General features: G+C 52.8%; 54 protein-coding genes (2 of these 54 only partly in view). 15 read left to right on the top strand and 39 right to left on the bottom strand.

All coding sequences use genetic code 11. The features are described from left to right. Positions 1 to 638 carry the 3' portion of a LysR family transcriptional regulator gene (locus tag FPZ45_RS06140; protein ID WP_144699496.1) on the top strand. Its footprint begins 241 nt before the window's first position, so only the last 638 of its 879 coding nucleotides appear in the window; the start codon falls outside the window, past its left edge; the stop codon is at positions 636 to 638. An 82-nt stretch (positions 639 to 720) separates the two neighbouring features. On the opposite strand, the gene FPZ45_RS25230 is transcribed toward FPZ45_RS06140, so the two are convergent. The 3 genes from FPZ45_RS25230 to FPZ45_RS06125 all read right to left on the bottom strand — a co-directional run bounded on the left by FPZ45_RS25230 (position 721) and on the right by FPZ45_RS06125 (position 6,749). Then, complete coding sequence (locus FPZ45_RS25230) at positions 721 to 4,059, bottom strand: DUF6359 domain-containing protein (RefSeq protein WP_186438251.1); 3,339 nt, start codon at positions 4,057 to 4,059, stop codon at positions 721 to 723. 312 nt (positions 4,060 to 4,371) lie between these two features. Next, positions 4,372 to 5,844, bottom strand: coding sequence for a protein adenylyltransferase SelO (locus FPZ45_RS06130; RefSeq protein WP_144699494.1), 1,473 nt, complete (start codon positions 5,842 to 5,844; stop codon positions 4,372 to 4,374). A gap of 20 nt (positions 5,845 to 5,864) precedes the next feature. Then, positions 5,865 to 6,749 carry a TetR/AcrR family transcriptional regulator gene (locus FPZ45_RS06125; RefSeq protein ID WP_144699492.1) on the bottom strand — a complete coding sequence of 295 codons (885 nt, stop codon included), beginning with the start codon at positions 6,747 to 6,749 and terminating at the stop codon, positions 5,865 to 5,867. A 123-nt stretch (positions 6,750 to 6,872) separates the two neighbouring features. On the opposite strand from FPZ45_RS06125, the gene FPZ45_RS06120 reads away from it, so the two are divergent. Continuing rightward, entirely contained in the window at positions 6,873 to 7,601 is a 729-nt protein-coding gene (locus FPZ45_RS06120) for an MBL fold metallo-hydrolase (RefSeq protein ID WP_144699490.1), read from the top strand. Next, a complete protein-coding gene (locus FPZ45_RS06115; protein WP_144699488.1) occupies positions 7,598 to 8,695 on the top strand; it encodes an AbrB family transcriptional regulator in 1,098 nt (365 codons plus the stop codon). The genes FPZ45_RS06120 and FPZ45_RS06115 overlap by 4 nt, the downstream gene beginning before the upstream one ends. Positions 8,696 to 8,748: 53 nt before the next feature. Here the strand turns inward: FPZ45_RS06115 and FPZ45_RS06110 are convergent, their stop codons facing one another. From FPZ45_RS06110 to FPZ45_RS06100, 3 genes are all read right to left on the bottom strand, one after another. Continuing rightward, complete coding sequence (locus FPZ45_RS06110) at positions 8,749 to 9,903, bottom strand: M28 family peptidase (protein WP_144699486.1); 1,155 nt, start codon at positions 9,901 to 9,903, stop codon at positions 8,749 to 8,751. After that, on the bottom strand, positions 9,867 to 10,223 hold the full coding sequence (locus tag FPZ45_RS06105) for a hypothetical protein (RefSeq protein ID WP_144699484.1): 357 nt from the start codon (positions 10,221 to 10,223) through the stop codon (positions 9,867 to 9,869). Before FPZ45_RS06105 ends, FPZ45_RS06110 begins: the two co-directional genes overlap by 37 nt. A gap of 131 nt (positions 10,224 to 10,354) precedes the next feature. Next, positions 10,355 to 10,702: a CD3324 family protein gene (locus FPZ45_RS06100; protein WP_144699482.1), complete on the bottom strand. Its 348-nt coding sequence runs from the start codon at positions 10,700 to 10,702 to the stop codon at positions 10,355 to 10,357. A gap of 498 nt (positions 10,703 to 11,200) precedes the next feature. On the opposite strand from FPZ45_RS06100, the gene FPZ45_RS06095 reads away from it, so the two are divergent. Next, positions 11,201 to 11,776, top strand: a complete 576-nt coding sequence (locus FPZ45_RS06095) for an undecaprenyl-diphosphatase (RefSeq protein WP_186438250.1) — start codon at positions 11,201 to 11,203, stop codon at positions 11,774 to 11,776. 60 nt (positions 11,777 to 11,836) lie between these two features. Here the strand turns inward: FPZ45_RS06095 and FPZ45_RS06090 are convergent, their stop codons facing one another. The 12 genes from FPZ45_RS06090 to FPZ45_RS06035 all read right to left on the bottom strand — a co-directional run bounded on the left by FPZ45_RS06090 (position 11,837) and on the right by FPZ45_RS06035 (position 25,426). Next, a complete protein-coding gene (locus FPZ45_RS06090) occupies positions 11,837 to 12,400 on the bottom strand; it encodes a 5' nucleotidase, NT5C type (protein ID WP_144699478.1) in 564 nt (187 codons plus the stop codon). A 76-nt stretch (positions 12,401 to 12,476) separates the two neighbouring features. Beyond that, positions 12,477 to 13,070 (bottom strand): GNAT family N-acetyltransferase, encoded by a 594-nt coding sequence (locus FPZ45_RS06085; protein ID WP_144699476.1) that lies wholly within the window; start codon positions 13,068 to 13,070, stop codon positions 12,477 to 12,479. Positions 13,071 to 13,164: 94 nt separating this feature from the next. Further along, complete coding sequence (metE, locus tag FPZ45_RS06080; RefSeq protein ID WP_144699474.1) at positions 13,165 to 15,444, bottom strand: 5-methyltetrahydropteroyltriglutamate--homocysteine S-methyltransferase; 2,280 nt, start codon at positions 15,442 to 15,444, stop codon at positions 13,165 to 13,167. Positions 15,445 to 15,550: 106 nt separating this feature from the next. Continuing rightward, the gene (locus FPZ45_RS06075) at positions 15,551 to 16,456 is read right to left on the bottom strand and encodes a LysR family transcriptional regulator (RefSeq protein ID WP_144699472.1); all 906 of its coding nucleotides are present in this window, start codon (positions 16,454 to 16,456) and stop codon (positions 15,551 to 15,553) included. A 512-nt stretch (positions 16,457 to 16,968) separates the two neighbouring features. Continuing rightward, positions 16,969 to 17,493 carry a ferritin-like domain-containing protein gene (locus FPZ45_RS06070; protein WP_342780025.1) on the bottom strand — a complete coding sequence of 175 codons (525 nt, stop codon included), beginning with the start codon at positions 17,491 to 17,493 and terminating at the stop codon, positions 16,969 to 16,971. Between the two features lie 86 nt (positions 17,494 to 17,579). Beyond that, on the bottom strand, positions 17,580 to 18,719 hold the full coding sequence (locus FPZ45_RS06065; protein WP_144699470.1) for a toxic anion resistance protein: 1,140 nt from the start codon (positions 18,717 to 18,719) through the stop codon (positions 17,580 to 17,582). A 23-nt stretch (positions 18,720 to 18,742) separates the two neighbouring features. Continuing rightward, positions 18,743 to 20,431, bottom strand: a complete 1,689-nt coding sequence (locus FPZ45_RS06060) for a vWA domain-containing protein (protein ID WP_144699468.1) — start codon at positions 20,429 to 20,431, stop codon at positions 18,743 to 18,745. 5 nt (positions 20,432 to 20,436) lie between these two features. After that, positions 20,437 to 21,177 carry a hypothetical protein gene (locus tag FPZ45_RS06055; protein WP_144699466.1) on the bottom strand — a complete coding sequence of 247 codons (741 nt, stop codon included), beginning with the start codon at positions 21,175 to 21,177 and terminating at the stop codon, positions 20,437 to 20,439. Positions 21,178 to 21,387: 210 nt separating this feature from the next. Beyond that, complete coding sequence (yjcZ, locus tag FPZ45_RS06050) at positions 21,388 to 21,519, bottom strand: sporulation protein YjcZ (RefSeq protein ID WP_144699464.1); 132 nt, start codon at positions 21,517 to 21,519, stop codon at positions 21,388 to 21,390. Positions 21,520 to 21,770: 251 nt separating this feature from the next. Then, the gene (locus FPZ45_RS25665) at positions 21,771 to 21,872 is read right to left on the bottom strand and encodes a sporulation protein YjcZ (RefSeq protein WP_144699463.1); all 102 of its coding nucleotides are present in this window, start codon (positions 21,870 to 21,872) and stop codon (positions 21,771 to 21,773) included. A gap of 126 nt (positions 21,873 to 21,998) precedes the next feature. Then, on the bottom strand, positions 21,999 to 23,897 hold the full coding sequence (locus tag FPZ45_RS06040; RefSeq protein ID WP_144699461.1) for a TOMM precursor leader peptide-binding protein: 1,899 nt from the start codon (positions 23,895 to 23,897) through the stop codon (positions 21,999 to 22,001). Further along, a complete protein-coding gene (locus FPZ45_RS06035) occupies positions 23,894 to 25,426 on the bottom strand; it encodes a bacteriocin maturation protein (protein WP_144699459.1) in 1,533 nt (510 codons plus the stop codon). Before FPZ45_RS06035 ends, FPZ45_RS06040 begins: the two co-directional genes overlap by 4 nt. A gap of 187 nt (positions 25,427 to 25,613) precedes the next feature. Between FPZ45_RS06035 and FPZ45_RS06030 the strand changes: the two genes are divergently transcribed. Genes FPZ45_RS06030 through FPZ45_RS06015 form a run of 4 tightly spaced genes read left to right on the top strand, consistent with a single transcriptional unit; the run spans position 25,614 to position 29,659 of the window. Then, positions 25,614 to 27,110: a spore germination protein gene (locus FPZ45_RS06030; RefSeq protein ID WP_144699457.1), complete on the top strand. Its 1,497-nt coding sequence runs from the start codon at positions 25,614 to 25,616 to the stop codon at positions 27,108 to 27,110. After that, on the top strand, positions 27,107 to 28,264 hold the full coding sequence (locus FPZ45_RS06025; RefSeq protein WP_246120340.1) for a Ger(x)C family spore germination protein: 1,158 nt from the start codon (positions 27,107 to 27,109) through the stop codon (positions 28,262 to 28,264). The genes FPZ45_RS06030 and FPZ45_RS06025 overlap by 4 nt, the downstream gene beginning before the upstream one ends. Before the next feature lie 14 nt (positions 28,265 to 28,278). Then, positions 28,279 to 28,527, top strand: a complete 249-nt coding sequence (locus FPZ45_RS06020) for a hypothetical protein (RefSeq protein ID WP_144699455.1) — start codon at positions 28,279 to 28,281, stop codon at positions 28,525 to 28,527. A gap of 19 nt (positions 28,528 to 28,546) precedes the next feature. Beyond that, complete coding sequence (locus FPZ45_RS06015) at positions 28,547 to 29,659, top strand: GerAB/ArcD/ProY family transporter (protein ID WP_144699453.1); 1,113 nt, start codon at positions 28,547 to 28,549, stop codon at positions 29,657 to 29,659. A 56-nt stretch (positions 29,660 to 29,715) separates the two neighbouring features. Here FPZ45_RS06015 and FPZ45_RS06010 read toward each other — a convergent pair whose 3' ends face one another. The 6 genes from FPZ45_RS06010 to FPZ45_RS05985 form a co-directional block, all read right to left on the bottom strand. Then, a complete protein-coding gene (locus tag FPZ45_RS06010; RefSeq protein WP_144699451.1) occupies positions 29,716 to 30,633 on the bottom strand; it encodes an aldo/keto reductase in 918 nt (305 codons plus the stop codon). 126 nt (positions 30,634 to 30,759) lie between these two features. Beyond that, the gene (locus tag FPZ45_RS06005; protein ID WP_144699449.1) at positions 30,760 to 31,200 is read right to left on the bottom strand and encodes a hypothetical protein; all 441 of its coding nucleotides are present in this window, start codon (positions 31,198 to 31,200) and stop codon (positions 30,760 to 30,762) included. Then, positions 31,197 to 32,795, bottom strand: coding sequence for an FMN-binding glutamate synthase family protein (locus FPZ45_RS06000; RefSeq protein ID WP_144699447.1), 1,599 nt, complete (start codon positions 32,793 to 32,795; stop codon positions 31,197 to 31,199). The genes FPZ45_RS06005 and FPZ45_RS06000 overlap by 4 nt, the downstream gene beginning before the upstream one ends. 184 nt (positions 32,796 to 32,979) lie before the next feature. Then, positions 32,980 to 33,636: a bacillithiol biosynthesis deacetylase BshB2 gene (gene bshB2, locus FPZ45_RS05995; RefSeq protein WP_144699445.1), complete on the bottom strand. Its 657-nt coding sequence runs from the start codon at positions 33,634 to 33,636 to the stop codon at positions 32,980 to 32,982. Between the two features lie 25 nt (positions 33,637 to 33,661). Beyond that, complete coding sequence (locus tag FPZ45_RS05990) at positions 33,662 to 34,006, bottom strand: YojF family protein (protein WP_144699443.1); 345 nt, start codon at positions 34,004 to 34,006, stop codon at positions 33,662 to 33,664. A 151-nt stretch (positions 34,007 to 34,157) separates the two neighbouring features. Continuing rightward, positions 34,158 to 35,831: an ABC1 kinase family protein gene (locus FPZ45_RS05985; protein ID WP_144699441.1), complete on the bottom strand. Its 1,674-nt coding sequence runs from the start codon at positions 35,829 to 35,831 to the stop codon at positions 34,158 to 34,160. Between the two features lie 188 nt (positions 35,832 to 36,019). Here FPZ45_RS05985 and FPZ45_RS05980 point away from each other — a divergent pair, with 188 nt between their 5' ends. From FPZ45_RS05980 to FPZ45_RS05970, 3 genes are all read left to right on the top strand, one after another. After that, positions 36,020 to 36,460: a hypothetical protein gene (locus FPZ45_RS05980; protein WP_144699439.1), complete on the top strand. Its 441-nt coding sequence runs from the start codon at positions 36,020 to 36,022 to the stop codon at positions 36,458 to 36,460. Between the two features lie 236 nt (positions 36,461 to 36,696). Beyond that, positions 36,697 to 37,332 (top strand): SCO family protein, encoded by a 636-nt coding sequence (locus FPZ45_RS05975; RefSeq protein ID WP_144699437.1) that lies wholly within the window; start codon positions 36,697 to 36,699, stop codon positions 37,330 to 37,332. 23 nt (positions 37,333 to 37,355) lie between these two features. Beyond that, a complete protein-coding gene (locus FPZ45_RS05970; protein ID WP_186438249.1) occupies positions 37,356 to 37,718 on the top strand; it encodes a c-type cytochrome in 363 nt (120 codons plus the stop codon). A gap of 140 nt (positions 37,719 to 37,858) precedes the next feature. Here FPZ45_RS05970 and FPZ45_RS25225 read toward each other — a convergent pair whose 3' ends face one another. Together FPZ45_RS25225 and FPZ45_RS05965 are read right to left on the bottom strand one after the other, a co-directional pair. Next, positions 37,859 to 38,011, bottom strand: a complete 153-nt coding sequence (locus FPZ45_RS25225; RefSeq protein WP_186438248.1) for a hypothetical protein — start codon at positions 38,009 to 38,011, stop codon at positions 37,859 to 37,861. A gap of 75 nt (positions 38,012 to 38,086) precedes the next feature. Then, a complete protein-coding gene (locus FPZ45_RS05965) occupies positions 38,087 to 38,485 on the bottom strand; it encodes a hypothetical protein (protein ID WP_144699433.1) in 399 nt (132 codons plus the stop codon). A gap of 216 nt (positions 38,486 to 38,701) precedes the next feature. On the opposite strand from FPZ45_RS05965, the gene FPZ45_RS05960 reads away from it, so the two are divergent. Beyond that, positions 38,702 to 39,118 carry a FixH family protein gene (locus FPZ45_RS05960; RefSeq protein WP_186438247.1) on the top strand — a complete coding sequence of 139 codons (417 nt, stop codon included), beginning with the start codon at positions 38,702 to 38,704 and terminating at the stop codon, positions 39,116 to 39,118. Between the two features lie 16 nt (positions 39,119 to 39,134). Here FPZ45_RS05960 and FPZ45_RS05955 read toward each other — a convergent pair whose 3' ends face one another. The 4 genes from FPZ45_RS05955 to FPZ45_RS05940 all read right to left on the bottom strand — a co-directional run bounded on the left by FPZ45_RS05955 (position 39,135) and on the right by FPZ45_RS05940 (position 43,224). Further along, on the bottom strand, positions 39,135 to 39,821 hold the full coding sequence (locus FPZ45_RS05955) for a sulfite exporter TauE/SafE family protein (RefSeq protein WP_144699429.1): 687 nt from the start codon (positions 39,819 to 39,821) through the stop codon (positions 39,135 to 39,137). Beyond that, the gene (locus FPZ45_RS05950; protein WP_144699427.1) at positions 39,818 to 42,013 is read right to left on the bottom strand and encodes a heavy metal translocating P-type ATPase; all 2,196 of its coding nucleotides are present in this window, start codon (positions 42,011 to 42,013) and stop codon (positions 39,818 to 39,820) included. The genes FPZ45_RS05955 and FPZ45_RS05950 overlap by 4 nt, the downstream gene beginning before the upstream one ends. A 114-nt stretch (positions 42,014 to 42,127) precedes the next feature. Beyond that, complete coding sequence (locus tag FPZ45_RS05945) at positions 42,128 to 42,772, bottom strand: response regulator (protein ID WP_144699425.1); 645 nt, start codon at positions 42,770 to 42,772, stop codon at positions 42,128 to 42,130. Between the two features lie 11 nt (positions 42,773 to 42,783). Further along, a complete protein-coding gene (locus tag FPZ45_RS05940) occupies positions 42,784 to 43,224 on the bottom strand; it encodes a disulfide oxidoreductase (RefSeq protein ID WP_144699424.1) in 441 nt (146 codons plus the stop codon). A 209-nt stretch (positions 43,225 to 43,433) separates the two neighbouring features. Between FPZ45_RS05940 and FPZ45_RS05935 the strand changes: the two genes are divergently transcribed. After that, positions 43,434 to 43,985, top strand: a complete 552-nt coding sequence (locus tag FPZ45_RS05935) for a superoxide dismutase family protein (RefSeq protein ID WP_144699422.1) — start codon at positions 43,434 to 43,436, stop codon at positions 43,983 to 43,985. A 173-nt stretch (positions 43,986 to 44,158) separates the two neighbouring features. Here the strand turns inward: FPZ45_RS05935 and FPZ45_RS05930 are convergent, their stop codons facing one another. The 4 genes from FPZ45_RS05930 to FPZ45_RS05915 all read right to left on the bottom strand — a co-directional run bounded on the left by FPZ45_RS05930 (position 44,159) and on the right by FPZ45_RS05915 (position 47,125). Further along, a complete protein-coding gene (locus tag FPZ45_RS05930; RefSeq protein ID WP_246120365.1) occupies positions 44,159 to 44,554 on the bottom strand; it encodes a YciI family protein in 396 nt (131 codons plus the stop codon). Positions 44,555 to 44,566: 12 nt separating this feature from the next. Next, positions 44,567 to 45,799 (bottom strand): RNA polymerase sigma factor, encoded by a 1,233-nt coding sequence (locus FPZ45_RS05925; RefSeq protein WP_425456991.1) that lies wholly within the window; start codon positions 45,797 to 45,799, stop codon positions 44,567 to 44,569. 41 nt (positions 45,800 to 45,840) lie between these two features. Beyond that, a complete protein-coding gene (locus FPZ45_RS05920; RefSeq protein WP_144699418.1) occupies positions 45,841 to 46,275 on the bottom strand; it encodes a YciI family protein in 435 nt (144 codons plus the stop codon). Between the two features lie 109 nt (positions 46,276 to 46,384). Next, a complete protein-coding gene (locus tag FPZ45_RS05915; protein ID WP_144699416.1) occupies positions 46,385 to 47,125 on the bottom strand; it encodes a spermidine synthase in 741 nt (246 codons plus the stop codon). Between the two features lie 179 nt (positions 47,126 to 47,304). On the opposite strand from FPZ45_RS05915, the gene FPZ45_RS05910 reads away from it, so the two are divergent. Next, complete coding sequence (locus tag FPZ45_RS05910; protein WP_144699414.1) at positions 47,305 to 49,440, top strand: heavy metal translocating P-type ATPase; 2,136 nt, start codon at positions 47,305 to 47,307, stop codon at positions 49,438 to 49,440. A 65-nt stretch (positions 49,441 to 49,505) separates the two neighbouring features. On the opposite strand, the gene FPZ45_RS05905 is transcribed toward FPZ45_RS05910, so the two are convergent. Next, positions 49,506 to 49,937 (bottom strand): universal stress protein, encoded by a 432-nt coding sequence (locus tag FPZ45_RS05905; protein WP_186438246.1) that lies wholly within the window; start codon positions 49,935 to 49,937, stop codon positions 49,506 to 49,508. 204 nt (positions 49,938 to 50,141) lie between these two features. On the opposite strand from FPZ45_RS05905, the gene FPZ45_RS05900 reads away from it, so the two are divergent. Then, on the top strand, positions 50,142 to 51,428 hold the full coding sequence (locus FPZ45_RS05900) for a class II aldolase/adducin family protein (RefSeq protein WP_144699410.1): 1,287 nt from the start codon (positions 50,142 to 50,144) through the stop codon (positions 51,426 to 51,428). Positions 51,429 to 51,782: 354 nt separating this feature from the next. Here FPZ45_RS05900 and pflA read toward each other — a convergent pair whose 3' ends face one another. The 4 genes in view from pflA to FPZ45_RS05880 are tightly spaced (at most 57 nt apart) and all read right to left on the bottom strand, a layout consistent with a single transcriptional unit that may run on beyond the window. After that, complete coding sequence (gene pflA / locus FPZ45_RS05895; protein WP_144699409.1) at positions 51,783 to 52,523, bottom strand: pyruvate formate-lyase-activating protein; 741 nt, start codon at positions 52,521 to 52,523, stop codon at positions 51,783 to 51,785. Positions 52,524 to 52,580: 57 nt separating this feature from the next. Beyond that, positions 52,581 to 54,857: a formate C-acetyltransferase gene (gene pflB, locus FPZ45_RS05890; protein ID WP_425456959.1), complete on the bottom strand. Its 2,277-nt coding sequence runs from the start codon at positions 54,855 to 54,857 to the stop codon at positions 52,581 to 52,583. Positions 54,858 to 54,881: 24 nt separating this feature from the next. After that, positions 54,882 to 57,491 (bottom strand): bifunctional acetaldehyde-CoA/alcohol dehydrogenase, encoded by a 2,610-nt coding sequence (gene adhE, locus FPZ45_RS05885; protein ID WP_144699407.1) that lies wholly within the window; start codon positions 57,489 to 57,491, stop codon positions 54,882 to 54,884. 15 nt (positions 57,492 to 57,506) lie between these two features. Continuing rightward, on the bottom strand, positions 57,507 to 57,671 hold the end of the coding sequence (locus tag FPZ45_RS05880) for a hemerythrin domain-containing protein (protein WP_144699405.1). 321 nt of this gene lie beyond the right edge of the window; 165 of the gene's 486 nt are visible here — the last part of the coding sequence; its start codon lies beyond the right edge, outside the window; its stop codon occupies positions 57,507 to 57,509.

The following is a 57,671-nucleotide window of genomic DNA, read 5'->3' as shown; positions in this document are numbered from 1 at the left end:
AAGAAAAAATGGCCGCTCTCAAAACGCTGGAAAGCGGCGATCTGAGAATCGGCGGCAGCGACTCGCTGTTCAAACATTATTTGCTGCCGTATTTGGAGGATTTCCACCTCAAGTATCCCGGGGTGAAGCTGCATCTCAATCACGGAACGACGCCCGAGGTAATTTCTTTCCTGAAGGAAGGCCGGATCGATCTTGGCGTCGTTCGGATGCCGATCGTCGATCCTCAACTGCAAGTGAGGGAAAGCTTCTTGCTGCAGGATTGTTTCGTGGCGGGGGCCGCTTACGCGGAATTGAAAGACAAAGTGCTGTCGCTCGATACGCTGCTACAATATCCCGTCATCCTGTTCTCCCGCAACAGTCGTGCTCGGATGACGATTACGGAAATTTTTCAGAGTTACGGCTACACGATCAAACCGGAGATCGAGGTCGGAAGCGTCGATCTCCTGATCGAATTCGCCCGAAGGGGACTGGGGATCTCTTATGTGACGCGGGAATTCGTCTCGAAGGAACTCGAGGAAGGCTCGCTCTTCGAAGTGCGGCTGGACGTGCCTCTCCCTCCTTCCCACGTGGGGATCATGACCATGCGCAACATGCCGCTAACTAGCGCGGCTATCCGCTTTATCGAGCTGATCGGTTAAATCTGTGGACGCAAAAAACCAAGGAGCTAAGCGAAAACAGCTTAGCTCCTTGGTTCTTTCGTTGGTCGTATGATGAATCGGATTAGTGTTTTTGCAGATACGCTACAGCTTCCAGCAAACGCTGCGCGAAGCCGGAGTCGATCTGCTTGTTCGTATGCTGGCGAATGTCATCGGCCAGCTGGGACAGCCCTTTCGCGCGATCACTGTCATTTTTGGCTTTCTGAATGTTCTTGATAGCGGATTGCAAGCTTTGAGCCGTTCCGTGATTTTTGATCAAGTCGTGATCTTCTCCCCAAGCTACGAGCGTGGACAGGTGATCCAGATCCATACCGCATGTCAGTGTTGCTGAGACAGTCGTTTGGTTGCCAGCCTGATCCACAGCTGTTACGACCAGAGTATGATTGCCCACGGACAGATTCGCCGGCGAGATTGCGCTAAGCGATTGGATCGCGACACCATCCAACGTATAACCGACGGATTTCACGCCGCTCAGATTGTCCGTCACGGTTGCCTTGAATGCGATGGACGCATCAGTCGGATAGAAGACGGTTGAACCGATGAAAACAACGGATGGGCTCGTCTTGTCGATCCAGACGGCGATGTGTTGCTCCTGCTCCACATTGCCTGCCTTGTCCGTCGAACGGAACGCCACAACATTGCGGCCTTCTTCGGCAATGACGACGGGTCCCTGCGCGATCGTCCACGCGCCATCATTTACACGGTATTCGGTCTTGCCGACGCCGGAGCCGCCTTCGTTGTCCGTTGCGGCGAAAGTCAGCGTCACATTACGGTTGTTATATTGATTTTCTCCTGTCTTGCCGTCCGCCAGAACGGTCGTCGACGGAGCGGTCCGGTCGGATTGCTCCAGCGTAACGGCGTCCATCGTGAGCGGCTTCAACTGATACACGCCTTTGAAGATCGCAGAGATGCCGGTCAAGCTGACGATGCTGCCTTCCAGGAATTTCGATTGGAAGTCGGCCATCGAGATGCCCGTGCGAGCGTCGATTCGGACATGCGTAGCACCGGCGTCGAATTCGAAGGAACCGGTCGGCGTCGCAGTGACATAGTTGCGGATTTCTGCATTTTTCATTGTGACTAGGCGACCTTGATTACTATCGTTAAGTTCCGTCTGGACGATCGGCGCTGGAATTGGAGCTGTGCCCAGTTTGGTCAACGTGACTGGATCGGACAATTCAACTTCTGTATTGTAAGTCGTCTTAATGGCGCTAATCGATATCCGATCGCCGGCATGATACCCCGTCGCGCTCTGGAAGACGTAGACGCCAGCAGTGCTGTCTTGCATATAGAAGGCTTGACCGCCGAAAGCGCCTGGTTCGGACGTGATGACGCCTTCCACCGTCACTAAGCTGCCTTCCGCCACTTGCCGCGCATCCGCGATGGAGACTTTATTCGGAACCGGTGGTTTGTCTTCCGGCAGTTGCTCGGCAGGCACGTTCGCGATGGTCACCGTTTCGGAGATCTGATTGTTGGAACCGACTTTAAGTCGCAGAGTCGCCGCGCCGGATACGGCCGAGTCGATCTGCACGTTCAAATCCCTATAAGCATGGCCTGTCCCGTCCGCGGTAAGCGAGAAATTCGAGCTGTAACCGTAAGAAGAAGGCCACGTGCCGTCGGCGTTTTGGATTTTGGCGACTTGAGTGCCTCCGGTCAGGTAGATGCCGACCGACAGGCTCGACACCGTCTGTCCGGGCAGCAGGTTGTCTGCTTTGACGCGGATCTGGAACGTCGCCGTGTTCGGAAGTTGGCTTTGGCGCACGAATTGATATTGCGCTTGAACCGGCGGCTGTTGCGACGAGCCATAAGAACCGGACTTGAACGTCGTTGGATCGTACCACTTGTAGCCCGCGTTCGGAGCAGCCCAAGGTTCCGGCTGCGGCTCGGTCGATTTCGCCGGCTCTTCGGATCCGTCCGCAAGCAGCTTGGTCGCCGAATCCAACTGAAGTCCGGGAACTTGCGTCAGGCTTGTGTAGCTCTCGTGATGGGCCAGCCATTCGACGGTGTGAACGAGGAAGACGGCGTCGTCGGCTTCGCCCTTGAAGCCGTCATACGTCGTTTTCTTGGCACCGGTGTCTTCGCGCAAGTATTTCGGCGTAGGGTCCTCGACGGGCGAAGAGTCGCCGATGAATGCGGCCTTCCCGGCGCCGAGCTTGGACACCGCGGCGAACGGTCCTTCATCGCGGCCGCCGAAGTATACGCCTTTATCCACGCGGTTCGCCCATGCGGGAACGTTTTTCGGCACATAGACGAGGCCCTTGGCTTTCGTCGGATCGAGAATTACCAAAGTGGAGCCGGCGTGCATCGCCACCGAGCCGACGCCCGAGGTGATACCGAACGCTTGGCTCGGCACGACGACGTCCGTCAGGTTGTCGACGTCGCCCAGTGCGTTATAACGGAAGCGGATGCCGAAGTTGTCTGCCAGCCAGTCGGAGCTGACGACGCCTTGCATGGCGGGAGAACCGGCTTCTTCAGCGGACATGCCTTTGGCGGGGTTGTCCCATGCGCCGCGGCGGTAACCGTTCATAGCTTCCGACCCGTCCCAACGATTCTTGTTCCGGTCGGAGTTGTAATGGTCGCCGATGAAGAAGATGCTGCCGCCGTTCTGCACGTATTGAAGCATCGCGTCCTGTTCGGTCTTCTTGAACGGAACGTTCGGTTCGGCCATGACGAAGACGTCGTACTGCTGCAATTTGTCGAGCGTGATCGCTTGCTCACCGAACGTAAAAGGAATCGGCCGGTCCAGCGAATCGACTGTGAATCCGTCCGCCCGCAGACCGTCGGCGAAGTCGGAGAACCCGCCGTCGATGACCCAGTCCGCCGCGCCGGCCGTTTGGGCGTGCGTATTGTCGAACAAGACTTTCTTGCCATGTCCGTCCGGCAGCGTAGGCGTCGTTCCCGGATCAGGCGTAGGGGTCGGATCCGGAGAAGGAGAAGGACTTGGCGATGGTTCCACGGGATCGAGACCGTCGCTAAAAGCAAAACCGGTTGGGGTTTTTAGTCCAGGGAAGTTATTATAGGCGCTGAGAGTCCCTGTTACTTTTACCTTTCTCCCGATCAGATCGGGGTTGCTGTTCAAACCGAAGGCAGTCCGGTAAGCAGCCGTCACTTGCACGTCCAGCACCTTGGCATTATCTTTCTCGGAAGGGGAATCCGCGATCAGGATGTTGTTATCGTCCTTAAAAGGAGCTTGGTAAGTTGCCGTCTTTGAACCTGTTGCATAACCGACAATATAACCTTCCACCGTCGCGGTTCCACTGTTCGCAGCGATCGCTTCGGCTACGGTTAGGGAGCCATCTGCGAATGCGGCCGACGCGCGGTTGATCGCGTATCCGACACCATTCGACAAAACTATGACGGCGGCTAGCGCGACCCACAGAAATCTCTTAAACTGTTTTCTTCTCATATTGCTACACATGCCTCCACATTCTAAGATGTTTGATCGACTACTCGAACAATATATCAGTCTAGCGTTTTCTAGCTAATAACTGTTTGTTATCCGAATGTTAATTCGTTATTTGAAGTCTGGAATTGCAGGTAAACATAGGAAAAGACAGAAAAAAGCAGCATAGAAATGCCGCTTTTTCTGTCTTTTAGTTTGAGTAACCGTATATGAAAAATCATATAGATCCCACAACGTTATGAAAGGGGCTGCCCCAGTCTTCTGTCGTTTTGGGACATCCCCTTTTATCGCGATAGGATATCTTCCTCTTCCCGATCACGTACCGCAGAACGTACGGTAAGGTCGGGTTGAGCAAGATGGCATCGTGTAGTCATCAGATCGTTCGGCGAAGTGCTCGTAAGGGTCGGATAACGAATTGAGAAGACGCTCCAGGACGCTGTAATCGTCCTCGTTCTCTGCGGCCTCGAGTGCTTCTTCCACCTTGTGATTGCGCGGAATGATCGCCGGGCTACTACGACGCATGAGTTGAAAGGCGGCTTCAGGCGACTGTTCCTGTCTGCCTAATCGCGACTGCCATCGCTCCAGCCATTCCGCGAATTCCGGCACGTCGGATAATACTGTCTCCCCAGGCTTCCCTATCGCAAACAAGTGGAACGTGTTCGTAAAATCAGCACGCGACTTCTGCATCAATTCAAGCAAGTTTTGAATAAGGGACTCATCCTCTTGCTCTTCATTGTAGATCCCCAGCTTACCTCTCATACCCTCTAACCAGTTCCGCTGAAATTCTTCGCCGAACTTCGAGATCTCCCCCTCGGCCATCGCGATCGCCTGCTCCTTGTCTTCATGCAGCAGAGGCAACAGACTCTCGGCCAATCTCGCGAGATTCCACGCAGCGAAGTGCGGTTGATTGCCGTAAGCGTAGCGGCCTTGCGAATCGATCGAGCTGAACACCGTAGCTGGATCGTAAGCGTCCATGAATGCGCATGGACCGTAATCGATCGTCTCCCCGCTAATCGCCATGTTGTCGGTATTCATTACACCGTGAACAAAGCCGACTAGCTGCCATTTAGCAATCAAATCGGCCTGCCGTCTCGCCACTTCATGGAGTAGCGCCAGATACCTGTTATCCTCAACCGATACCGACGGATAATGTCTATCCAGCGTATAATCGGCCAACGTCCGTAGTTCGTCCATCGTTCCCCACTCAGCGGCGTATTGAAAAGTGCCAACGCGGATGTGGCTGGCCGCGACCCGGGTCAGAACGGCTCCCGGCAGCATTTTCTCGCGAACGATCGACGAGCCGGTAGCCGCTACGGCCAAGCTCCGCGTCGTTGGTATGCCGAGCGCATGCATCGCTTCGCTTATGACGTACTCGCGCAGCATCGGCCCAAGCGCCGCCCGGCCGTCGCCGTTACGGGAATACGGCGTTCTTCCAGAGCCTTTAAGCTGCACATCGAACCGCTCTCCTTGAGGTGTAATCTGTTCGCCGAGCAGCAACGCTCGACCGTCCCCGAGCATGTTGAAATAACCGAATTGATGACCCGCATACGCTTGCGCCAACGGCGCCGCTCCATCGGGTATTCGGTTGCCCGCGAGCGCGGCGATGCCTTCCGGTCCTTGCAGTTCCAAGGGGTCAAGCCCCAGCGAAGCGGCCAATGGCCGATTAAACACGGCTATTCTAGGGGCACCGACCGGTGCCGGATTCAACTTCGTATAGAAAAGCTCCGGTAGACGGGCATAGCTGTTATCGAAATTCCACCCCATCGGGTTTGCTTTTGTATGGCTCATCGTCGCCCTCCCGCTTTATTTCATGACATTAAATAATGTAACTGGCGCATGTACGGCCTCAGCTCCGGCTCACCGTCAAGGTAAGCACCAAGAACGCGGACGAGCGTCGAATCGGATGGCTTTGCTTCGCAAGCTTCCTTTAACATAACAGCGACCTTCCCCAGCTCTTCGCGAACGCCGTCCGTCTTAGGCAACTTGCGTATTTTCTCGTCCAACAGACCGAACAGCTGGCGTACCGTGTCTGCTCGGACGGATAAATCGCTTGGGTTCAAACCGTTGTATTGCATATTGTTCCATCCGATGATCGATTTTGGCGCCTTCTCGATCAGATCCTCAATAACAGCGTCGATTCTATCCACGATAAAAGCGGCCAGATCGGACATGGGGAGAGCAACAACCTTCTGCCTAACGTACATGAGATAGATGTTGTGAATGCCGCGGAAAATCGCCACGATATCCCATATATACGGATCGATCTCGGAGCCGTACGCTTCGAGCAGAAGCTCGCGATACCAAGCGAGAAGCGCGTTTTTTTTCGTTTTCCATGCGGCGATAAAATGCTCATTGGAAGCGATCGGCTCTTCCTTGAAATCGATCATCAGGAGGTGGTTCTCAAGCGCATACTGTAATTGAAATTCGATCTTCCGGATCAATCTCATCTTCGGGGAAAGTCCGTGATTCGCTCCTTCCCGATCCAATGCGCCCGCCTGTTCGAGCAAAGTGCGATGGCAGACGACAAACGCGGCCGTGAATAATTGTTCCTTGGAATCGAATAATTTATAGATGCTGGCTTTGGCCATGCCGCACGCTTCGGCGATGTCCTGCATCGACGCCGCGCTGTAACCTTTAATACGGAACAGCTCGATAGCCGTATCGACGATTTTGCTTTTTTTTGAATCTTCCATGACGATCCCCCCACCCTATCTTGACATTATAACCAGGCAACGTCAACGCATCCTGTTGACGGAACGACCAATGAGTTTTAGAATGAACTCATTGGTTTTATAAATCAAACAAGAGGTGTTAATATGCGAATAGCGGAAGGTTTAGAGATGTTGGAGGTCCAACTGGGGTATATGGTCATTCATCCGACGATTCTTTTTGACGGAGATTCATGGACACTGGTCGACACGGGTATGCCGGGGTCGGCACCCGCGATTCGCGAGTTGGCTCGTCAAGCCGGGATCGGCGAAAAAACGCTGCGTTCCATTATTTTGACCCATCAAGATCTCGACCATGTCGGAGGATTGCCGGGAATTCTTGCAGACGAACGAGAGCCTGTCGCCGTGCTGGCCCATCCGGACGACGAGGGCGCCATTAACGGTACGCAGCCGATGATCAAGATGAATCCCGAACAGCTTGAAGGATTTCTGCAACAACTTCCGGAGGAAACGCGAGCGGAATTCGAGCAAACGTTCCTGCGCCCTTCCCGTCCGAACGTGAACCGTACAATCGTTGACGGAGAGAAGCTTCCGATCGCGGGAGGTTTGACCGTTATCCACACGCCGGGACATACTCCCGGTCATGTGTGCTTGTACCATCACGCGAGTAAAACGTTAATCGCGGGAGACGCCATGGTTGCCGCTGACGGCGTACTGTCCGGTCCGAATCCCTCGGTTACGCCTAATCTGGAGCAAGCGCTGGATTCGCTGAATAAGCTGAAAGCCTTCGATATCGCCCAAGTCGTTTGCTATCACGGCGGACTCGTGCAAGGCGGCGTCAACGAACGCATCGCTGAGTTGGCTGAGCGTAAGTGATCCGCTTTCTATACACCTTAGCAACGGCATTGATCGGAGGATGGGTGTTTACACTCATCCATTCTCCCTTGCCTTGGCTTCTTGGCCCGATGTCGTTCGTGTTTCTGGGCGCGCGGGCGTTTAAGCTCTTCCAACCGAATTGGCCCGAATATCTACGCAATACTGCGATGATCTTAATCGGGTACTCGTTCGGCTTGTCGTTTACGTCTGAGACGCTTGCCGAGATGGGCAAGCAATTGCCCACAATGGTGCTAATGACCGTTCTGCTGATGCTGATGTGCGCATTCATCGCCTTCGTCGTCTCTAAGCTTACGGGCGAACCTTTGCCGACAGTTCTCTTGGGATGCATTCCGGGCGGACTATCGCAGATGCTGGTTTTGGCGGAAGATACGAAAGGCATCGATCTGACGACGGTGATGTTCCTGCAGCTTTCCCGGACGATGATCAATATCGTCGCCGTTCCGTTGCTGATTTTCAGTCCCCTATTCGGCGGCACTCACTCTACCGTGCCAACGGGAGCTTCCATCGGTGCAAGCTCAGCTTGGAACGCTTTGTTTCCCGATATCGTCCCTCTGATGGCTGTCTGCATAGTAGCCGCATTTCTGGCCCAGAAAATCCGTTTCCCGACCGCGTTCCTGCTAGGCCCAATGATCGCTGTCGCCGCATTGCAGTTGTCGGGGGTACATGGACCGGCGTTGCCGTCGTCCGTTCTGAACGTCGCGCAATTGTTGATCGGTTCTTACATTGGTTTGCTTCTTCGTCCGGAAAGTTTGGCACACAAGAAGAAAATGGTCGGCTTTGCGATACTTAGCGGAATCGTCATCGTTACAGGTTCGCTTGGATTAAGCGCGCTTTTGCGCAGCTTACATCCTCTGTCCGCGTCGACTTCCTTCCTAAGTCTCGCGCCAGGAGGTTTGGATCAGATGGGGCTTATCGCGAAGGAAATCCACGCCGATATGGCCATCGTAAGCTGTTATCAGGTATTCCGAATTTGGTTTATTTTCTTCGCGATTACTCCGCTGATGAAGCTGGCGATAAAGCGACTGTTGCCGCTGTCGGATGCGAAAAGCTCCAATGCCAAAAAAAGCGTATAACCCGGTTAGAACGGGTTATACGCTTTTTGGAGTTGGTCACAGGTGAATCAGCCTCATCCCCTCGCGATCGGCTTCCGACAGAATAGCGGATAGATTAAAGTACATGCCAGAGCGCAGACCGCCATTAAAGGACCTGCCAATTCCAAAGTCATCATGATGGACACGAGGTAAATGATCGGAGAAAACAGCATGATCCCAGGTGTAGCGAATAGCGCGGAAACCCATGACCATGCCCCTTCCCTCATTGAATAAGAAACATTAAGCCCGATCAAGCTGATTAGGAGGGGCCAAATAAACAAATAGCTTCCGCCCGGCAAATAAAGCGTTGTCGCGACGCATAGGAGCAACCAAAGTAGCAGCGATCCGATCCATAGGTTTTCGGCTCGCACGTAACGCGAGCACCACCGGATAAATCCCCATATGATGATTAGCATGAGCAGTAACAGACCGATAAAATAGAATTTGCCGACATCAAAGTCTTTCATAATAGATTGGTAATAGGAACCCGTTACGTTGGCACGCACAATTTCCCATACGATGGCAATGATCCCGAAGACGATAACCAAGCTTAACAAAGTTACGAGAAATCCTCCCGCCAAACCCTTCAAGCTTATTCTTCTCCTCCTCAGGCCATTCCAGACGGTAATCGCGAACAGCAGCGCGCCGAGCACCATAAACCAAAATACCCATGATTCCGGATAAGTGATAAGCTTCCAGCCGACGATGTTGAAGTATACCCGGTCTTCCTGCCTGACTTCGCTTAGTTCCAATTGTCCGAAATGCTTCGTCAGACTCAGCATATAATTGCCATGGTGCTGCAGACTGGAGAGATCAAGATTGTCAGGCGTATCGATCGCGGTATGGTACGCGTCAAATCCCATTCCGAAAGCAAAATTCAGTCCGGGCAAGCCGCCTTCGCGGAACACCGTTAAATCGGTATCGTTGGGCATTAATTTATAGAAGTTATAGATGATCGAGTAAGCTACCGGTTGAGGTGCCGCCTTAGTAAATTCCCGTACCAGCCAACCGTTCCCTTCGCTTGTTTCGAACATAAAAGAAGGTCCCTTGTTGCCTCTCGATTCGAAATTGAGCACCAATCCGACGTCCTTCGCCCAAGGATGCTCCCTCATGAACGCTATGGCGCCGAGCAAGCCCAATTCTTCGCCGTCCGTCATGAGCAGGATGACATCGTTCTTGAACGGTCCCATTCCGACGTGACTACCGCTTGTTGAACGACCGGCATCAGCCCCATGTCATCGAGTTCGGAGAGCAAATAATCCCGTACTTTATCATGCGCGACATACTCGACCGGATGCGGTTCTTTTGCGATTTCTCTCAGCTTTTCCATCGCTCGTGCAGCGGAGAATTGGTCAGCGTGAGCTTCGCTCCCGACCGGACGGGGAGCCTTGACCTGCTGAAGTCCTATTGTCATTGAACCGAACAGTATAATAAATACGAAGAATCGTATGAGCCATTTTGAAGTACCAGAACGAGTAGTAGCTTGAATTGCTGGATGATTCGATCGCACGATACCCCTCCTAATTACAATAATGGTATGTATATCCTGATATTATAAGGGAACATTCTAAGGTTGCCTAGAACATTTTCCCGATCCCCTTTACGATGGCGAGCACGACAAAAGGACCCCAGAGGAGTCCTTTAACGATGCCATATATGAGACGGTTGAACACCAATTACGCTACTAGAGTCCTCTTGGATACTGCCGACGGTTGCCGGTTGTCTCCGAGACTTAATGATAATCTTGCGAATACTCTCGCCGGATAAATGATAGAGCAATTCGAGCTCCGCGATCGAAGCCCCGCCGGAGTGCAATTGGCATATTTCCTTATTGCGTTCTGCCAGCAATTGTCTCGTTCCGTTGACTTCTCCCCATCTGGCGCGACGTTCGTCCAGCTTCGGAATGTACACCAGTTCTCCGTTTACGTATTTCTGAAGCTCCTGCAGCAATCTAGGGGGAAGAACATCTCTCCCATTTTTGTAGATCAAGTTGGCCCTCCTTCGCCTTTGTTGAATAGACGACAGTTTCCATTACATTAGCGCAGTTCATAGCCATCTTTACCTTCCTCCTCTCGATAATTGGATGCTGAGAAATTAAAAACACGAACGCAAGGCTCGTGCTTCGCGAAACCCTTTCCATGAATTGGGGTTCATGGAAACAGTATAGAATAAGCCTTTTCATTACGCAACGGCATGAAGAAAATGATGGGAAAAAGGAGGCCTCTCGGCCTCCCCCCTTAATCGGTGATCTTCGTTTAAACGAAGATCACCTCAGGTTGGTAGATCAATGCGATCAACTCCTTTCCCGGAGATTCGTCGGGCCCGACAAGATCATTGTATAACGGGTCAAGCTTAAGCTAAAGGGAATAAACGGTTGTAATTAAACTTTACGTGCATGTATGGATTAACTTCATTTAAAGAAATGTTAAGGATTTATTAAGGTATGCGGGATATAGTAGAGGGAAAAACGATTGGGTGATGAAAAATATGAACGAACAATTGTTTCAGGCGATTAACCGCTATGCGGGCCAGTGGGATTGGATCGACGACTGCATGGAATGGTTCGCGCAAGATATCGTATGGGTTCTTCTGGCCATTATGGCCATACTCTGGTTTTCCGGCAAACCTAATCATCAACGACTAACGTTCTATGCCTGTCTGTCGGCTGCAATCACGCTGTTTGTCGCTGCCTACTTCATTTCGCCGGCGGTCAACCATCCGAGACCTTTCGTCGGGCATGAAGTGAATCAGCTGATTCCGCATGCCGCGGATCCATCATTTCCAAGCGATCATTCGATATTGGCTTTTTCCTTGGCTTTTAGCGTATTTTTCGTTCTGCGCAATCTGGGTACGGTGATGCTGGCGCTTGCCGTCCTGACCGGTCTTGCCCGGGTTTATGTCGGTGTTCACTATCCCGCCGATATTGCCGGCGCAATCGTATTGTCGTTCCTCGTCAGTCTGGCCGTGTTCTTGCTGCGCGAACGTCTTGAGCCGTTGCCGCGGCTAACCATAGGCTTGTACGGTCGAATCGTCAAAGCCATTCCAGGTCTGCCTAAAAAATAATGCGAAATAGAAGAAGCGATCCCATTCCCGGGATCGCTTCTTCTATTTTCGTCGTTTCTTCTAAGCACGTTCAGCCAGCAATTGATCGATCCGTTCTTTCGCGTTCTCCCAGCCTTCCATGACCGGAAAATCGTATTGCTCGCGAGCTTTTATATTCCACGGGTGCGGAATGCAAAGCACCTTCTTCCCGGCTTCGATTGAGGGAACGAGATTATGCGCGCCATCGTCAATTATGAGATCGAAATCGAGCAAATATTTGCGCTTGCACGTCATAAAATTTTCCAAAGGAATGAACGGCATATGCCGCTGCAGCCAGTTCCATTTCTCCACGACCGTAGCCGGATCGGCGGCCGTGACGATCACTACATCGTAAGCGCGGTGAAGCTTCTCCATCTCCTCTACGACATGCTCGTCGAACAATTCCAACTCCTCATATAGGCCGGGCCGCCCGAAAAACACTTCGTGCGTGCTGGCCGGATGCCGCAAGTGATCTGTGTTCCAATCGAACATTTCCTCATACCGCAGCGGATGGGTTGGAAACTCAATGTTGTTGTGATAGATCGCGCGTTTGACGAGATGGCAGATCGTATCGTCCATGTCGACTGCGATAATGGCTTTCCTCATTCGTTCTCCTCCGCTGTTCGTTTAAGCTTGCTCCGATAAATTATACCATTGGACTAGAGAGGTGTCATTGCTGTACCTAATCCTTGCCCCGATAAGCGCGCTCGTGATAACGGGTGATCGCCTTGAACAGCTCTTTGCCGTCGCTTGTTAGCGGTTCGGCCGAATTCAAGCTAAGCGTCATCGCCCGATACGTCTCCGGCACCCAGATATAAGCATAAACATAGTCGGTCAACTTAAAGCCTGCTCCTTCCCAGAAGCGGATACGCTTCGCGTTCTCCTCCGTCCTCTCGGCTTCGACCTCGATGATGATGCCGCGGCATTCCGGCTGTACGGCGGCGGCCCAATCCCGGATCCGTTCGACGCACGACCGCCCGATGCCTCTGCCCTGCCACGCTTGATTCACAGCGATATAATCGATGATCAGCGTCCATGTACGTTCATCATATGCGGTCAGCGCCATGGCGACGGTCGCGTCCTCCAAGCTCCATACATGAAGCGTACAGAGGGCGCGGTTGAACATCCGCCGGATAATCGCTTCGCTTTTTCTTCCATGCTCAGGGAAAGCTTCCCGGTATACAGGCTCCGAAGCGGCCCATAGCTTATCGTCCCATTGATTTGTTGTCTGATGTTTCATCTGCGATTTGCCATTATTCGCGTAGTTACTCGCCATCTTTCATTGTCCTTTTCGAAAGGTTATGGCACAAATATACCCCCAATCATCCGGCAAGTCCAATGACCTGCGGATGTTGGGGGTATTAATGGTATTATGAGTGCTTCGCGCGGGCGATCTTAGTCGCTTCAACCATGTTGCGCAAGGAGGCGACCGTTTCTTCTTGTCCGCGGGTTTTCAGGCCGCAGTCCGGATTGATCCAGAACAGTTTCGGATCGAGCACTTGCAACGCACGATCGATCATGTTCGTCATCTCCGCCACTTGCGGAACGCGAGGACTATGGATGTCGTATACGCCCAGTCCGATGCCAAGCTTATACGTATTGATTTCGAAGCTATGAATCAATTCGCCGTGGCTCCGGGACGTTTCGATCGAGATCACGTCTGCGTCCATCTCTTCGATCGAATCGATCATGTCGTGGAACTCGCAGTAGCACATATGCGTATGGATCTGCGTCGTGTCTTGCACCGTGCAGGTCGTCATGCGGAACGCTTTAACGGCCCAAGCCAGGTAGCCGGCTTGCTCGTTCTCTTTCAACGGAAGACCTTCGCGGACAGCCGGTTCGTCCACCTGGATCATGCCGATGCCTGCGTTCTCCAGCGCTTCCACTTCTTGACGAAGCGCGTAAGCGAGCTGGTAAGCGATTTGTTCGCGCGGAATGTCGTCGCGGACGAACGACCAGTTCATGATCGTGATCGGGCCGGTCAGCATGCCTTTTACCGGGCGATCGGTTTTCGACTGCGCATACTTCGTTTCCTCGACGGTCATCGGCTGCTCGAACGCGACATCGCCGTAGATCACCGGAGGTTTGACGCAGCGGGAGCCGTAAGATTGTACCCAGCCGTTCTGAGTGAACGCGAAGCCCGCGAGCTTCTCGCCGAAAAATTCGACCATGTCCGTCCGCTCGAATTCGCCATGCACAAGAACGTCGATTCCGATTTCTTCCTGGAGTTTAATCCAGAGATCGATCTGATCGCGAATGAAATCCGCGTATTGCTTCTCGTTCCATTCGCCTTTGCGCCAGAGCTGGCGAGCCTTGCGAACTTCCGCCGATTGCGGGAAGCTGCCGATCGTCGTTGTCGGGAACAGTGGCAACTGCCATTTGGCCTGCTGAGTCGCTTGACGTGCGGCGAAGGGAGAATGACGCTCCGGCTGCTTGCTCGCGATCTCCGTGACCGCTTTCTGAATATCCTTGCGATTGCGTTCTTCGGACTGCTTGAGCGCTTGAACGTCGCGCTCGCTTTGGTCTAGCTCCAGAGCGACTGCGGATGCACCCGAGTTGACCGCTTTAGCCAGCAGGGCAATCTCGTTCAGCTTCTCGTCCGCGAACGCGAGAGCGCCACGCAGCTCAGCCGACAGCTTCGTTTCCTGTTCAACCGTTACCGGAACATGAAGCAGGCTGCACGAAGATTGAACGATGAGACGATCAGACGACACGATGCCGGCTAGTTGATCGAGCAACGCCAGTTTCTCGCGAAGCGACGCCTTCCAGATGCCGCGCCCGTCGATCACGCCCGCACCAAGAACCTTGTCCGCAGGGAAACCGAATTGCTTGATCGCAGACAAATTGCCTGCAGATCCGTGCACGAAATCAAGTCCGATCCCTTTGACCGGCAGCGAGACGATCTCGCTGTAATTTTCTACCGATTCAAAGTAAGTTTGCAGGATCACGTTCAATTCGGGCACCGCCGCGGAGAACGTCTCGTAAATCGTCTTCAGTCGTTTCAGATCGTCAGCGGCCAGTTTCGTGACCAAGATCGGTTCGTCGATCTGCACCCATTGAACGCCTTCATTCGCAAGTTCGCGCAAAACCTGTACGTATAGCGGAAGCAAGCGATCGAGCCAAGCGTCCGTCTCCGCTGGTTTGTAGCCTTTGGATAGCTTCAAGAACGTGAGCGGCCCAAGAATGACCGGTTTTCCTTCGATTCCGAACGCTTCCTTCGCTTCGCGATAGGCCGCAAGCGGTTTGTTCTCGGTAAGTTCAGGCGTTGCCCCGTCCAACTCGGGTACGATGTAGTGATAGTTGGTGTTGAACCATTTGGTCATCTCGCTCGCTGTCGCTTCTTTCGTTCCGCGGGCGATTCCGTAATATAAGCTCAGTGGCACGACGCCGCCTTTATAGGCAAAACGTTGCGGAACGATGCCGAACATCGTTGCCGTATCCAGAACGTGATCGTAGTAGCTGAAGTCGTTAACCGGGATTAGATCGATCCCTTTATCGCGCTGCTTGCGCAGATGGTTCAAGCGGATTTCCCGCAATTGTTCCTGAAACACTGCTTCTTCCGTCTTTCCTGCCCAGAACGCTTCGAGCGCTTTTTTCCATTCTCGGTTCGCGCCGATGCGCGGATATCCCAATACGCTGCTTTTCGCCATCTCGTAACACTCCTATACGACTTGTTACAAGAAAGATAACACGTCCCTTTCGATATAGTGTAACTCGCTTATACTATATCTAGTTATAGCCGGCGGCTATAGTTAATCATGATCCTGAGATTGCTTCCTGTAGAGCATCGATATATGCCGTTCCGAGCTTCGACAATGAGACGTTCTTATGCGAGATCCACCCGACATTAATCGTCTCATCCCAATCGAGGGGGACGGGTATAATCTCGTTGCCGTTCAGATCGGCGCTAAGCACTCCCGTCGAGATCGTATATCCGTTTAAGCCGATCAACAAGTTGAACAGCGTCGCCCTGTCGTTTACCCGGATGCTCTTTTTGCGCGTCAGCGTACTGAGAATCTCTTCGGAAAAATGAAACGAGTTGTATTCCCCCTGATCGAAGGACAAATACGGATAATCCTGAAGCTGCTCGATCGTGACGATCGGAAGCTTGGCCAGCGGATTTTGGATGCTGATGAAAATATGCGGTTTGGCTGTGAACAGGCTGGTGAACTGCAAATTCGCAGATTTAAGCAGCTTATTGATCACTTTGCCGTTGAACTCGTTGAGATACAAAATGCCGATCTCGCTGCGTAGATTGCGGACGTCTTCGATGATTTCGTACGTTTTCGTCTCGCGCAAAGCGAGTTCGTATTCTTCCTGGCCATATTCCTTCACCAGGGTCACGAACGCGTTAACCGCGAAGGCATAGTGCTGGGTGGACACGGAAAAATGTTGCGGCGAAGGCTTGGCGTTCATATAGCGGCTTTCTAGCAATTCCGCTTGTTCGACGACTTGCCGGGCATAGCTCAAAAATTCGATCCCTTCCTTCGAGAGCGAGATTCCTTTGTTCGATCTTTCGAAGATGGTCAGTTGCATTTCCTCTTCCAGGTCTTTGATCGCATTCGATAGGCTCGGCTGGGAAATGAAGAGCCGCTTGGCCGCCTCGTTGATGGATCCCCTGGCGGCCACCTCGATGACGTATTTAAGTTGCTGTAGCGTCAATGAACGTTCCCCCTGTTTCCTCTTGCTATTGCAAGCGATCGTTTTCGTTATCCTCATTATAATACAAAAAGCTGTTTCGAAAGCAGCTGATTGACCGCTGTCCGACCTCTCGTTCTCTCGCGAGTGGCGATTCGGCAGTTGTAACGGTCCGCCAGACCCTTAGAGTGTCCACGAGCAGGAGTTCGGTGATTGTAACGATCTGTCAGACCCTTAGAGCACCCATGAACGAGGTTTCGGCGACTGTAACGGTCTGCCAGACCCTTAGAGTAACCGTGAACAGGGGTTCGGAGGCTGCAACGGTCTGTCAGGCCCTTAGAGTGTCCACGAGCAGGAGTTCGGCGGCTGTAACGGTCTGCCAGACCCTTAGAGCACCCGTGAACGAAGTTTCGGCAGCTGTAACGGTCTGTCAGACCCTTAGAGCGCAAGTGAACTAGGATTTTCCTGAAATGGGCATCAATAACGCAAAAAGCGCAAGTTTTGGGGTGCTATCCCCTTCAACTTGCGCCTACACTTCACTTCTTGTTCACTTTTGACGAGCCCAGAGTCAGAATATAGTTGTATTTAGCGGCATGTTTCAGCTCATCCGTAATAATTTCAAAAACCATATCCCGATGATAGCGATCCGGCAGACCGGCGCGGATGTCGCGGTAGCGCTCGACCGCGGCAAGCTCTCCGAATAACGCTCGCCGAATCCCGTCCGCGTACGATTTCGGCTTCTCGAACGCAACTTCCTCCGGCGCCGTTATCGTTTGCCCCGTCAGATCTTGATACATGCTCCGAAACATGCGATTGTGCTTCCGTTCGTCGTCTCGAATGCTTTGGATGATCTCCTTTTCTTCTTGCGAAGGCGCCACCGAAATTAAATAGTCGTAAAACAATTCGTCTTCCCTCTCGCCCTCGACCGCCTTGCGAATCAGAACCAATGCGTCTTGCAATGACTTATAGGACTGTGCTTCCTTTCTCATCTGTAACCAGGGATAATAGCCTGCCGAATAACGAGAATAGTAAGGATTGGAATACCAATATACGCGTTGCAAATTGTTCCCCTCCGATTGATGGTGCATTACCTACAGCTTATTGTCCGGAGCGGGTATTTGTGCGATGTTCGATGTAAGCTACCCATTTATATTCCCAGCTTATGCCCTTTCTCAAGCCGTTGAATCTGCCTTTCACCCTCGTCGGCCAATTCGCGAAATTGGCCGATCGTCTCGCGCATCTTCGGCAGAGCTTCCTGCTTGTAGGCGCTAATGGAGTCGAGCGAGGCGAGCACGTCGGCGAACGCCTGCTTCAGCGTTTCGACCGATACGCTAGCTTCGAGCGCTTGCTTATGAATGGCTGCGCCTTGCTCCTTCAGCATGCGGGACGTTCCCGCGATCAGCTCGTTCGTCGTCTGGTTCAAGAGCTCGATTTTCTTGAGTACGATCTTCTGATTGTACAGTGCGCTAGCTACGGTCACGGAAATCTTAAGCGCGGATACCGTGACGTTCTTCGCTCGATCCACGCCGCGTATCAACTCTTTGTTGTTGCGGATGACGACTTCGATCGCCATGATCCCTTGCTGATTCACGACTAGCATTTGCTGCAGATCCATCACCCGCTGACGGAGCGGGAATAATACCTCTTCCGTGATAAACCGGATTTTGTCCGGGTCTTCGTCCCGCTGACGAGCCGCTTCGATCTGGGTCTCGATTGCTTCGTCCATCATCGTTCCAAGCTGGATCTCCTTACGCAGCTTTTTCGTCAAGTCCCGCAGCGTTTGCTGCTCGATCTCGAGCGTCGTATTATCGTTCTTCAGCGTCACTTTCCCCTTATCCAAAGAAGAAACGATATCCGCGATAACGCTATCCGCTTTCTCGTATTTGAGGAAATAAGCGCGGAGCGGATTAAACCACTTGCCGAGAAACCCTCTTTTGGCGAAGTCCACGATGCTCGGATCCAAATCCTTCAACTGCGTATGCAGTTCCGCAAGCCCTTTGGCGACTTGACCGCCTTCGTCTCCCGTTCTCGAGAGATTTCCGACCGAGATTTGCAGCAGCTTGTTTTTCTCCGAGGATGATTTCATCGTACCGAGACCGAATGTTTCAATCGATTGTAGTACTTCCTGCCTCTTGTCGAGCGATTCGATATCCAAAGTCATGATCGTCTCCACGTTGGCGCTGGCGATCTGTTGGAGCTTGGCGATTTCCTCGGGCACCGGCCCAGCCTCTTGCTCAACGACCGCTTTGATCTGTTCCGGACTTGCGACTTCCATCGAAAATGACATACTTTTCCTCCTCCAATATCGAATTACAGCTGCACGTTAAATAAATTGCCGAGCTTGTAGACGACGTCATCCGTGTCCGCGTTGATGCTGGCTGCTTCGTTGATGCTGGAGATGTTCTGTAGCGCTTTGATATTGGCGTTGTAGCCGACGGTATAAATCGGAACTTTGTAAAGCTCGATTAGTTCTTTAATGTCATTAAGCGAATTCCCCTCGTTCGTCTCCCCGTCGCTCAGAACGAAAACGAGCGGTTTGCTATTCGGATTGGCCGCGGATTCGTCTTGCAGCATTTTAAGCGCGACGAGAATGGCATCGAATGTAGCCGTTCCACCGCCCGCCTGAAGACTATTTACCGCGCCGACGAACAGCGATTGCTGGATCGTGTCGTACTTGGCGATCGGCAGATTGATCGTGACGTCGTTAGAATAAGAAACCAAGCCGATGCTGTTGTTTCTTCCCAAATATTTCTGTCCTTTTAACAATGACTCTTTAAGACGATTTAAGGGCTCTCCGTCCATGCTTCCGGATACGTCAGCGACGAATACGGCGGCAATCGGTTTGCTTCCGTCCTTCTTCTCCTTCCACAGCCTTTGCGCGGATGACAGCTGATCTCCGCTGACCGCGGGAAGCTCCGATTTGTAATCCTCGAGTTGATTGAAACCCCTCTCCGCGGCCAGCTTCTGATACTTCTCTTGCGCGATGAATTCCGCGAACTTCTTCACGACGCCGAGCTTCTCCTTAGGGAGATCGCCTAAAGCATATAACGGACTGTCGTGTCTCGTGCCAAATGGGGTAAACACGTACCCGCTTTCCAGTTCGGCGGCATTAACGTAAGTCTGATATTCCAACACGAACCCATCCAGCATGCCGGACTTGGCGGCATCGCGCATCTGGATCGTCGTCGAAGCGACGAAAGGAACGTTGGCCTGGAATTTCTCGAAGCCTTGAATGGCTTTCTCGCTCAGCATGTCGGCGCTGTCGAAGGAGGTAAGCGCGGTTACAAGGAAGTTTAAGCCGGTCGAGCTGGCGAACGGATCGGTATACCCCATCGCGAACTCGTTATTCGCGATCGCGTCGGTTATCGTCTTGACGTTGACCGCTCCGTACTTTTCCACTAACGCGTCGTACTTCGCCTTGGCGATGACGATGCCCGGAACATTCCCCGCGAGGCGCTTGGCAACCATGTTCGTCTTGACGCCGCTTGCCTTGACCATCTCTCCCCATAACTCGTTCGAAGGCGTGAAGGCGTCGGGGACATATTTCCCTGATTTGATATAGTCGGCGGCCGTTCCGGAAGCGATATTGCGAACTTTAACGGAAGCTGCTTGGCCGTCCACCTGGATATTCGCCTTGTTGAATTCGGTTGCGACATCGGTTAGCCACCCGTCTACTCCGCTACCCGATTTCTCCGTGGACGAGAAAATTTCCGCGAACAGCTCGGTCGTGTTGTCAACGGCGATTGGGTACTTCGAGATATCGGGAAGCGATGCCGCGACATCGGCCGGATCCAGATCGATCTGCCCCTTGATCGGCTCCGCCTTCTTTACGGATATCCCCGAATACAGCTTGTTTAGTCGTTTGCTTGCGTTCTCGGACGTGACTTGCGATTTGGATTTTCCCAGATTGGAAGTCAGGTTCACCCCGTAATATACAACGGCGAATACGACAACGAGAATCAAACCCGACAACAGGAAAAATGTACGCTGTTTCGCCACTCCTCTCACCCCTCGCTTCTGTATAATTTCGTATGTTTGATTAATGAGTCTATTTCTTGCATGCAAGACATATTCTCGATGTCTCCTGGATCGAACTCATCCAGGCGCGAGATTTCGAGAAGCAATCGGTCCAGCTTCAACAAAATCTCCTCGTTCGTCCCAATCGCCTGCTTCACGAAGATCACGTATCCGTTCGCCAGCTCCGTCTTCTCCCGCACAATTTCCTCAGACAGCCGGAACGTCTTCGGCCCGCTTACCCGAGCGAGATCCGACTCGTCGAATAGCCGAAGCCTGTTCAAGACGTTCCTGACGTTCAGATAAAACAGGCTCGCTACTTCGCGAATAGCCGAATCGAACTTCCCGTAGCTGATTTCGTCCGGCCGAAACCTCTGCATAAGAACATCCGTCAGCGCCGCTTGTTTTTTCCTCATCCGTTCAAGCTGTTCAAGACCGAGCGCGACATCGTCTCCCAGCGCTTTTAATCGCCGATATACGCTTAATGCTTGCACATAGTCGTCATGCGTTCGAATTTGCTTAATTGGCATTTCCACAGGCGACTTAAAGATCAGCGTATAAATCCCGTATATCAATGCAAGCACGCTGGCTAGCGGCAACGTAGCGCCGACTGCCGAAGAGAGAGCATCTTCGCCGATCTTCAACCCGACCAGTCCGGGCGAGAAAACAACGATATTCAAGATCGAGACGACTATGATTAAGCTAAGCAATCCGATCGTTTTCGCTCTCATCGACCTTGCTCCCTTTTCGTCCATTTATTTATATGTACGCGCAGGCAGTCATTTCTTTGATCACAAATCACACCATTTCCGTAAGAAAAAACCCCATTCGGCGTTGAGCCGCCGATTGGGGTTAAACCGATATCCAAGATTCGCCATCCGGAAAACGGTGCGGGAGACAAAATCAATGGGGCGTAAAATCAAATTCAATTCATTTTACGATTAGTAGCCCCCGAATCCGGCCCGCAGGATGATGACCAACAGAATGAAGAGCACTAATACGAATGCAGCTGCTTGCATGCCACCATAACCTCCACAAGATCCGGTTCCTACGCCACCAACAGGATAACCCATACGTTTCACCACCCGTTGTCGTTTTGTGTGATGGATATCACCCTTTTAGATTATGACTAGTTCATTATATTGCCAGTACATTAGCACAGATTGGTGATAATTCCGCACAAGCACAATCATTCCCGCAAAACCTGGGTAACCGCACGGGAATGAATGTGCCGTGCACCGGCTTACCGGTTACGCTCTAGTCTCCATCCGAAGCTGCAGCGCGAGCCGGCATTAGTCAGTCGATAACGGATGACTATACTCGATTAGAAGAATCCTGCCCGCAAAATGATGACCAACAGAATGAAGAGTACTAATACGAATGCAGCGGCTTGCATGCCACCTCCACAAGATCCGACGAAGCCCATCGTTTTCACCACCCGGTTTCCATATTTGTGATTGTGTATCACCCTGATAAATTATGCGGGGATGTACATACGGTCAGTGCATTCACACAGATGCTCGCCAACTTCCGCGCTTGACTATTAACGGGGTTAAGGAAATGGATGAGGAAAAGGATTCAATTCGGTTGGCGCCCTTTTCAAGCCGGATAAACGGACCATTCGATGTCCGAAAGACATCGGCAGCATGCCCGGAATGAGAATTTTTACGCAATAAAGTCCGTTACCTCTAATCTCGGGTGCTGTTTGATCAATTACAATGACGTCTAATTGCAGCGTCCGGAAGCGGTTAAGAACGTCTTTAAGGTCGTCCGTCAGATCGGCGTTGAATACCTTCGACCCGAACTCTTCAGTGAACGACCGCGGCGGATCGTTCCGATCGAGGAGGAAACTTAAACGTTCCTCCGCTTCGGGATTTCCATACAATAACACATGATCTTCCATCCGCGTGACAAGATCGGGATCGGTCAGCATCGCGCGATGCGTTTCTTCGTTCCGGGCAAGCTCTTCGCTTGCGTACACGATATTGCCCGCCGTTTCCAGAATCGCGCTCTTCGCGGCTCTGACCGGGTCGAGGTGGGCGCCTCCCGCGCAAAAGAGATGAGCCCCTTTTGTCGTTCTGTTTTTGGCAATGGCCCATATGCTGGGAATCCGGTTTTCCGTCGTCGCGTTAAATAAGTGCACGTCGTATCCCGACACGGCCTGCAATCGCTCGATCATGAGCTGCAGTTCCGCATCCCCGGACGAATAAGGGTCAAGCTTGGGAATCGCATGGCGCGCGTACCAGGCCATTAAAAACGCATCTCGTTCCACGACCTCCATAACGCCATATAATATCGCTTCTTCCAAACTGCTTCCCAGTGCGCAGCCGTTCGAACCCTCGATGACAAAGGCATCGCCCGTACCCGAGCTGTAATAAGCCAATTGTTCGGGAACGAGAATCGGGCGTTCTTGCATCATAGAGTAACCCCACACCCAATTTAGCGGACGATCGGGATCGAATGGCCGCAACGGAAAATCTTCATGGGCATATTGTTCCGCGCTATAAAGCCCAGTCTCGCCGGGATGAAGCGCCCGATCGGACAAGCGGCGATACGAGTCGTGAACGGTCGTTATTTTACCCCTAGGATAGATGCCGCAATATCTTTCCAGCCCTTCAAGCATCGCGGTCAGCACGCTATGCGCATAAGAATGGGAGCGTCCCGCCGTCGGTTCGTCTCCTCCCGGAGCCGGCAGATTCACGAAGGCGTTCGCGTAAGGAGACTGTAAATCGATCGAGATCCGGTTAAAAAGGCCAGTCCGTTCATTCACATATTCTTTCTTCAGCTTATCAACCTTGCCGTCCAGCGATCTGATTCGATAGGCTTCGGCATCCAACTTGGGACTCGGCTGCAAGACGATTTTGGCGTTCTCCTCCGAATCAAGCGGCCGATTTCCGCAATAAGGGCATGCAGAGTCCGGTACAAAAGGATGCAACGCGCTTTCCAGCGACCGGAGATTAACGAAGTACACCGCATGCACCGTTTGAACGGGTTTCCCATGAAGCATCCTCCAAACTTCCGCCGCAATCAAGCAGCTTGTCTGCTCGATGCCGAACCAAGAAACCGACGACATTGGAGGTACCGTGCCATGCAGCAATAGTGACATTTGAATTTCAAGGTTCTGTTCGCGATCCCGTCCGGCCGTATTGCTCCTTAGCTCCGCGCATTGCGAGCAACCGGGCTTGCCAGGTTGGACCAACGGTCCGACCACGCCCTCGTCGTGAATGAGGCAGCCCCGCAGCCAAGGAAGACCGATTCGGCGCATTTCCGACTCGATCTGTTCATACTCGCGGGGACGCCACTCGTCGGAGAGCGCGAGCACCAATCGCACCGATTCGGGAATCCCGTTGTCGAATCCGTTCAGTCGCGCGACCGTTACGTATTCAGATAATAATTCGCCGACCGTTTGGGCTAATTTGCCGTTGCCGATGATCGCCACGACTTCACTCATACCGGCGGTGCCTCCTTTTCGAGCATGATGCCATACAGATAACCCGGTAAAGAATTCAAATCAGGCTCGACAGTTATACGATAAATCACAACTCTCGCGCCATTGCGTTTTAATATACGGAATGCTTCTGTCAGATCCTCGGTCAAATCGGCGTTTTCCGATAACGCGTCGATGATCTGCGGTACCGCCGAGGGCGCCTGCTTGATCAAGAGGTCGATTTGATCCCCATATTGCAGAAGCGGCTTTAAAAATGGATTCTGCGCAATGTGTAGTATCTGCTGCAGCGCCGATCGGATTGCCGCCGTTTTGTTTATCCCCGGGCTGCCGTACCATCCGTCGCGCGTGCCCGCCCAGATGACCGGAAGACCGAACAATTCCTCCCCTAATCCGAACGAAAGATCATGTTGCATCGTCTTTAATGCCTTTAAATAAAAGCGGCAGCGACTATCTTCGACGTGGCCACTTTCTGCTTTAACGATGGCCAGCTCCCCTTCGGACTTTCTTGTTCGCAGCAGCTTCTCCAAACATTTCGACAGACCGCGATGCACGGCTTCTGCTGCCGTCTCCCCCGCCCCGACTTCCATGCTTCCCATTAGATCCGCCTTGCCAGGATAGTCCGTATGATCCAGCATCACGGATACGTAATCTTTAATCGCGGCCAATGCGGCTTCTTTACGGGCTTCCCAATGCGTCAGCCCCGATCGGATGATAAGCGGGAGCAAGTCCGCAGGCCCTTCCGACAACGGATCTGCCGCTTGCGCGCGGCACTGGGAGATCGGAAGCTGGGTCAAATCGCCTTCATCCCACAGATGCAATATTCCGGTTCGGGGCGACGTGATCCGCTGCATGAAGGTCATGAACGCTTCGGAATCGCTAGCCCGATCGTTGCTCTGGCGAGTCGCAGCCTCAATTGGATCGATTTGTTCGATCGCGATGGACGAAACAGCTAGCGGTCGCGGCATAAGAGAATGATAGCTTCCTTCAAGCGTGTTCAAATCCAGCATAAAGATTCGGTCCGATAATAAAGGTTCTGTTAATCCCGTAATTGCTCTATGCATATCTATTACGAGAAGATTAGCCAACATGGGAAGAACGGCCATGCTGGCGATCGAATCCATCTGATCTTCGCCAACAGCGGAGCGGTGCAATCGTCTCCATGCGGAATCCCAGCTTGCTTCGGAGTCCGGTCGAACCATTGGACCCGCGATGCCGAATTGGCCGATATACGTTGCGACAAGGAGACTTTTTCCCTCTTCTCTGCAAGCCGTGTCAATCGCGCGGATTTCTTCCGGATCGAATTGCTGGCTGACATACAATATCCAATCCGCAGGTCGGACAAGCTTATGCCATGACGTCACATGTTCGGATTCAGACGATGAATCGATGACGACGGTATAGATTTGATCGAATCCGGTTTTCATCAACGCCGCGACCAGAGAGTCCAAGAAGCTTCCCGCCCCGATCGCCGCAACTTTGATTCCGGTTAGCGAATCTTGTTTACCCGCTGCAACATCCGGCAACATCACCATTTGAAACGCCTACCCTTCTCCTGAAGTAGGCAGAAGCTAGACGTTAGCCCGCCTATGGCCAATATATGCCGTAGCAGGCGAGGGTGTACTCCTCGCTCCGTACATGATATATCCGAATATATTTCATTGAGCTGGGAAAAGATATCAATGCCATAGGCATCCTTTTATTGGAAGGAGAGCGAACGAGATGAAGTCCACTTCTTCCCAAGCCGCTGTATCTTCTTTGCTGGAAGAAAACCTTAAATATATGCAAACTTGTTTCGTGGATTGCCGCGATCTGGAAATCTTCCGTTGGCATTACGGCCCCAAGTGGGATCAAACGGCGTTATCCATTTATTTCACGACGTTAATTAAACCGAATCATCATAACTACTTGAAAGACGCGCTGCAAAATCTCGTACCTCACGAGCTTGGCCCGGCAACGACGGTTACGGTCGAAGACGTGGCTTTCTTTTTCGAGCATCATGGAGCGGCAGCGCCGGCCGTCGAAGTGTTGGAGAATCTCGGGCAAGCCGTCAGCGGCGTATTAGACGGCAAAGTCGTCATCTTCTTTAACGATTGGAATAAAGCGTTGGCTTACTCCGCCAAGGACGTTGAGCAGCGCCAGACATCTGAGCCGATTACCGAGCCGAGCGTGCAAGGACCTCATATCAGCACGATCGAGAACGTCGACCGGAATGTCGGCATGTTAAGGAACCTGCTGAAAACCCCGCAGTTGAAATTCGAATATTTGACGGCGGGAGAGCTCAGCCGCCGCAAGATCGCTTACGGTTATTTGGCGGGAACGGTCAAACCGGAGATTCTGGACGAGTTCCGCAAGCGGATCGCGAAAATCGACCGGCAAGAAATACTTGAGGCGTCTTACCTCGAGGAATGGATCGAAGACTCGGGATATTCTCCCTTTCCCCAAGTCCGTTATACGGAACGCCCGGATTCGGTCGTTTCCGCCCTTCTCGACGGCAAAATCATCGCCATGGTAGACGGAAGCCCTTCGATAATCATTTGTCCGGGCGTTTTTTTGGAATTTTTCCTGGCCAACGATGATTATTATTACCGCACGGTTTTCTCGTCGTTAATCCGATTGCTTCGGGTGTCCGCGTTTATCATTGCGCTCATGCTGCCGAGTACCTATATCGCTTTGTCCACCTTCCATTCGGAGCTGATTCCAACCGTACTGCTTCTTGCCATCTTGAACACGCGGGAGGGTATTCCTTTTCCGGCCATGGTCGAAGCGCTCATAATGGAGTTTTTCTTCGAGTTGCTTAGAGAAGCCGGAATTCGCCTGCCGCGCCCGATCGGTTCCGCCGTTAGCATCGTCGGAGCTCTTGTCATCGGACAAGCCGCCATTCAATCACAGATCGCTTCGCCCGTCATGGTTATCGTCGTCGCCTTAACGGGGATCGCCTCTTTCGCGCTTCCGCAATACAATATGGCGATCGCGCTGCGAATTCTCAGATTCCCGCTAATGTTCATTGCGGCGACTTTCGGAGGTCTGGGGATTATGGTCGGGATTATACTGGTCTATCTGCATCTGGCGACTTTGCGCCCGCTCGGGCAGCCCTATTTGGCCGCCGTATCTCCCCTTGACCTTAGCCGCTTGCGACATACGCTTGTCGTGCTGCCGCGCCGGGTGCTGCTTCGCAGAGTGTCCCAACAGAGTCCGGAAGGGAATGAAAACAAGTGAAGCCGGTTGCCGCGATTCTCGCAGCGGTATGGACGATGCTGCTTACGGCCGGATGCTGGGATAATCATGAACTGGACGAGTACGGGTTTGTGCAAGCGGTGGCCATCGATCGTACGGAGGCAGATCAGATCCAGCTCACGACCCATTTCTACAACCCATCCGGCAAAACTGAGATGAGTGGAGGATCGAAATCCTCGGCAAAAGGCATCAATATCCGCACGAGCGGAGATACGATCTTCGAAGCGATTCGGGATATCCCGACGAGGTTCGGACGCAAAGCGAAATGGGACCATATGCGCGTCATTCTGATCGGCGAAAGATTAGCCAGGACGCAAAATATTCGAGAAATCCTCGACTATTTCTCGAGAGATCACGAGCCGCGCGGAACCGTACTTCCGCTAGTAACAGAAGGCTCGGCGGAAGACTACTTAAAAATTAAGCCGTTTATCGAACAGACAATCGGCCAACAATACAAGAAAATGGAATCGAACGGCGCTCTCTATTCCGCCAAAACATCCAATATCCCGCTCTACGAATTGGCCATTCATTTGAAAAGTCCCTCGAACACCTCCGATATTCCGTATATCCATAAATCTCCCTCGGGCAAAGAAGCGATCGTTTCCCGGATCGCGGTGATTAAGGGGAGCAAGTTGGTTCATATCTTGGAGGAAAAAGACACGGAAGCTTACCTCATGCTGGTCGACAAATATCAAAGCGGGATACTCGAATTTCCATGCATGGGCAGCGCCCAGGGACAAGTGAACAACAAGGAGTCGCTCGAGGTAGTCTCTTTCAAAAGCAACCTCGGTCCACGAGTCAACGGCAACGACGTAACGGTCGGGGTCAAAATCGAAATCAAAGGCACGATCGGGGAATTGCGGTGCTCCCGCCTGAAATCGGTGGAAGACACGAAGCGGTTCGAGCGCAGGATCGCCGATCAAGTCCAAGCGCGGCTGGAACACGCGATCTCGATCTTTAAAGCGCAGAAGTTGGACGTGATCGGCATCGGCGATCGATTGTACAGAAGAAACCTCCAGCAGTGGAAACGTCTTGAGCCTAATTGGGACGAACGGTTCGCCCAAAGCAGATACGATATCCGGGTAAACGTCCAAGTATTAAATACCGGCATGAACGTCGGAACGCCTTTCGGGTAAAAGGAGAAATAACCGTGTTTGCAAAACTCGTATGCTTCGCTGCTTTGGCCTTCGCCATGCTCGTCTGCGACGTCTCGGCTTTTGGACAGGCTCGCTTCAAGGAACGCGCGGTTTATGGCGGATTGCTGGTGTGTATATTTTATCTCGGCTTTTTGTTTGTAACGGAGAAGCGATGGCCTAACCTGGATACGCTATTCAACCTGTTCACGGGGCCGGCCAAACGGATCGTCAGCTGGCTGAATCCGACGGCTTCCTCGTCATGAATTCGATCGGGAGGAACCCATGAACAAGCAAGAACAAATCAGTTCCGTCCAGATGACCATTCTGTTCCTTTTTTATTTGACCGGCTCCTCCATCGTAATTATCCCCGCTCCCTTAACGAACGTTGCCGGGAACGCGGCATGGATCTCGCTTCTTATCGCCTTAATCTTGGGAATGCTTTTGCTAACAGGCATTCTTTATTTGTATCGCCGCTTTCCGCATCAATCCCTGATCGAATACAGCGGTTCGCTGCTTGGCAGAGGCTGGACCGTTCTGCTGTTTATTCCGTTCGTTTGCGTGATGTTCTGGCACGTTGCCGGGATCGTGATCGAGATCGGAGCTTTCTTCAAAACCACGATGTTAAAAGAATCGCCCACCTACGCCGTGAATGCCCTGCTATTTGTCACGATCGCTTTAACCGTGCGCGCCGGAATCGAAGCGATCGCCCGAATGGCCCCGCTTTTGCTCATTTTAATGTTCGGATTCATCTTTCTCGTATGCGTTCTGGTCGCAAACCTCTATCACGTGGAATATCTTCTCCCCATTGTCCCGAGCGGGATCGGCCCGATATTCCATGCCGCATATATCGCCTACGGATTTCCGTATGCCGAGCTGGTCGTTTTTGCGATTATCCTGCCTTGCATTCGGCCCAAGGATGCGCCGAACGTACGGAAACATCTTTATTTCGGACTAGCCGCGAACGGGGCGACGTTGCTCCTATCGATCATATGCAGCATTATGGTGCTGGGACCGTTATCCGGCGATCTTAAGTATTCGTTATATCAACTGGCGCGGCTGATCTTTATTCGGGAAACCATTGAGAGAATCGAGTCCGTGATCGGCTTCTCGCTGATCGTCGGCTTTTATTTCAAAGCTTCGATCCTGCTCTTTATTCTCGTGCGATCGGTGTCGCACCTGCTAAAGCTGAGCAACGAACGCCTGATCGTTTTTCCCGTCGCGTTCGTTTGCCTGCTTCTATCTCTTACCACGTATACGAACGAAGCGACGCTTGAAGAAATCGTCAATACAACTTGGCCGTTGCTCAATAACGTCGCCTATGTATGCCCGATGCTGTTGTTGATTGTTGCGGCATTATTGCGCCGCCGCGGTAGGAAGATGAACGGCGACGGATAGGAATTATCGCATGAAAAAAAGGAAGGGTTACCCCTCCCTTTATTTGTATCGGCTTATTAAGGTAGAACGTTGCCCGCCGCGCGCAGAATTTCATACCAATCTTCGCGGGACAGCTCGACATCGCTTGCTTTGCAGCAATCGATGAGCCGCTCGATGTTCATCGTTCCCGTAACCGGCTGCATCCGGGCCGGGTGACGCAGGAGCCAGGCGATCGCGATCGTCGTATTGCTCACGCTATGCTTTGCGGCGATCTCGTCGATCTTCTTGTTCAGTTCGGGGAACTTGTCGTTGTCCAGGAATACGCCTTCGAAGAATCCGTATTGGAACGGAGACCATGGCTGAACCGTAATGTCGTGGAGACGACAATAATCCAGAATGCTGCCGTCGCGGTCCGTCGCCGACGAGTTCTCCATATTTACGTTAAAGCCGTTCGTAATCATGTTCGCGTTCGTGATGCTTAGCTGCAGTTGGTTCGCGACGAGCGGTTGCTTGACGAACTTCTTCAGCAGTTCGATCTGCATCGGTTTTTGGTTGGATACGCCGAAGTGGCGAACCTTGCCCGAGCTTTCAAGCTTATCGAACGCTTCGGCTATTTCTTCCGGTTCGACGAGCGCATCCGGACGGTGCAGCAGCAGAACGTCCAAATAGTCGGTTTTCAGCCGTTTCAAGATGCCATCGACCGAATTCAGAATATGTTCTTTGGAGAAATCGAACATACCTTTGCGGATACCGCACTTGGATTGCAGAATCATCTGGCTGCGGAGGTTGGCGTTCATGTCGATCGCGTCTGCAAATATTTCTTCGCATGCGCCATCGCCGTAAATATCCGCATGATCGAAGAAATTAGCTCCTTGTTCCATCGACGTACGAATGAATCTCTCCGCGCCTTGCTTGTCCAGCGAATTAATGCGCATGCAGCCAACAGCAAGTACCGGTACTTCAAGCGAACTGGTGCCCAGTTTGATCGTTTTCATAAATTGATATCATCCCTCCGTCGTGTAACCTTGAGATTCGATCGTCATTGCATTTGACCGAATTCTCCTTCATTGTCCCATAATCGAACGGTAGATTTCAAGAAAACTAGGGGCTTTTGTGCCCACCTATTTTTTTTGCCAATGGCTCTCGACATTCGTGTTGAGATAATCATACGTATAGAGTAGCGAGTTCCCGTCCCCTTCTAATTGGAGCTTGCTCGTGTAGGCCTTTTTCTCCGCGTCCGGGCCTTCGTTGAGGTCCTGACTAAGGCCTTGCACGACGATGTACTTGGCTTCTGCATCGAATTCCACGATTTCGAATTCCGACTCCGTCAATTGCTCCGATTGATCGATACCGGTCGTCTCCACGTTGCCTTTTAATTCGAGGATAAACTGAGGATCTTCCTCGTTAATCCACGTGCCTTGAAACTTTTTTAGCAATTGCTCACGCTGATCGTCCATATGTACGGCCGCGCTGTTTGCGGTTCCGCCGGGCGCCTCGTTGCGGACGCATCCGGTCAAAAGAACGGCAAGCAGAGCGGCGATCGCCCATCGTTTTGCCCTCATAGACTCTCCCCCTGACTCTCGCGCCGACCGTTCTCCGGATATGGGAATAAATCGACGATTCTCATACTTTGGCCATTCTCATTCGCGAAGACGACGTGCTCTCTTCCGAATTCCCGTGGGCTATCCAATCCGCAAGCGGCCGCTAGCGAGAACACCCCTTCTCTAAGCTGCAAAATATAGTTCATGACGCGCCACATCTTCTCTTCTGGGGCAAGCGCCTCTTGGAATTTGAAATCCGTCGTCGTAATTCCGGTCGGACATTTGCCGGTATGGCACTGCATCGCCATGATGCAGCCGTTAGCCATCATAAAGCCGCGAGCAGAGTTTACGCAGTCCGCTCCGAGCGCCATGGCGATCGCAACTTTGTCGGGCGTGATCAGCTTGCCGGATGCGAATATTTTGAAGCGGTCGCGCACGCCGAACTTCCTGGCGGCATCGTCGAGAATTATAAGTGCTGAGAAAAGCGGCAGCCCCATCCCGTCCGCCATTGCTTTAAAGGTCGCGCCGGATCCGCCTTCGGACCCATCCACCGTAATGAAATCCGGATAAATATCGAGATCGATCATTGCCCGGAATAAAGGCTCAAGACGTTTCGGGTCACCAACGACGATCTTGATGCCCACTGGCTTGCCGCCTTCTTCCTGCAACGTGCCGATGAAACGGAGCGCTTCCTCCGGACTGGTCAGAAATTCGAAGCGGTTCGGCGAATTCACCGTTTTGCCGACCGGCACAAGACGGGCTGCTGCGACTTTCTCTGTCACTTTTGAGCCTTCCAGATGCCCTCCGCGTATTTTCGCGCCTTGGTGAAACTTTAATTCGAACGCTTTAATATTCGGCAGTTCGGCTTTACGCTTGTATTCCTCGATCGAGAATCGGCCGGAATCGTCGCGAAAGCCGAACATGCCCGGCCCGATTTGTGAGACAATATCGGCTCCCGTAGCCAGATGCACGTCGGCTACTCCGCCTTCGCCGGTATTGATCCAGGAACCGCCCGCCATGAACGCTCCGGTTCCGGTAGATTGTATGTAGTGCTCGCCTACAGCGCCGTAGGAAGTCGCCGATGCCCCGAACATGCCTTTCAGCCGCCAAGGAAACCTGCGGTTCTCCCCGACGACGATGACGTCCTCGTCTAAGAGCAGCCAAGGCTTGACTTGCTCTTCCACGAATTTTTCCTTCCGGGTAAATAAACCTTCGTCCGTAATCACATATTTTTTGCCGGGAATGCTTCGTTCGTTGTCTACTTTAAGCTCGCTGGTCAGCGTCGGGAACATCGCGTTGGATAAGTAGAAGCCGGGCTTCTCGTAGTCCCTCCTGCCGCCGAACGAGATCAGATCCGTCCTGTATTTCGCCGCATACACGATTCCGACGAAGTCGGCTCGCGAGAACGGTTTGCCTTCCGTATCGTTATCGAACCAATATTGGCGGAACTCCGGCCCCAATTTCTCCAGCAAATATCTCACCCAGCCGAGAAAAGGATGCGACCGAATAATCGAATGTTTTGGTTTCTTGGACAACAAGTACATATAGGCGAAAAAAGCGAGTACAGGCAAAACGACGATCACGAGCAGAGAGATGAGCAGGACGTGATTGAGCATCGTAGTTCTCCTTCCGACTGCAAATAAGCTTCCATTATGTTCAAGTATAGTGGAATGGGACTTGCAATGCTATCTTCCCGGGGCTAGCTACACAAAACCCGCATCCCTTATACGGGGTGCGGGTTTTGTGTGCGTGCTTCAGTGAACCGCAACCATGCGGCGATCCTAGAATGATGACATTTATTTAGTCAAAGGGATACGTCCAGAACCGTTCCGTGCCGAACCGTTCTTGAAATTCTCTGTCTTTCATTTCGCCGCGTCCTAGCAATTCCGCCGCTTGAAATTGAGAACGATGAGCTTGAATAGAAGCAATCTTCTGTTTCAAGAAATGTTTAACATCATTAATGATATCGGGTTTTCCAATATACTGTTCATGGTTGTTGGAAAAGGCAATGCAATGAACGGGCGGCCGCCGGTCCTGGGGAATTCTGCCGACGGTGCGAATGACCGCCGCCCCGCACGCATCGTGATCGGGATGTACGCTGTACCCCGGATAGAAGGTCACGATCAACGAAGGATTCACTTCGTTCACCAAATCTTCGATTCGGGCTTCTAACCGCCCTTGATCTTCGAATTCTATCGTTTTATCGTGAAAACCGAGCAATCGCAAATCTTGTATTCCGATCGCACGGCAGGACTCTTCCAACTCTTTCTTGCGAATGGTCGGCAGCGTTACCCGGGTGGCGAACGGCGGAATCCCCATATTCCTGCCCATCTCCCCGAGCGTTAGGCATGCGTACGTCACTTGCGCCCCTTCGCTGATATGTTTGGCAAGCGTACCCGACAAACCGAAAGCCTCGTCGTCCGGATGAGGCAGAATTACTAGTATGCGTCTTTCCATGGATTCTCTCATCTCCTCGTTCGGTTTAGAAGGGTTCCCGGCTTAATTGCAAGGCGACGACCAATTTGCCCTGACTGTCGTGACCTGCCAGGATAAGCCGCTCGCTCTCTTCGTCTTCGTAATGCGTCAGCCCTTCGGAATAAACCCACCCCTGATTCATCTTTAAGCCTACACGGTAAGGGCCGCTTCCCGAGATCGACCCTTGGGAATATTCGACGACCGCATTAGATATAAAAGTAGCGGCAGGATGTTTGGAGCTGTCGTAATGAGCGGCGTAAGCGCCCGTTGTCATCTCAAGATGAATATAAAGCTTCTGATTGGCCAAACGGTCGATCATTTGTTGCACGACCGATGTATCGATAAGCTGCATGGGCTTCCCTCCATCATTCCCGCATCTCCGTCCATGGGACGGGAATTGCGTTTGTGAGCTTTATTTTAACATACATACACGCGAAAAAAATCCCCATTGCCTCGAGCGGGCTTCTCGCGCCGCGCGGCAACGGGGATCCGACTGGCAGCGTTCAAAAGCGGCCGGAACGGAAAATGGAATGCAGCAGCCATAAAAACATCAATAAAGAGACGCCCAACCCGATCTCGATGACAGGAATCCGCCACAGGGGAGACTTCGCGTGGCTAATTGCCGCACCGATGATTAATCCGAGCATGACGATACTCAGAGAAAGCAGCACGATACTGAACGACAAGCGATTGCTGATGCGATCCAATCTTTTCATCGCCGCGTCGGCCTGGGGTGCAACCGTCTCGACCCTTAATTTTCCTTGCCTCAACATCTGGGCAAGCTGTTTTAAGCCGATTGTAACATCGTTGAACAAATCAAAATACTCGGGGAGCTCATCTGACCAGTTCTTCAGCGTTTCGCGAGGATCTAGCCGATCGAAGAACAGTTTTCTACCCACCGGCTCTGCCACATCCATAATGCTGAAGGTCGGGTCGAGCGCGGTGACGACCGCCTCCGTCGTAAGCAGCGTCTTCCCGAGCAAAGTCAGTTCCGTCGGAATGCGGATGCGATGGCGGAACGCGACGGCAAACAGGTCGTGCACGGCTTCCCCGATGCTTACCCGGGCGAGAGGCATCCGATAATATTTCTCCCTCATATCCTCTACGTCGGCATAAAGCAATCCCATGTCCGCGTCTTTGGGCACGACGCCCATGTTGGAGATCGCTCGAAGTACGCCCCTAGTGCTTTGTTTGCGCAGGGCGATGACGAACGATGCGAAATGTTTCTTCATTTCCGGAGACAAGCGCCCAGCCATGCCGAAATCAAGGAGCGCAATGCCGCTGTCCGGCTGAGCAAGCACGTTGCCGGGATGAGGATCCCCATGGAAAAAACCTTCAACGAGCACCTGGTGCAAGATCGTCTCGGCGAACTTCTCGGCGATCTTGCGTCTGTTCAAACCGGCTCGATCCAGCCGTGCGTGATCGGACAATTTGATCCCTTCTATGTAATCCATCGTCAATACGCGTTTCGTGGAGTAGTCCCAGTACACGCCGGGAACGCGAACGCTGTTCAGCTCTCGGCATTGTACCGCGAACCGTTCTGCATTCCTGGCCTCCGTCCCGTAATCCAATTCGGCTCGCAGAGCTTTACCGAGCTCGTCCACGATATCGCGGAGCCGGTAATTCCTTGCCCATTCCAACCGGCTCTCGGCCAGATTCGCCCACTCTTCCAGAATATCCAGATCGGTTTCGATTACGGCGCGGACATTCGGGCGTTGCACCTTCACGGCCACTTCGGTCCCGTCCTTAAGCGCGGCGCGATACACTTGTCCGATCGACGCTGCAGCCACTGGAGTTTCGGCAAATCGAAGGAACAGCTCGCCTAAGGAAGCTCCCAATTCTTCTTCGATAATCTTGGCGGCCTGTTCATACGGGAATTCGGCAACTTCATCCTGAAGGCGTTCCAGTTCCGCCACAATATCCTCCGGAAGCAGGTCTCGGCGGGTGCCAGCAATCTGGCCAAGCTTGACGAACGTAGGACCCAGTTCCTCCAGCAGCAGGCGTATTCGTTTCCCGATGCTGCCGGCCTGTTTTCCTTCCCTTTCTTCGCCACGATAAAACGGGAGTTTATCGGTTAGCCCCATATCGCGGGAGACGTACCCGAACCCGTTGCGCGCGAAAGCGGCGGCGATCGACCGATACCTCCGCAATTGCCTCAGCCTTTTTTTGGCGTTCATAGGCGCCCCCCCTTCCCATACCGCCGCATCGTTCCTGCTTTTTCGTCTTTATCATGATGCGACTAAAACTTGCGTTTCATCCGCGATCGGCCTGGTCGGGAATTCGGCTTGTCCGTGGTTAAGGGTACAAGAGAAGCGGCTTTTGTTCGAATATGCTGAATGGTGACGATCGGAAAGGAGGTCGCATCATGCACAAAAATCAAGCGTTGACTCGAAAGCAGGTCATCGCCATGACGGGCCGTCCCGTCTGCGTCGTATTGAAGAACGGGAACTATTATGTTGGACGAATTCAAGGCGTGGAGAACGGACAACTCGTTCTATCCGGTTATCAAGCCAAAGGAAAGTACCGGCCTGCTCTCTCGCGCTCGAGACGCGTTTCGAAGAAAGCCAACGTATCTGGTCTATTCGGATTAGGTTCCCTGTTGGGGGGAGCTGGAGGAATCGGGGCCGGAGGGATTGGCGCCGGAGGAGCCGCTGCCGGAGCTCAGCCAGGCGGCGGCGGACTACTCGGCGGTCTAGGCGGTATAGGTGGTTTCATGCAGTTCTTTAGCAAAGCTTGGCCTGCCGTGAGAATGGGCATGGGGATGGTCAGAACGATTATGCCTATGTTCGGAGGTGGAAAAACGTAACCGATAGGGCCCTTCGGATCTCGACGATCCGGAGGGCCCTATCGGTTTTCGTGGCGTTCCGTACGTATGCGCCCATCCAGGTTTCATAATTCTGCCATAAAAGCAAGCGCGAGTAGCCATTCCGAGCCATTTAGCCATCGTAAGAGAGTGTTTATACTCGAAGGGAATGCTCGTGCGAGTGTGGAGTGAACGCATGCGCAGATTGAGGAACTTCATCAAGGAAGGTGGTGTAAATTATGGCCTCAGACTCCGTCAAGCGCCAATCCGGAAAGTATTTTTTTCCTGTCGTTTTATTGACTGTCGTGGTTGGGTTAGCCGGATACTTCATATTCCGTTCTTTACCTGGTGAATCCGCCCTCCCAGTCGTTAAGCCCGCTCCGGATTTCGAGATCGAGAATTTGGATGGTCAGACCGTGAAAGCTAGCCAGAATAAGGGCAAGATCGTTTTGCTGGAATTCATGTTCACAAGTTGCCCCGATATTTGTCCGCTGACGACCTACAAGATGTCCAAGCTTCAAGAACAATTTAAAGAAAAGGGTCTATTCGGCGATCGGGTTCGGTTTGTTTCCATAACGTTCGATCCTGAGCAGGATACGCCGGAAGTATTGCGTAAATACGCGCAGAGAATGAACATCGATTTCTCAGGTTGGGACTTATGGCGGGGTGAAGAAAAACAAACGATAGAGATCGCGTCTAAGTATGGAGTAACGGTGCAAAATATGGGTGACGGGCAATTCGTCCATACGGTGACGTCGCTCAACTTGATCGACGCCGATCAACGCATCCGCAAAGTGTATAAGATGGGCGATGAAATGGATAATGAAGAGATCATAGCCGATATCGCTTCCCTGTTGTCGGAAAGCGAGAGGTAATGGCCAATAGGAGGAAAACTGATATGACCAAAAGAATGATGGCCTTCCTGGTGTGTCTGGCCTGCGTGTTCGCCGTATACTTATTAAGTACGGGACTGCCGCATAAAGAAGAAACCACCTCCAAAGGCGCGAAGTTTACGGTGCCGGACAGGCCCGTCGACACGGCCGAGTCGGAACGGATTTACCAGAGTATGTGCATCGCTTGCCACGGCGATCAGTTGCAAGGAGCGGTCGGTCCGGAACTTGCACATATCGGTGGAACGATGACTAAGGAACAGCTCTTCAAGAAAATCTCCAGCGGCGGAGGCGGAATGCCGGCATTTCAGTCGCGTTTGACGGAGGACGAGCTGGTCACGATCGTGACGTGGCTTGCTTCGCATCAGTAAGTGCGGAAAAGCACAACGAAAAAGGGGTTGAACCTAAAGTTCAGCCCCTTTTGCAAACCATCCGAATATGCCTATTAGGTAGAATTATCCTGCAGCCGCCAAAACCCCGTCCTCTGGCATTCTAACGGCCTGGCAGACCCTTACAGCCGCCAATCGGGCACTCTAACGGTCCCACAGACCGTTACAGCCGACGAAACCCCATACTCGGACATTCTAACGGTCCCGCAGACCTTTACAGCCGCTAAAACCCCGTCCTTGGGCATTCTTACGGTCTCGCAGACCGTTGCAGCCAACGAAAACCGATCCTGCCCCGTTCATCCCGACAGTTTACCATTCCCCTACGCTCAGGATCGGGCGACAGCGAGCGATCATGAGGCTACTTCCACCGGTTTTTTCTTCGTGACGTGCAGTTCGCCGTTGTAAATGTGAATGTAGACGTCATACTTCACACTCTCTTTGAACACGAAATTCGCCGAATAATGTCCGCTTCCCGAATAATCGACTTCCTCGATCAGTTCGGGCAAGCCTTTGTTGTCCGACTGGCGGATTTCGAATTGCACCGTCGTGTTTTTCTCGTCCAGCAAACCCGTAATCGTCGCCACCAGTTTCGTTTCCTCTCCGACACGTGCAGGCGCGGGTTCAGTGGTCAGTTCGACCTTAATATTCTTGGGATCCTGATCCCCGGCTTGAGGGGATGAAGAACAGCCGGTCACGATCAGCGCCGTTAAAACCAATACCAGAAACAAACCCATAAACGTTTTTCTCATCTTCTCACTCCACTTCCATCAACTTCTTCTCCCTAATATTCTAGATTAAAGCTTTTCCTATTACATAACTCGTTTGGGCTACTTCCATGGCATTCTTGTGACAGTTCAACGGTTTTGTGCATGCGAAAGCAGCCCGGCGCTCGAACGGTTCCGGAATGCGGGCGAGGTATTGCGTATATACATAAAAAACGATCATCGGGCGGAAGAAGGGGTAAAATGTCCAAAAAGCTCGCTGCGCTAGCCTGTTCCGTTGTGATTCTAATCGCAATAGGGGTAGGATGGATGAACCGTACGGCGAACGGAGAAGCGAATATGAGCTCATCCGCAAGCAACGAAGAGCTGCGGCTCGATATTCGGTCCAGTAAGCCTTTAGCGACGGTTATGCGCGAAAACGTTTTTCTTCTGACGCTAACCGACGCGCAAGGATTGCCGTTAGAACATGCTGACATTAATGCCTATCTCGTCATGCCAAGTATGTTCTGCGGCAAAATTCCCGTCGAAGTTACGGAAACTTCAAGCGGGGAATATCGCTTGTCCGGCATTCCCGTGATGTCCGGCAAGTGGAATGCGGAAATCGCCGTAACAGCCAAGAGCTCTACTTTGCATGCAGCTCATGTGTTTACCGCGAAATAAAGAAGCGATATTCATATTACCAAAGCCACGGATGAATACTCGGCACCCAGCCGTTGGCGGCCGCTCCCTTCATTAGAGACAGAAAGCCCATTGCGTAGGCCAATATCATTCCTGCTGATCTCATTCCTTTGCGTTGCGTACGACTTAGCCGCCCGGCGAACAACGCGATCGCGATAAAGATCGGAAGAGTTGAACAGCCGAACAGAAACAACGTGATCGCTCCTTGCGCCCATGAGCCCGATGCCGCGGCATTCATCTGCATCGCGTATGTGAGTCCGCATGGCAGAAACCCGAGCATGATTCCGGAAATATAAGTCCCGATGAATTCATGTTTGTCCTTAAGCCGGGCCAAGAAGCGATTCGTCCCTCCGCTTGAAGGCCACCAGAGATGCTGGTACGGTAAAGTATAGCGCCAGTAGGTCCAGGCAATGATCAGTACACCTCCGAGCATGCTCGCGATGCTTTGCACGCCGACGAAACTCCCCGCGATATTCATAAAAGAACCGACAATCCCCATGATGAGACCTGTGAAGGTATATGTCGTGATCCTGCCAGCATGATAGGCGAACGCGGAATGATACGGTTTCTTTTTCGCGTTTAACATAAACGACGTCGAGATTCCGCCGCACATAATTAGACAATGCGGAGCTCCCATTAATCCGGCCAGGACGACAATAAGCATGCTTTGTCCCGTAACGGTCACTTCGGTTCTCTCCCCGCCGTAGCCGTACGCCGAAGCCGAAGCGCATTGGTGACCACAAAGATCGAACTTGCGGTCATTCCCATGCAGGCGATTCGGGGATCCAAGAATCCGAACGCGGCCAGCGGAACGGCCAATACGTTGTACCCGATCGCGAACCCGATATTTTGCCTAATATTTTTTAACGCTTGTTTACTAATCTCTATGGCGTCGGCGATTCCCGTCAATCTATTGCGGGTCAGAACGACATCGCCGGTCTCCATGGCTGCTCCCGCTCCACCGCTCATCGCGATTCCGACGTTAGCCGATGCGAGCGCGGCAGCGTCGTTGTTGCCGTCGCCCACGAATGCGACAACATTCCCGTTCCGTCGATACTCGTTCACGATCTCCGCTTTGCGATCCGGACTGCAAGCGGAGTAGACTTCTTCGATTCCCGATTGCCGCGCGATCACATTCGCAGGCAGCGATTGGTCCCCGGTCACCATGCCGAGTGAAGCGTTCCTCTTCAGCCGTTCAATGACGGCGAACGCATCGCTTCTGATCATATCAGATAAGACAAAGGTTCCCGCCGGGCGATGATCAATGGAAATGTACAGAGCCGTTTCCCCGGATTCCGAAGCACGGACGGACGGAGCGGATTTTTCATATGACGAATCTGCTTGAATCCACTTGGGATGCCCTACTCGGACAAGCTTGCCTTCGACGACGCCTTGCATGCCTCCGCCGGGAACTTCCAGCAACTCCTTCGCCTCCGGGAACAAGATTCGTTGTTGTTCCGCTGACAGAGCAATCGCCTGCCCTAGCGGATGCGCGGAATGCCTTTCAATCGCGGCGGCCATTCTCAATAAATAGCTTTTCGTATGCCTAACGGGTTGAATCGACGTTAGGACCGGCTTCCCTTCGGTTAACGTACCGGTTTTGTCGAACAGAATGCGGTCGACCTTCGCGAGTGACTCCATCGCGCTTCCGTTCTTGAAAAGAATGCCTTGCTTGGCGGATAACGCGGTCGCGATCAAGATCGATACGGGGGCCGCCAACCCGAGCGCGCACGGACAGGCAATAAGCAGAACCGCCAGTGCGTAACGGATAGCCGCGGCGGGAGCGGGAGCTTCCGGAATGAGCGACCATGCAGCGTAAGTGATCGCCGCGCACAGCACCATAAGCGGAACGAAGATCGCGGCGGCTTTGTCAACCTTGCGGGCGATCGTCGGCTTGAGGCTCTGCGCTTCCTCAACCATCGCGATCATGCGGGATAAACGGGTTTCCGAAGCGGCGCATTCAGCACGAATGATCAAAGAACCGTTCAGGCATCGTGTCCCGCTGTATGCTTCATCCCCAGACGTCTTCAAGATGGGCATGCTCTCTCCCGTCAACAAGGCTTCATCGACTTCGGCGGCGCCCGAGACCACTTTACCGTCGGCCGATATCCATTCTCCTGCAAGTACAACGACCTGATCGCCTTGGCGCAACGCTTCTGTCGGAATCCAGTCCTCTGCATTTCTTTTCTTCACGCGAACAAAACGAATCTGTAAACCATACAGCTCGTTAAGGTCTTTCAGCGCCCTGCCTTTCGCTTTGGCTTCGAGAAATTTGCCGAGTAGGACAACCGTAATAATCATGGCAACCGTATCGAAGTAAAGATGTTCATGTGAAACCGTGAAGGAAGAGGCGAATAACAAATAATGGCTGTAAAAATAAGCAACGGAAGTGCTAAGCGCGACGAGTGTATCCATATTTGCGCTGCGCAGCTTCAGCGATTGATAAGCTCCGTAATAGAACGAGTATCCAACGTAAAATTGCAATGCCGACGCCAATCCCCATTGAAGAAAGGGGGAATGCAAAATGTGGGGAATCCAAACGAAGTGCAAACCCGGGTAATGCGCGAGCATTCCCCATAAGAGCGGAAACGAAAGCGCAAGCGACAGCAGGAATCTGCTCCGCAAAGAGCGGATTTCGGATTCGTAAGCTTCGTGCGGAGTGGCTTCCTTGCCGGCAGTTCCGTAGCCAAGTTGCTCGATCTTCCGGCGAATGGCCGTTTCGCCGGCCAATTGCGGATCATATTGCACATAGGCCTGCGCGGTCGCCATGTTAACAGTCGCCTGTTGCACGCCTTCCAACCGACGCAGCCCCTTCTCTATGCGCACGGCGCACGCCGCGCAAGTCATCCCCTGAACTTGCAGTCTCAGCGTATCCAAGCGGCATCCCCACCTGTTCGAAGAGTCGTGTCTTGCCTGTCCTCCTCTACCATATGAGAAGCTGCTACGGATCAGAATCGCCGAATCGCGGCATTGCCTGCGCAAGACTCCAATTCAATAGGGGAAGAAACCTTGTTCGTAGGCATACCTAGTCAATTGAACGCGATTATCCAGATGCAGCTTATGAAGAATGTTCTTGAGGTGATTTTTGACCGTATGCTCCGAAATATCGAGCCTCGTCGCGATTTCGCGATTGGAATCGCCTTTAGCAACCCAACGGAGAATTTCCTGCTCGCGGACCGTTAACGGGGTGTCGGCGGAGATCGGCGCTTCTTTACGGTTAAACTCGAGTAGAATGCGATGGGCAAGCTCGCGAGATAGAGGCGCTTCGTCGATAATGACCGCCTTCAGGTATTCATGCCAAGCGGACGGGTTCAAGTTCTTGAGCAGATAACCCTGTGCGCCTTTCTTCAGTGCCTCAAACAAATGTGCGATATCGTCGGAAACCGTGACCATAACAATCTTGACGTACGGAAAGCGCGCTTTGATCGTTTTGGTCGCTTCCAGGCCGTTCATTTCTTTCATGTGAATATCCATCAGAATGAGATCCGGCATGTTTTCTTCGGTTAATCTGATCGCTTCCCGACCACTGTTAGCTTCCGCCACGACTTCGAAATTCGGATCAGAGGAAAGGATCATTCTTATCCCTTCTCTGGCATGGTTATGATCATCAACGATTAGAACCCGGATCGGTTGCATGAGAAGATCCCTCACTTTCGATTGAATGAATCGCGGTTATCAGTTTGCTTGGCCCGGATCAACGAGAAAACGATCATTGCGAACGCCGTCAGAGCCAGCATCGGCACGGTCAAGAAGCCAAATGCGTTGAGCACATCCTCCATGCATGAAGTAGGTCCGCACGATGAGGAGAAGCTGTCATGCGGCATCTCTTGAAGTAGAATATGGTAGGCCGAGAAACCGCCCCCAACAACCGCTAGCGGAATCGCATAGGGGACAATATCGATGCGATCACGAGCGGACGCGATTCCGAGCAGAATCGTGAGAGGATACATGAATATCCGCTGAAACCAGCACAAACTGCAAGGCGTAAAATGCAAATATTCGCTCAAATACAAGCTGCCAAGGGTAGCGACGACGGATACCGCCCAGGCATTGAACAGCCACGGGTTTTTCCGGTTAGAACTTTTCATCTAATCCCTCTCTTTCGTTGGTTAATGTCGAAGCCCCGCAAACGGTCGTTACACCACTATACCGCAGAGGAACAAGCCGTGAAATGACTCGAAGGAGCCATTGATGGTGTCGTCTTTTTGAAATCGGAAATACGTTTCTTTTTGCCGTTAAATGGCGATGCTATGAAGGTTGTTGCGCAAGAAGAACTACCAGGAGGCTGAACAGCAATATGAAAAAGAAATGGACGTCGGTCTATTCGGGATTGCTAGGGTTTGTCATCATCGCGGGCGGAGCCGGCCTCGTTGACGCAAAAGCGGAAGCAAGCTCGAAAGAGACGCAGATCAACGTCACCATTATCAACACCAAAGGGGAACAAATCGGGAATGCGACATTGACGCAAAAACCCGGTGCGGTCCGCATCCATCTCGAAGCGAAAAACTTGCCTCCGGGCGTTCACGGAATCCACTTCCATGAAGTCGGCAAATGCGATCCTCCGAGCTTCGAATCTGCGGGGGCGCATTTGAACCCGTTTCATAAGCAGCATGGCTTCAACAATCCGAAAGGTTTCCATTCGGGCGATTTGCTGAATATCGAGGTTGCAAAGGATGGCACTGTTAACACGGATTTGGAAAGCAAAACGGTCACGCTCGAGCGCGGGATGCCTAACTCTTTGTTGCACTCGGGTGGGACGTCGCTCATGATTCATGAGAAAGCAGACGATTACGTGACTGATCCGTCCGGTAATTCCGGAGCCCGTATTGCTTGCGGTCCGATTCTCTAGAGCTGTCCATCAAAAAAAGGCGATTCAGGGGCATCCTGTATCGCCTTTTCATAAATATATAACTGTAAGAATCGCTTCAATGGCGATCACAGGGGGCTCCTGTTGCCAAGGTTCCGCTAACGCTTCGATAAAATCAGTCACTTCCTGGTTCATCGTTATTCGCTCCTTTATATTTAGGCTTCTATTCCCGTAAAACCCAATCCGGGGCCGTGCAACAATTCCGGATGCTCTTCAAACCTTCTAATTTCGAGCTCAAACTTCCCCCTGCCCTCCGGCACGGGCATGCGAAGCGCCCATTCAAGGGCTTCCTCCTCCGATCTCGCATCGATTAGCGAGAATCCAGCTATGATGTCTCTCTCAAGAGAAAAAGGTCCAGACCGAATCTCCGGGGCTTCGCCATGGGACGGATACGATATCGAGAATCCACTAAAGCTCGGTTGCAGTTTTTCCTCGGCTAGCAGCATTCCCGCTCTGGACAGGGACTGCTTATATGTGCTCAATGCTTCATCGTATTCCAGACTAGTCTTTACACCTGCCTCCGTAAATCCCGTCGCCTTCACAATCAACATAAATCGCACTGATCAATCTCCTCCTATCGCAGCTTGAGCTTCGCATTCCGCGGCTCTGTTCTGCATAAGCTCCCGCTCGCGGGCATTGCGGGTCATCGACGCCGCGCGTTCGAACTCCGCTTGAGCTTCCTTATGGCGCCCCAGCTTAGCCAAGAGATCCCCGCGAACGCTCGGGAACAGGTGATAGTCCTGCAGAGCCGGAACGGAGATCAGTTCGTCGACGATCTGTAGCGCGAATTCCGGTCCAAAGGCCATCGAGATCGCCACCGCTTTATTTAATTCGACGATCGGAGAAGGCGTAATCCTGGATAAAGCTTCGTATAGAGCCGCTATGCGAACCCAATCGGTATCTGCCGCCGCGGGTGCCTGAGCATGGCAAGCCGCGATCGCCGCCTGCAATGCGTACGGACCAAGTGGACGCCCCAGCTTCCGGCAGCGTTCCAGCGCCGCCAATCCGCGTCGGATCAACAATCGGTCCCACTGCGCACGATTTTGATCCATCAGAAGAATGGGTTCCCCTTCAGGACCGATGCGAGCTTTCAATCGCGAAGATTGAATTTCCAAGAGGGCGACCAATCCATGAGCTTCCGGTTCGTCGGGAACAATCTCAGCCAGCACTCGCCCCAGCCTAAGCGCCTCTTGGCAGAGCAACGGCCGTGTCCAGCGATCTCCCGCAGTGGCGGAATAGCCTTCGTTAAACATCAGGTAGATCACTTCCAAAACCGAGGACATTCGTTCCCGAAGATCTTCCCCTTCGGGAACTTCGAAAGGCACCTTCTCCGCACTTAGCGTTTTCTTCGCCCGTACGATCCGCTGCGCAACCGTCGCTTCGGCGGCAAGAAACGAACGAGCGATCTCCTCCGTCGTCAGCCCGCATAACAGGCGAAGCGTCAGTGCGACACGGGCTTCCTGAGACAGCTTCGGATGACAAGTCATAAAGATCAAGCGAAGAAGATCGTCACCGACTTCCCCTTCGGCTGCCGCCCTTTCGTTGTCTTCCTCCGTATATAAATCGATGTTTCTAGAAAGTTCTTCATACTTGCGGTCTCGCAACTTGTTCCTGCGGAGGTAATCGATCGCTCGCCGTTTCGCGGTCGTCATCAGCCAAGCTCCGGGTTTGTCCGGAATGCCGGTCTCCGGCCATCGCTCGAGAGCGACGACCAGAGCATCATGCGCCAAATCTTCCGCCAGACCGACGTCCCGCACCATACGCGTTAATCCTGCGATCAGCTTAGCCGACTCCATTCGCCAGATCGTATCGATCGTACGTCGGCTGTCCGCCAAGCTCACGTTCTTTTCTGCTCCTCAACCCGCTTGCGCAACGCCGCTTCGTTCGCCAGCGCTTCGGGATCGTCCGTCAGATCCTCGGCCTCGAACACTTGCCTGAGCTCGATTTCGCCTTGCCCGAAACCATGAGGGTCCGGCATGCGCAGCGCCCATTCGATCGCTTCTTCCCGCGATTTCACTTCGATCAGCGTATATCCCGCAATGATTTCTTTTGCTTCCGTAAAAGGTCCGTCCGTCACCTTCGGTTTCCCGCCCGGCTCCGGATATGAAAACCGGATTCCGCCCGAACTCGGGTGCAGCCCGTCAGCGGCGAGAAGCACGCCGGCCTTCGCCAATTCCTCGTTATACTTCTGCATCGCGCTGAGCAGTTCAAGGCTGGGCATTACCCCCGCCTCCGAATCCGTTGTCGCTTTGACGACCATCATAAATCTCATTATGTTTTCCTCCTTTTAGATAACGAAGCTTCATTTATCCGTTTCAATGAATACAACGAACGAATTTGGGCATAATCGACAATCGGTTGAAAAATATTAAATATTTTCGTCAATGATCTTGAATAAGGTGCCCTTCTCCCGGAACGACCTCATGCAACCCCGGTACATCCTTGACCCGGAGAGCCAAAGGCTTGTCGCTACCCACGAAGATCATGTTGCGGATATCGGTTTCTTTTTCGACCGGCAACGAAAAAACTTTAACGTAAGCAAACGACTTGCGAATTGTTGTATGGATCGCATCGACGAGCCGATCGTTCTTCGGCTTACCCATGGCGTTAAACAGGATCGCCCCGCCAGGGTTCAGCTTCTGCGCTGCCAGTTGGAAAAAACCGGAGCTCATCAGATGCAGCGGAGTCCCTTTGTCCGTAAAAGCGTCCAAAATAATAAAATCAAGCGTTCCCGGCAGTTCTTCCCCGAGTAGCTGCCTACCGTCTCCGATTGCGACGAAATCCGCACGGCTGTGAAAGTATTTTCGGCTTAGCTCTACGATAGCTTCGTCGATTTCCGCCGTCTTAACGGTTCTGTCCCGGAAAAAATCTGCGATCGTGCCGATACCGTGTCCGATGACGAACGCGTTCTCGAACGACGGCTCTAGCGTCTCCATCAAACCGATGATTGCCCGTTGGTAACCGAGAACGACACGTTGACGATTTTTCAAGTCCAGCGCTCCCTGCACGGCATCGTCCGCAAAACGCAAACATCGATATCTACCCGTTAATCCGTCGATCATATTCGTCTCGTAAACGGTGATGTCGTTATAAGGGCTTGTTACCGTTTCGAGAATGCTCATCTCCGATATTCCTCCAAGTTCATCCATTTCTTCCCTTTAATCATACAACAAAACCCAGCTTGATAAGCAGGGATGTCCACTGAAATAAATAAGTGTAAATTTTCGTCGGCTATTGCCATTTCCACATTTTAGTTATAATATATGAGCAAGTATTCATTTATTATTGGGAGTTGGAACGCATGAACGAATATCGGGTAGGAGGCTTGTCTTGCGGCAATTGCGCCCGAACGCTGGAAGAGGAAATTCGGCGTCTTGAACATGGGGATACGGCTACATTAAGCTTTAACAGCGGAAAATTGACCGTTGATGAACGCATTTCATTGGTTAAGGTTAAAGAAATTCTGAAGTCTGACCGGGCGTACATCGTTCCTTCAGACGAGCATGACCATAAACACGATCACAGTCACGACAGTCATGATCACAGTCACGACAGTCATGATCACAGTCACGAACATACGCACGGGCATGGCAATAAAAAAATGATCGGAATGCTAATCGTTTCCGCCGTGATCTATGTGGCAGCGATTTTGCTGGACGGTTATACGGCGTCTCTCACCGTGATCTCGCTTTATCTGATTGCTTCCGCCTTGAGCGGTTACACGACTTTTTATAAAGGCTTGAAAAACCTGCTCCGCCTTCGCTTTAACATCGACACGTTGATGACGATCGCCTTGGTCGGAGCCGTCTCCATCGGCGATTGGAAAGAAGCGACGCTGGTCGCCATTCTCTTCGGGCTTAACGAGCTGTTGGAAGGGCTCGGCATGGAGAAGGCCCGCCGCTCGATGGAGACGCTGTTGAGCGTCGCGCCCAAGGAAGCCGTCCGGCTCGAGAACGGCACCGAAACCGCGGTTCCGATCGCAGATCTGCGCGTCGGGGATACGGTTGTCGTCAAACCCGGCCAACAAATTCCTTCGGACGGATCCGTCCTCTCCGGCCGCAGCTCAGTCAATGAAGCGGCCATTACCGGGGAACCGCTTCCCGTGGAGAAGGCCGAAGGTGAATCCGTCTTCGGCGGCAGCATCAACAACGAAGGTGTCCTTCACGTACGCATTGCGAAAGCTTACCAAGATTCATCTTTAGCCAAAATTTTGCATCTCGTCGAAGAAGCGCAGGAAACAAAAACACCGACCGAATTATTCATCAACAAGTTCGCGAAGTATTATACGCCGTTGATTATGCTCGTTGCCGCACTAGTGATCGTCGTGCCTCCTCTCTTCTTCGGAGGCGATTGGACGAAGTGGCTGTATCAAGGACTCGCCGTTTTGATCGTGGGCTGCCCTTGCGCGCTTATCCTCTCCTCTCCGATCGCCATCGTCTCGGGCATAACGCGCAACGCTCGCAACGGAATATTGGTAAAAGGCGGCGTATTTCTTGAACAGCTCGGCAAGCTGGATACAGTCGCGTTCGACAAGACCGGAACGCTGACCAAGGGCGAGCCCCGCGTGGAGCAGACGGTTGTTTACGACGAAGCGCTATTCCTTACAGTTGCCGGAGCGATCGAGAAATCGTCCACCCATCCGCTCGCCAAAGCGATCATGAAAGAAGTGCATCGCGCAGGCATTGAACCTCAGGATGCCGAGAACGTATCGACGAGCGCCGGGCGCGGAATAACCGCGACGTATGAGAACGAAACCTACTGGCTTGGCAACGAGAAAAGCATAGAACACCTCGAGTTGTCCGAAGACGTGCGTTCCTCGATCGATGAACTCAAAGCAAATGGTTTGACCCTTGTGCTCGTAGCCGACAGTCGCCGGATTCTCGGCATGTTCGGAATCGCGGACGCCATTCGCGAAGAAAGCCGCGCCGTCATAGAAGACTTGCGCCGCAGCGGCATACGGCATACCATTATGCTGACAGGCGACCATCAGATGACGGCGGATAGGGTCGCTCGGGCGGTCGGCGTCGACGAAGCTTACGGGAATTTGCTCCCGGAAGACAAAGTTTCTCACGTAAAGCAGCTTGCCGCGAAAGGCAGAGTCGGCATGGTCGGCGACGGCATCAACGATGCCCCCGCTCTCGCTTCCGCGCAACTCGGGATCGCGATGGGTAAAGGAACGGATAGTGCCATCGAAACGGCGGACATCGTACTGATGCAGGATCACCTCGGAAAGCTTCCTTCCGCCATTCGTGTCGGGAAACAGGTTAACCGAACGATTCGGTTTAACATCGGAGTGTCTATGGGATTAAAGCTGATTGCGCTGCTCCTTGCCATCCCAGGATGGCTCAGCTTATGGATTGCCATCTTATCCGACATGGGCGCTACTATTTTCGTCACACTTGTCAGTTTGACGATTCTAATTGAGAAAAGAAAATAAGTTGTTTGAAAATGCCAAAAAGTCCGCAGAGTATGCGGACTTTTTGCATTGTTTTGAAGTTCAATTTATTTTACGATCAACACAGGGACTTGCGCTTGCTGGGCAACATGGTGGCTGACGCTGCCGAGCATCCATTCCCGGATTGGGCCGAGCCCTCTGTTCCCGATGACGATCAGATCGCAGTTGTTTTCTTTGGCGTATGCCAGAATCGCCGACGACGGGGTACCGCCGAGAATCACGACTTTCGCATAGGCCAGATTGGCGATTTTATCTTGAGCTTGCTGGACGAGAGAATCTTGATACTCCTTGATCTTCTCCTCGTAACCTTCAGGCAGTATCAATCCGTATCCCGCTATCGCATAGGACGGACGCGTCACGACGTGAGCGACCGACAACCTGCTACCCGGGTTGCTCTCGACTAATTTTATCGCCTGTTCCAGCGCTTTGTTCGATGCTTTAGAGCCGTCGTAAGCGGCTACAATGTGATGGTAAGACATGATGATCCCTCCCAATGGATATGATCGACCTATCCCTATTTTAACATACGTCAGATGGTTGACTAATGTATCATCCTTCACATTTTCACCGAATGGACAAAGTACAAAGCGATTCCGGCATCCGATTATGACTTTCATTACATTAGCCGCCAATAGATTGTGTTACATTATAGATACAATATGCAATTATTAGGAGGTATTCGAATGCGCTACGATTTGCTGCACCCCGCGGACCAAATTTTGCTCATGATGGATCGGATTTACGGATACGGCATGACGACGACCTCAGGAGGCAATCTGTCTATTCTCGATGAGGAAAATAATATTTGGATCACGCCCGCAGGCATAGATAAAGGTTCGCTCACTAGAAACGACATTGTGTGCGTGAAAGCGGACGGAACGATCGTCGGACACCATAGGCCTTCCAGCGAATTTCCTTTTCATCGGCTGATCTACGATGCAAGGCCCGATCTTAGAGCGGTCGTGCACGCTCATCCGCCCGCACTCGTCTCCTTCAGTATCGTTCGGCGGATTCCCGATACAAGGCTGCTCCCCAACGAAAGACAAATTTGCGGCGAGATCGACATGGCCACCTACGCTTTGCCCGGCAGCCGGGAGCTCGGCGAGAACATCGCTTCCGTGTTCAAGCGCGGAATCAACGCGGTCATGCTGGAAAATCACGGCGTCGTCGTTGGAGGAACCGACTTGTTCCAAGCGTTCCAGTGCTTCGAGACGCTTGATTTCTGCGCACGGCTCGAGATTAACGCTCGTAGAATCGGGACGCCTTCTATCCTGTCCGACGAACAATTCCTCGCCGTGAAGACCGGCGACGGAGTCGATCTCGAGACGTTCGAGCCCACCGCCTACGGGACGGAAGAACGAGCAATCCGCAGAGATATGTGCGTCTTGATCAAACGGGCGTACGACCAGCGCCTGTTTACGAGCACGCAAGGGACGTTCTCCCAGCGGCTTGCCGACGGTTCGTTCGTCATTACGCCTTACGGATCGGACCGCAAATATTTGGAGCCCGAGGACCTCGTTCGCATCGAGAACGGCGCGTCGGAAGCAGGCAAAATACCTAGCCGCTCTGTGCGGCTCCATCAGGAAATATACGAGATGCATCCGCATATCAACAGCGTTATTATCGCTCACCCGCCTAACGTGATGGCGTTCGCGGTTACGGATAACGAGTTGGATTCGCGTACGATTCCGGAAAGTTATATTTTGATGCGCAACGCTCCGAAGCTTGCTTTCGATGCCGTCTATGGAGATACGGAAGCGACCGCGGCGCGGTTCACGAAAGATACGCCGATCGCCATTGTCGAGAACAATTGTGCGATCGTAACCGGACAAAGTTTGCTGAACGCTTTCGATCGGCTTGAAGTTGCGGAATACAGCGCCAAAGCGCTCCTATCGGCAATCTGCCTCGGCGATATCGTAAACATCGATCAGAATCGAATCCGGGAGCTGGAAATCGCATTTAAGCTGTAGAGCAAAAGTAGATGGGGCAGTTCCAAATTCATCTTTGGGACATCCCCATATTTCGTCACTGAGGTTAATTTGTTTGCTGTGGATCGGTGAGAGTCAAGTAGTTCGATTATTTCGAGTAATTCCCGGCGTTTGGTCCGGTGCTGCGCGAGTAGTTCGATTATTTCGAGTAATTCCCGGGGTTTGGTCCGGTGCTGCGCGAGTAGTTCGATTATTTCGAGTAATTCCCGGCGTGTGGTCCGGTGCTGCGCTAGTTGTTCGCTTATTCTGTGCAATTTAGTTTCGAGCCGCATTTGCAAAAATAAGCGACACCTATTCCGGAATCCGGATGGTGTCGCTTTTTTTCTAGAAGGCTGTTTACTCAGCGGCTGCGGAGTGAATGCCTTGGTCGATCAATCGGTAAGCACGTTCGATCTCAGCCGGGCTCGGTTCCATAATACCCTCTAGCGGGTACGTTTTGCCGAGCTGCTGCCACTTGTATACGCCCATCCGGTGGTACGGCAGCACTTCGATTTTCGCGACGCCGCGCAATTGCCCGATGAACCGGCCGAGGCCGATCAGTTCGTCCACTCCGTCCGTCCAACCCGGTACGAGCACTCTGCGAATCCACATTTTCGAACCGCGATCAGATAGATGCTTGGCGAAAGTGAGAATGCGATCGTTCGGCTGGCTCGTCAATTCCCGGTGGCCCTCACGATCCATTCGCTTCAGGTCGAGCAGCACGAGATCCGTTACGTTAAGAAGAGCATTGGCGTGGCTCGGTTCGCAGAAACCCGAGGAATCAAGCGCGGTATGCAATCCCCATCTTTCCTTGCATTCCCGGAACAGTTCGGCAACGAATGGCGCTTGCAGCGTCGGCTCGCCTCCCGTCACCGTGATGCCCCCGCCGGAACGGCGATAGTACTCGATGTAAGGCTCGATTTCCCCCAAAATATCGTCTACGCTCCGCAGCGTGCCGGCTTGCGTATCCCACGAGTCTGGATTATGACAGTAGCGGCACTGCAGCGCGCAGCCTTGGAGGAACAGGACGAACCGGATTCCCGGTCCGTCCACCGTTCCAAACGTTTCGAGAGAGTGGATTCTCCCCGTATGGCTCATCGTGTCCACTCCTTCCCTCTCTCTATCTCTATTTTCTCTCTTGTACAATTGCCTTGATTAGACCGATCCGTGGAACGTTCTGTTGATTACGTCCAGCTGTTGCTCGCGCGTCAGTTTGATGAAGTTGACCGCATATCCCGACACGCGGATCGTCAGCTGCGGATAATTTTCCGGGTGCTCCATCGCATCCATCAACTGCTCGCGGTTAAACACGTTGATGTTCAGATGATGCCCTTTCTGTGCGGCATAACCGTCGAGCAGCGACACCAGATTCCGTACGCGGTCGTCCGCTTCCCGACCGAGCGCTTTCGGGATGATCGAGAACGTGTTCGAGATGCCGTCGAGGCAGCTTTCATAAGGCAGCTTGGCGACCGAATTGAGCGACGCGAGCGCCCCTTTGCGGTCCCTGCCGTGCATCGGGTTGGCGCCAGGCGCGAACGGTTCGCCCGCTTTGCGGCCGTCCGGCGTGCTGCCCGTTTTCTTCCCGTAGACGACGTTGGAAGTGATCGTCAGCACCGACATCGTCGGGAGCGCATCGCGGTAAGCCCGGTGCTTGCGAAGTTTGTTCATAAACGTCTCGGTAAGCGTGACGGCAAGATCATCCACTCTCGCATCATTGTTGCCGTATTGCGGATACTCTCCTTCGATCTCGAAGTCGACGGCAAGCCCTTGCTCGTTGCGAATCGGCTTGACCTTGGCGTGCTTGATCGCGCTGAGCGAGTCGGCGACGACTGAGAGACCGGCGATGCCGCAGGCCATCGTCCGGAGGATTTCCGTATCGTGGAGCGCCATTTCGATCCGTTCGTAGCTGTATTTGTCGTGCATATAGTGAATCACGTTCAGTGTGTTCATGTATAGCTTGGCGAGCCAGTCGAGCATTTGGTCATAACGCTGCATGACTTCCGCGAAATCGAGTTTATCTCCGCCAAGCGGAGCCAAGGCCGGTCCGACCTGGATGCCCAGCTTTTCGTCTTTGCCTCCATTGATGGCGTACAGCAGCGCTTTCGCCAGGTTGGCCCGCGCGCCGAAAAATTGCATTTGCTTGCCGATTCGCATCGCGGATACGCAACAAGCGATTCCGTAGTCGTCACCGTAGATTGGACGCATGATATCATCGTTCTCGTACTGAATCGAGCTGGTATCCACGGACACTTTCGCGCAGAAATTTTTGAATCCTTCCGGCAGTCTCGTCGACCAGAGCACCGTCAAGTTCGGCTCCGGCGCTGGTCCCAGGTTGTACAACGTATGAAGGAACCGGAACGAGTTACGCGTCACTCTCGTTCTGCCGTCATTTCCCATCCCGCCGATCGATTCTGTGACCCACGTCGGGTCTCCACTGAACAAATCGTTGTAGTCGGGCGTACGAAGGAACTTGACCAATCGAAGCTTCATGACGAGATGGTCAATCAGTTCTTGCGCCTGATCTTCGTTAAGCGTTCCTTCCTTCATATCGCGTTCGATGTAAACGTCGAGGAAGCTAGAGACGCGTCCCAGACTCATCGCCGCGCCGTTCTGTTCCTTGATCGCCGCCAAATAAGCGAAGTAGAGCCATTGCACCGCTTCTTTGGCGTTCGCTGCCGGTTTCGAGATATCGAAGCCGTAATCGGCCGCCATCGTTTTCAGTTCGCTCAAGCTGCGGATTTGCTCGGACAATTCCTCGCGCGCCCGGATGACATGCTCGTCGATTGCATCCTTTTCAAGCTGCAACAAATCCGCTTTTTTGTCCTCGATCAGCCGATCAACGCCGTAAAGCGCGACTCTGCGATAATCCCCGATAATCCGTCCGCGTCCGTACGCGTCAGGCAGCCCCGTGATGATTCCGGCTTTGCGAGCCAGCTTCATCTCTCCCGTATAGGCGTCGAATACGCCTTGGTTATGGGTTTTGCGAATGTCGGTAAACATCTTGATGATCTCATCGGGAAGCTTATATCCGTAAGCTTCGCAAGCGTCTACCACCATTCGGATACCGCCAAAAGGTTGCACGGACCGCTTAAGCGGAGCGTCAGTCTGCAAGCCGACGATCTGCTCTAGCGCTTTATCGATGTAACCGGGCTTATGGGAGGTGATCGTCGATACCGTCTCCGTATCGATGTCGAGCACGCCGCCGTTGACGCGCTCCTGCTTCAGTAACTCGAGAACGTCCTCCCACAGTTTCTTCGTCCCCACAGTCGGAGAAGCTAGAAACTTCTCGTCTCCTTCGTAAGGCGTCAGGTTCAGCCCGAGAAAATCGTTGACGTCGATATGCTTCTGCCAGCGTCCCGCCCGGTACCCTCTCCAACCGTCCTCTCGGCTTTCGCCGAGAGGTTTCCGTAATCCCATTTCCGTAGTTGCCATCGTCGTATCCTCCCGTGTCTGAAGTTATTCGAATTTTCCGTAGAAGGCGTTCCGATACACGTCGGCAAGTTCCGTCACCAACGGCATCCGCGGATTGGCGGTCGTACATTGGTCTTCGAATGCGCGATCGGCCAAGTAGTCGACGCGGCTTTCGAAATCGTTCGCGTCGAAACCGAGCGCCTGGAACGATTCCGGAATGTCCAGCGAACGATTCAACTTGCGGATCGCTTCGATCAGGCTCTTCACGCCTTCTTCCGTCGTACGGCAAGGCAGACCGAGCAACCTGGCGATATCGGCATAGCGCTTATCGGCGACGAAGTGGTCGTATTTCGGGAACGAAGCGAACTTCGTCGGCGCTTGCCCGTTATAGCGAATGACGTGTGGCATTAGAATCGCATTCGTGCGTCCGTGGGCCGTGTGGTATTGGCCGCCCCATTTGTGCGCCAAGCTGTGGTTGATGCCGAGGAACGCGTTCGCGAAAGCCATACCCGCGATCGTCGAAGCATTATGCATTTTCTCGCGAGCACGAGGGTCGGCGCGATGATAGGAATCTTCCAGGTTCTCGAACACGAGCTGGACCGCCTTGAGCGCCAAGCCATCCGTATAATCGTTTGCCATGACCGAGACGTACGCTTCGATCGCGTGAGTGAGAACGTCCATGCCGGTGTCGGCTACAGCTGTCTTAGGCAGGCTGTACACGTAATCCGGGTCGATAATGGCGACATCGGGCGTCAGTTCGTAATCGGCCAACGGATACTTCGTATTGCCTTTGTTCTTGTCGGTAATGACGGCGAACGACGTCACTTCAGAGCCCGTACCCGACGTCGTCGGGATGGCGACGAATTTCGCCTTCTGACCGAGCCGTGGATACTTGTAGATCCGTTTGCGAATATCGAGGAACTTCATCTTCAGCGAATCGAAGTTCGTATCCGGATATTCGTAGAACAGCCACATCGCTTTCGCCGCGTCCATCGGCGATCCGCCGCCGAGGGCGATGATGCAGTCCGGCTTGAATTGCGCCATCAACCGCGTTCCCCGCTCTACCGTATCGGTGGAAGGATCGGGCTCGACTTCAGAGAAAATCTCGATCGCGACCGGATTTTTGCGTTTGCGCAAGTAATACTCCACTTTCTCCGCGTACCCGAGCTTTACCATCGCAGCGTCTGTGACGATCATGACGCGAGTGATATCCGGCATTTTTTCCAAATATTGCGTCGACCCACGCTCGAAGTATACTTTCGGCGGAACCTTGAACCATTGCATGTTCAGCGTCCGATAGGCGACGCGTTTCATGTTGATCAGGTTAACCGCGGTGACGTTGGACGTCGTCGAGTTGTGTCCGTACGATCCGCAGCCAAGCGTTAACGAAGGAAGGTTCGTGTTATAGATGTCGCCGATCGCGCCATGTGTCGACGGAGCATTAACGATGATGCGGCCGGTTTGCAGTCGGGCCGAGAACGCCGCGATGACCGCCTGGTCGTTCGAATGGATGACCGATGAGTGGCCCATGCCGCCATATGCGACGACTTGAGCAGCTCGCTCGATACCTTGCTCGGCGGTTTTTACTTTATAGCAAGCTAGAACCGGACTTAATTTTTCCGCGGACAGCGGGTACTTCTCTCCGACGCCGGCAAGCTCTGCGACTAGCATCTTCGTATCCGCTGGAACTTTGATCCCCGCCATCTCCGCGATCTTCGTCGCGTGCTGGCCTACGATGACCGCATTGACCGCGCATTTCTCCGGATTGATGACCAATGCGGAGACTTTCTCGGTCTCTTCTTTGTTCAGGAAGTAACAGCCGTGTCGGATCATGAGCTTTTTCGCCGCGTCGTAGATCGGCTCTTCGAGAATGACCGCTTGTTCGGATGCGCAGATCATTCCGTTGTCGAACGTCTTGGATAAGATCAAGTCAGTCACGGCCTGATTCAGGTCGGCGGTTTTCTCGATGAAGCACGGCACGTTGCCTGGGCCTACGCCGAGCGCCGGCTTGCCGGTGCTATAAGCGGCCTTCACCATCGCGGAACCGCCGGTCGCGAGAACGAGCGCGACGTCCTTATGGTTCATGAGCAGTTGCGTCGCTTCTACGGAAGGCGTCTCAATCCACTGGATGCAATGTTCAGGCGCTCCCGCTGCGACCGCCGCTTCGAGCAGCGTCTTGGCGGCTTCCCGACTGGAACGCTGCGCAGAAGGGTGGAACGCGAAGATGATCGGGTTGCGCGTCTTGGCCGCGATCAGCGATTTGAACATCGTCGTAGATGTCGGATTCGTCACCGGCGTAATGCCAGCGATCACGCCGACCGGTTCGGCAACGACGCGGTAATTCTCGTACGGATTGTCTTCGATGACGCCGACCGTTTTCTCGTTCTTGATATTATGGTAGATGTATTCGGTGGCGAATATGTTTTTGGTGATTTTGTCCTCGTATACCCCGCGTCCGGTTTCCTCTACCGCCATTTTGGCTAGTTGCATATGTTGGTCTAGTCCAGCAAGCGCCATCCGTTGCACGATTCGATCCACTGCCTCCTGATCTAGCAACATATAGTTTTCTTGCGCTTTCCTGGCCCGTTCGGCCAGTTTGTCGATTTCGTTTTGCACGTTCAAAAACGTTTCCTGTGCTTGCTGTTTCGCTGCCATCGTGGCATGCCTCCTCTATGAACCAATGTATTCGATTTCGTCCATCAGACGTTCCGCGGCCGGGACAACCGTCTCGTCCTCCATCCGGAAATGTTCGGCGATGATCAACAACACTTGCAACAATCTGGAGAGGCAATTTTCTGGCGATTCGCCTTCCTCAACGCCTTGAAGATAAGCCTC

It is taken from the genome of Cohnella terricola, assembly GCF_007786475.1.
GTDB lineage: Bacteria > Bacillota > Bacilli > Paenibacillales > Paenibacillaceae > Cohnella > Cohnella terricola.
Note: the sequence above shows the minus strand (reverse complement) of the source record. Positions and strands in the feature narration are given on the sequence as shown.

Coding starts and splice junctions, on each gene's coding strand:
- yjcZ (WP_144699464.1), bottom strand. CDS start 21,519: ATGGGTTATCCTGTTGGTGGCGTAGGAACCGGATCTTGTGGAGGTTAT.
- FPZ45_RS06130 (WP_144699494.1), bottom strand. CDS start 5,844: ATGAGCCATACAAAAGCAAACCCGATGGGGTGGAATTTCGATAACAGC.
- FPZ45_RS05965 (WP_144699433.1), bottom strand. CDS start 38,485: ATGAGAAAAACGTTTATGGGTTTGTTTCTGGTATTGGTTTTAACGGCG.
- FPZ45_RS06005 (WP_144699449.1), bottom strand. CDS start 31,200: ATGAGGGCAAAACGATGGGCGATCGCCGCTCTGCTTGCCGTTCTTTTG.
- FPZ45_RS05975 (WP_144699437.1), top strand. CDS start 36,697: ATGGCCTCAGACTCCGTCAAGCGCCAATCCGGAAAGTATTTTTTTCCT.
- FPZ45_RS05915 (WP_144699416.1), bottom strand. CDS start 47,125: ATGAGCATTCTCGAAACGGTAACAAGCCCTTATAACGACATCACCGTT.
- FPZ45_RS06120 (WP_144699490.1), top strand. CDS start 6,873: ATGCGAATAGCGGAAGGTTTAGAGATGTTGGAGGTCCAACTGGGGTAT.
- FPZ45_RS05985 (WP_144699441.1), bottom strand. CDS start 35,831: ATGAACGCCAAAAAAAGGCTGAGGCAATTGCGGAGGTATCGGTCGATC.
- FPZ45_RS05900 (WP_144699410.1), top strand. CDS start 50,142: ATGCGCTACGATTTGCTGCACCCCGCGGACCAAATTTTGCTCATGATG.
- FPZ45_RS05970 (WP_186438249.1), top strand. CDS start 37,356: ATGACCAAAAGAATGATGGCCTTCCTGGTGTGTCTGGCCTGCGTGTTC.
- FPZ45_RS06065 (WP_144699470.1), bottom strand. CDS start 18,719: ATGTCATTTTCGATGGAAGTCGCAAGTCCGGAACAGATCAAAGCGGTC.
- FPZ45_RS06055 (WP_144699466.1), bottom strand. CDS start 21,177: ATGAGAGCGAAAACGATCGGATTGCTTAGCTTAATCATAGTCGTCTCG.
- FPZ45_RS05960 (WP_186438247.1), top strand. CDS start 38,702: ATGTCCAAAAAGCTCGCTGCGCTAGCCTGTTCCGTTGTGATTCTAATC.
- FPZ45_RS06030 (WP_144699457.1), top strand. CDS start 25,614: ATGAAGTCCACTTCTTCCCAAGCCGCTGTATCTTCTTTGCTGGAAGAA.
- pflA (WP_144699409.1), bottom strand. CDS start 52,523: ATGAGCCATACGGGGAGAATCCACTCTCTCGAAACGTTTGGAACGGTG.
- FPZ45_RS05980 (WP_144699439.1), top strand. CDS start 36,020: ATGCACAAAAATCAAGCGTTGACTCGAAAGCAGGTCATCGCCATGACG.
- FPZ45_RS06015 (WP_144699453.1), top strand. CDS start 28,547: ATGAACAAGCAAGAACAAATCAGTTCCGTCCAGATGACCATTCTGTTC.
- FPZ45_RS05940 (WP_144699424.1), bottom strand. CDS start 43,224: ATGAAAAGTTCTAACCGGAAAAACCCGTGGCTGTTCAATGCCTGGGCG.
- FPZ45_RS25230 (WP_186438251.1), bottom strand. CDS start 4,059: ATGAGAAGAAAACAGTTTAAGAGATTTCTGTGGGTCGCGCTAGCCGCC.
- pflB (WP_425456959.1), bottom strand. CDS start 54,857: ATGGCAACTACGGAAATGGGATTACGGAAACCTCTCGGCGAAAGCCGA.
- adhE (WP_144699407.1), bottom strand. CDS start 57,491: ATGGCAGCGAAACAGCAAGCACAGGAAACGTTTTTGAACGTGCAAAAC.
- FPZ45_RS05905 (WP_186438246.1), bottom strand. CDS start 49,937: ATGTCTTACCATCACATTGTAGCCGCTTACGACGGCTCTAAAGCATCG.
- FPZ45_RS05930 (WP_246120365.1), bottom strand. CDS start 44,554: ATGTTGATTGTGAAGGCGACGGGATTTACGGAGGCAGGTGTAAAGACT.
- FPZ45_RS05925 (WP_425456991.1), bottom strand. CDS start 45,799: ATGGAGTCGGCTAAGCTGATCGCAGGATTAACGCGTATGGTGCGGGAC.
- FPZ45_RS06010 (WP_144699451.1), bottom strand. CDS start 30,633: ATGAAAACGATCAAACTGGGCACCAGTTCGCTTGAAGTACCGGTACTT.
- FPZ45_RS25665 (WP_144699463.1), bottom strand. CDS start 21,872: ATGGGCTTCGTCGGATCTTGTGGAGGTGGCATGCAAGCCGCTGCATTC.
- bshB2 (WP_144699445.1), bottom strand. CDS start 33,636: ATGGAAAGACGCATACTAGTAATTCTGCCTCATCCGGACGACGAGGCT.
- metE (WP_144699474.1), bottom strand. CDS start 15,444: ATGGCGAAAAGCAGCGTATTGGGATATCCGCGCATCGGCGCGAACCGA.
- FPZ45_RS06040 (WP_144699461.1), bottom strand. CDS start 23,897: ATGAGTGAAGTCGTGGCGATCATCGGCAACGGCAAATTAGCCCAAACG.
- FPZ45_RS05935 (WP_144699422.1), top strand. CDS start 43,434: ATGAAAAAGAAATGGACGTCGGTCTATTCGGGATTGCTAGGGTTTGTC.
- FPZ45_RS06035 (WP_144699459.1), bottom strand. CDS start 25,426: ATGGTGATGTTGCCGGATGTTGCAGCGGGTAAACAAGATTCGCTAACC.
- FPZ45_RS06090 (WP_144699478.1), bottom strand. CDS start 12,400: ATGAGGAAAGCCATTATCGCAGTCGACATGGACGATACGATCTGCCAT.
- FPZ45_RS06095 (WP_186438250.1), top strand. CDS start 11,201: ATGAACGAACAATTGTTTCAGGCGATTAACCGCTATGCGGGCCAGTGG.
- FPZ45_RS06110 (WP_144699486.1), bottom strand. CDS start 9,903: ATGGGACCGTTCAAGAACGATGTCATCCTGCTCATGACGGACGGCGAA.
- FPZ45_RS05990 (WP_144699443.1), bottom strand. CDS start 34,006: ATGCAGCTTATCGATACATCGGTCGTGCAACAAATGATCGACCGTTTG.
- FPZ45_RS05910 (WP_144699414.1), top strand. CDS start 47,305: ATGAACGAATATCGGGTAGGAGGCTTGTCTTGCGGCAATTGCGCCCGA.
- FPZ45_RS06000 (WP_144699447.1), bottom strand. CDS start 32,795: ATGCTCAATCACGTCCTGCTCATCTCTCTGCTCGTGATCGTCGTTTTG.
- FPZ45_RS06125 (WP_144699492.1), bottom strand. CDS start 6,749: ATGGAAGATTCAAAAAAAAGCAAAATCGTCGATACGGCTATCGAGCTG.
- FPZ45_RS05945 (WP_144699425.1), bottom strand. CDS start 42,772: ATGCAACCGATCCGGGTTCTAATCGTTGATGATCATAACCATGCCAGA.
- FPZ45_RS06085 (WP_144699476.1), bottom strand. CDS start 13,070: ATGGCGAGTAACTACGCGAATAATGGCAAATCGCAGATGAAACATCAG.
- FPZ45_RS05920 (WP_144699418.1), bottom strand. CDS start 46,275: ATGAGATTTATGATGGTCGTCAAAGCGACAACGGATTCGGAGGCGGGG.